The sequence below is a fragment of the Neisseria sp. P0024.S006 genome, assembly GCF_051956595.1.
Taxonomy (GTDB): domain Bacteria; phylum Pseudomonadota; class Gammaproteobacteria; order Burkholderiales; family Neisseriaceae; genus Neisseria.
The window spans coordinates 55,074-112,744 of record NZ_JBQCXH010000006.1 but is presented as its reverse complement, the minus strand read 5'-3'; the positions used below and the strand labels follow the sequence as shown (position 1 = coordinate 112,744).

Here is a 57,671-nt window from a genome sequence, read left to right as displayed (position 1 = left end):
CAGGGGTTGAATATACGGTACGGATGAATAAGGATTTTCAGACGACCTTTAACCTTGAATATCCAAATACAAACTACGACACCTTTAAGCGTGCAGTTTGGCAGACGATTTCGGCGTATTACTGCGTTTGTAATGATGGAGATGGACTCGAAATTTTCAGCAATCGCCCTGACGGCCACTCCGTCCGTATCGTATTCGGCGATGTGCCGGTTTAAGGGGTTTTAAATGGACTTTGAATTTGGTTTTAAAACCTTGTGGCCGATTGCGACGGCGGCGTTTTGGTTTTGGGTCAACGGCATTTCAGGCCGTCTGAAAGAGGCGGACAAGCGTATCGACGACCTTAAAGAGGAGCTGCACGCGGTCAAGCTCTCTTATCACACCAAGGCGGACGCCAAGGCAGACAGCACTAATATTGCAGCAGCGTTGGAACGAATTGAAAACAAGTTAGAAAAAGTAAACGAAAAACTGGACAGGAAAGCGGACAAATCATGAGCGACCCGATTTTGGAAGCCTTGGCGCGTATTGAAAACAAGACTGATCAAACTCTGAAAAATCAGAAGGAAATGCAGGCGGAAATTGCACAAATCCGCCAAGACACGAAACGCACGGCCATTACATTCGGCGCGATCGGCGGCGGCGTGATTACGGTCGGCTGGGAATTGCTTAAAGCGAAAATGGGACTGTAATTATGGCTCACCCGCAAGAAATCCGTGAAAAGTTACGCCGGCTCTATGTGAGCGGCGAGCAAACTTTGGAAACGGCAGCCTTGATGTGCGAAATCCCGCAGGCCACTGCGCGTGCGTGGAAACGTGCGGATAAGGAAAAAGGCGACGACTGGGATAAGATGCGCGCCGCCTACACTTTGGCCGGCGGCGGTATTGAGGACTTGAGCCGTGCGATGTTGGCCGGTTTTATGGTGCAGTACAACAGCACGATGACGATGCTGCAGGATTCGAGTACCGAAGATTTGCCGCCATCCGACCGTGCGAAGCTGTTGGCCAGCCTGGCCGATGCGTTTACCAAAACCGTATCAGCCAATGCCCGCGTGATGCCGGAAACGTCAAAACTGGCGACGGCTTTGGAATTGATTGAGTTCTTGATGGCGTTTGTGCAAGAAAAACACCCCAAACATTTGCCTGCCTTTGTGGAGGTATTGGAGCCGTTTGGGGCGGAAGTGGAGAAGAAGTTTGGATAAGCAAAAACCTACCGTCGGAAGCCTTTTTGCAGGTATTGGCGGGTTTGATTTGGGATTTGAACAGGCTGGTTTTGACACTGCTTGGCAAGTAGAGATTAATCCTGTACCCCGTGCAGTTTTGACCGACCGCTTCCCACACGCAAAACAGTTTGAGGATGTCAGAACGGTATTGTCAGAATTATGGCCGGTAGATGTGATTATTGGCGGATTCCCATGTCAGGATGTATCAATAGCCGGTAAGCGTAAAGGTCTTGCCGGGGAAAGAACAGGTTTATTTTATGACGCAATGCGTATTGTCGACCAGCTTAAACCCCGCTGGATTGTCCTTGAAAACGTTACGGGTTTGCTCAATAGCAACAATGGCGAAGACTTTCAAACAGTCATCAAGTCCCTTGCCGAATGCGGGTATGTGGGATACTGGCGCGTGCTTAATGCAGCATATTTCGGAGTCCCCACGGCACGCCGTCGGGTTTTCTTGGTCGCTGGCTTGGGAGAGTACCCCCCCTATGAGTTTATGGCTGACGCCGGCTCAATTGGAGTCTTACCTCGCGCGGTTGAGACGTATGGGCTACAAAAGCCACATGGTACTTTGCTTAGAGGGATTTCCAAGGGAGCCATTGACCGCTCAGGCACAAATATTCTCGTTACGCCCAACGGACGGGGTGCGATGGTTGAGCGGCAAAGAGCGTCTAACGATGATGGGCTTTGCCTCGGAATGGATGAGGCCAACATTGCGGAGGCTCAAGCTGCGGGAAACGCCGTCTGTCCGCCGGTCTCACGCTGGATTGCCGAAAAATTGATTAAGACTTTTTAAATGCATGAAAACAAAAGAATTCCTCAAATCCCTTGCCGAACTGGCTGCCAGCCTGCGCCAAGTCATCGAAGCGGAAGTGGACGGCTTTGATGCGTCGCCCAAGGCTATTGCTGCACGCCGTACCAAGGTATTTGACCCGGTAGGCGGTTACGAATATTTCGTAAATACCTACTTCCCCCATTATATCCGCTCGCCTGAGAAATCCGAACTGCATGCGTTTTTATTCAGCCGTCTGCCGGATATTATCCGCTCCCTCAAAGGGGAAAATGAGGCAGTGGGTGCGCCGCGTGGCGAGGGTAAGTCGACGCAGGTTACTCAGTTGTTTACGCTGTGGTGTATTGTGACAGGCCAAAAACATTATGCGGTCATCGTAATGGACAGTATCGACCAAGCGTATCCGATGCTGGAGGCCATTAAGGCAGAACTTGAGTTTAATCCACGCTTGAAAACCGACTTTCCGGAAGTATGCGGGCAAGGCCGTGTATGGCAGGCCGGTACGATTGTGACGGCCAATGACGTTAAAGTCCAAGTGGCCGGTAGCGGTAAAAAGCTGCGCGGTTTGCGTCACGGCCCTTACCGTCCTGACTTAACTGTTTTGGACGATATCGAGAATGACGAACAAGTCCGCAACCCCGAACAGCGCGACAAGCTCAATGCGTGGCTGACTAAGACTGTATTGCCTTTGGGCGGGGTTGGTCAGAAATACGATGTGATATATATCGGCACAATTTTGCATTACGACAGCGTACTTAACCGCACTTTGAATAACCCGTTTTGGCACGGTATTAAGTTTAAGGCGATGAAACGCTGGCCTGACCGCATGGATTTGTGGGACCGCTGGGAGGAACTTTTCCGAAACGACGGCGAGACGGTGGCCGAGGCGTTTTACCTCGCCAATAAAGACGAGATGGAGCGTGGCGCGCAAACAAGCTGGGCGGCTCGCGGCGTGTTGGCGCTGATGAAAATCCGCGCCCGCGACGGTCATGCGACATTTGACAGCGAGTATCAAAACGACCCGGTCAGTGGCGAAGATGCGCCGTTTGCCGAAAACATCAAATACTGGTCGGAGTTGCCGGACGATTTGGTGTACTACGGCGCACTCGACCCGTCATTGGGTAAAGCGGGCGCGGGGCGCGACCCGTCGGCGATTTTGGTCGGCGGTTATCAGAAATCAACAGGCCGTCTGTTCGTAACCGTTGCCCAAGTAAAAAAACGCCTGCCCGATTTGATTATTGAGGACGTGATCCGCATCCAAAAAGAGGCGCGGGTCAAGCCTGTTTTGTGGGTGGTGGAGACGGTGCAATTCCAAGAGTTTCTCAAGGATGAGCTGATTAAGCGCGGGGCGCGGTCGGGTGTGCATATCCCCGTGCGCGGTATCAAGCCGTCATCGGACAAGATGTTGCGGATTGAGACTTTGCAGCCACACATGGCAAACGGGTTGATTTTGCTCAAACCCGACCAAAAGACCTTAATCAGCCAGTTGCGCCACTTCCCAAAAGCCGACCACGACGATGGACCCGATGCGCTTCATATGCTGTGGATGGCGGCAACAACGGGCAATGTGTCAAACAGAGCACGTGCGATTGATTTACCTGCGCCGATGTTGGAAATGTGATTTTAAGGTCGTCTGAAACCGTTTTCAGACGGCCTTTCGGAGTAAGAAATATGTTCGGATTGATTAAAAGCGCAACGCGGAAAACCGCCATCAAGACATTGACGAGCGCGACCGAAGATGCGCTGGAAAGCCTGTTTTCCAATATGGAGGGCACGGACGCGCTGCTTTCGCGTCTCGGCGTGGACAGACAGCAGGCGTTGGATGCGGTGTCGGGCGACGATGAGGTGGCTGCCTGTTTGGAGGATTTGCATTCCGCCATGCAGAACAAGGCGTGGCGCATTTATGGCGAGGACTTGAGCGACGAAGACAAAGACCGTCTATGGAAAACGCTTAAACGCCACCTGCCCGCGCTTGCCGAAATCGTCCTGACGGCGCGTCTGGGCGGCTATGGTGTCGGTCGGTACGTTTATCAGCCCGAACCCGACGGCTTTTTGACGATTAAGCATATCAGCAACAAAAGCGGCGAATTGGCGAAATACGTTCCCTACCGCGACGGTTCGCTGGTGTATCGCGGCAGCGGCGGTGAGGAAGCCTGCAATACGGACGTGCTGTATCTCTTTATTACCCACCGCGCCACTTCAACCAATCCTGCGGGCGAAATGGCGGCGGCGCGGCTGTATGCGCCGGTTGCGTTGCGTAAAAAAGGCTTTATTTATGCGGCACAATTCATCACGCGCTACGCCCAGCCGTATTTGATTGCCAAAATCCAAGCCAACAGCAACGACGACCACGACAGTTTCATGAGCCGTTTTTACCGTTTTGTGAGCGGCGGCGCATTGAGCATCGAACGCGAAGACGATGTGATGATGCTGCAAAACAGCGCGGACGGTCAGGCATTCCGCCGATTGGAAAACCTCGCCAATGTGCGCATCCAAAAAACGCTGTTGGGCAAGGTCAAAACCAGCGACCTTGAGACCGCCAGCCGCGCCAGTCAGGAAACCGAAGAAAACAACCGCGACGAGCGTATCGGCGCGTATCTCGCTCTGCTCTCCCGCGCTGCACAGCACTTTATCGACGCGCTTGTGATGGTCAACAACGCCTACGGCAAGCCGATTAATGCGCCCAAAGGCGTATGGTTTGAGTTTGAAGACGAAATCAAGGTTGATAAAACCCGAGCCGAACGCGACAAGATGTATATGGATACGGGGCAGCTCGTGTTGACCGAAACCTACTATCGCGACATCTTGGGCTTTGAGCCGGAACATTTCGAGCTGCGCGACCCGAAAGCGTCGTCTGAAAACCCTGCGCCCGCCAAATTCAGCCTGCGCCTGTCTGACGGCCTTGCCCATAATGCGCCCGATACGGCGGAGCAGGCAATCGCCCGACCGAAAATGGAGGCGGTGTTGGGTTTACTGGAAAGCTGCAAAGACTACGCCGAATTTGAGGCGAAGCTGTCCGAACTTGATTTGAGCAAGGGCGACAATCTCTTGATCCAGCGTTTGGTTTCAGACGGCCTTTCGGCTTGGGTTGACGGAGCAGGCGATGGACGGGATTGAATACAACTTCGCGGGGCTGGTCGATAAATCCGCTTTCGAGCATTTCAAGGCTAAGAAAATCCTGCCCGGGTTTTCGCATTACGACGTATGGCTGTATCAGCACAGCCTCGCGTTTACCGTCGCCAAGATGATGGACGCGGATATGCTCGCCGAAGTCAAAGATGCCATCGAATCCGCGCAGCAAAACGGCACGGCATTCGCCGATTTTAAAAAGCGTTTAAAACCGTATTTGATGGCGAAAGGCTGGTGGGGCGAGCAAGTAATGACCGACCCGCTGGACGGCGAACCGAAATTGGTACAGCTTGGCAGTACACGTCGTCTGAAAACCATCTTTAATACCAATATGCAAACCGCCTTTGCGGCGGGGCAGTGGCAACGGATACAGGCAAACAAAAAAGCCCTGCCGTATTTGCGCTACAACCATTCCGCCGCCGGGCATCCGCGCGACAGCCATAAACGCTACTACGGGCTGATTTTGCCCGTCGAACACGACATCTGGAAAGTCATCTTCCCGCCCAACGGCTATGGCTGCAAATGCTCGGTTTCCGCGCTGACCCGTCGGCAGGCGGAACGCGAGGGCATCAGCGGCGAGCCTGATGTGGATATGGTCGAGTTTACCAATCCGCGCACAGGTCAAACGGTATTGATTCCCGACGACATCACGCCGAGCTTTGCACACAATCACGGCGACCGATTGGGCGCAATGGACGCGCTGTTTGGCGAGCGAAACGGCGAAGAGGCACTGGCCGCCATGATTGCCGAGCGCGAAGCGTGGCTGGACAAGCGGTACAGCGTGCCGTCTGATAAAGTAGCGGTGTTGGCTTTGTCGGATAAGGTGTCGGAGAAGGAAGTAAAACGGTTGGCGGCAAAAGCATCAGGCGGCAACAATATTTCTGTTTATGAAGCCGAAGCCGCGGCAGCTTGGCAGCAGGCAACCGGAGACAGGCTGGAGGTGTTTGATTTGGGTGAAACGGATGGCAGGAAACCTGCAGATTATTTGATTTCCGATCCGAATCTGCCGAAAGAAAAGTGGCTGCGTTTGGATTTCATGTATGTTACAGAGCCGTTTAAGCTTGAAAAGATGAATCATTATTTTCAGAAAACGGACGAAATCTGGAGCGGACAGATGAAAACCATCCAAGAGCATTTGCAGAAAGCTGATATTGTACCGCTTGATTTTTCGGCGTTAAATCTGACGAATCGACATCGGGTGCTTCAGTATGTGCTATCATTACCCGAAGTACAAAGGAATAAAATCAGAATTTTAGTGAAGGAATCAAAATGAGTACGCCTAGCGGAATGACAATCCGTGCAATCAAACAGGATGATGATGTATACCATTGGGCCGAAGTGGAGATGAACAAAGGAGCGTGTGCGGATTTGTTCGCTTATATGACCCCTGCCATGTATGAAATTGCGCCGGAATATGCGGAAGAATTTGAATACAGTAATTGGGAAGTTTTTTCTATCCATGCCGCGCCGGAAAAATATTATCGTGCTATTTATAATCTCATTATGCAGGGTGCCGACCGGCTGGAATCCGTGAAGCCGTTTAAAGCGGCTTTAAAAACCGCCCTGGAAGCCGATCCGAGATTTAAACCTGTATAACCCGAAGGCCGTCTGAAACCGATTCAGACGGCCTTTTTCATAAACGCTCAAATTCCACGTTTAAGCGCGTTTTATCGGTCAGGATAGGCAAAGATATGTCCGAGAGTTTAAATGCAATCTGACGCAGCCCTAAAAGCCCCCTGAAAACGTTTTTTTAAACCGCTGCCGTCTGCGTTTTTGGATATGCCCCAAATTTGCGATTTTAGGCGGGTCGGATGCCGAAGATAGACAAACCCCCGTCAGAATCTCGAAAATCAATCTAACGCGATTCTAAAGCGGTTTTAAAGTGGGTATTTTCATATTTTACGCATGAGGATTTTCAAAGGTCGTCTGAAACCTGATATTCGGGTTTTGGGCGGCTTTTGCATTTGGATTGGGAAGTGAAATCCTGCCGTCCGTCTTTTTGAACTTGGCAAGGCAAAATGGAGCAATGGATACGAACAACACCCCCCTCAAAATCAAATTGTCCGCCGCGCTGCCGGTTGCCCTGGCGACCGGTGCCGACAAGGTGCGTACTTTTAAAGGCGTTGCCAATTCGGGCAAGCCGTTCGGCTACGGCGGTTATCAGACAGTCGTCGATTTGGCCCAGCTGTCGCACAAAGCGTCCGTCCCCGTCTTGTTGGAACATTCCCCCGTCAAGATGGCGGGCGTGTGCAGCCTGTCTGTAACGGCGGATGGCCTGATTGCGGAAGGCAGTCTGTTGTCCAACGAGTTTGGCACGCAGATTGCCGAAGCCGCCGACCAAGGTTTTCCGTGGGAAATGTCGGTTTACGCGCAGGCGGAATCCTACGAGGAGCTGGCGGCGGGCGCAGTATTGTCCGTCAACGGCAACGAGGTAACCGGGCCGGCCGTCATCCTGCGTCGTTGTGCGATACGCGAAGTATCGTTTACCGCCGTCGGCGTAGATGGCGAGACGGAAGCGGTGGTGTTGTCGGACGGCAGCCCCTTGCCGGATATTTTTAAACAACCTTTGGAGTTATCTATGACACCCGAAGAAAAGCAAGCGTTTGACAACCTGAAAGCGGAAGTCGATACGCTCAAGGCTGAAAAAGCCGAAGCCGAGAAAAAGCTGAAAGAAGCCGAAGCGGCTGCCAAGAAAAACCAAGTCAAGGCGAAATTGTCCGCCGCCGGCTTCAAGGAAGGCGAAGACGGCAAGTTTGAAGGCTTGTCCGACGCAACCATGACCGTACTTTTGTCTGCCGATATCGAAGCGGCGGAAGCCATGATTGCCGATTTGACGCCGAAAGCCGCCCCGTCTGCCGTACCGGCCGCGCTGTTGAGCGAAGGCGCAGGCAAAGGCGAATCCGAACACACCGGCGAGGCGGAGGGCAAGTTTTCCGTAGCCAGCCACAAAGGCTTATTGGGAGGCGCTTATGTCTAAAGCCAAAACCGAAATCCTCGGCCCTGTTGTCTCCGATTTTTTGAAATACGAAGCAACGCCGTTGACGCGTGTGGCTGTTGCTGCGGATGCCGGTACTAAAGCGGGTAGTTTTGTGACGTATCCGCTACGCAAGAAAAAACTTGTTGCTTTAACAGATGAGGCTGATGGGAAAGTTATTGTTCAACCTTTCAATTGCATCATCGAGTGTAAGGATATTCTTATCCAAGCTAAGGCAGCATTCGGGTCCGACGCGGATATGAAAAAAGAAGGCGACGCGTATGGGATTGTTTACGTCAACCTACCGAAATTCGGTGCATCTGACGTTTAATTATTTGAAATAAGGAAAAAATATGCCTTTATCCGATAACAGCAAGTTTGGCGTGCAGGCTTTGACCACTGCCGTCAACAAAATCGACCCGGGCGCAAGCCAAATCCGCGAGCTGGGTATTTTCGAACCCGAATACCTGACCACCACTTATGCCGACATTGAGTTCCAAGACGGCAAAGTCAGCTTGGTTGCCAGCAAAGAGCGCGGCACGGCCGGTCAGGCAGTGGATAGCCCGAAACGCAAAATTCACACCGTCAAAATCCCACACCTGCCGGTTAACGACGTTATCCGCGCGGACGATGTACAAAACCTGCGTGCTTTCGGCACGACCCAAGCCGCAACCGTCATGGACAAGGTCAACGAAAAGCTGGCCGGTGGCAAATCCGACCTCGAATACACACGCGAGCATCTGATGCTCGGCGCGTTGCAAGGCAAGATTTTGGATGCGGACGGCAGCGTGATTTTGGACATTAACACCGATTTCGGCGTTACACGCAAAACGCAAAACATCGAATTGTCGAAAGACACGACCAAAGTCGGCGCGGTATTGGACAAACTCTTGTCCGAACAACGCCAAAAATTCAACGGTGCGCAAGTGCGCGGCTGGGTTGTCTATTGCGGCATGGAGTTTTTAAGTGCGCTCAAAGAGCATAAGTCCATCTTCGAAGTGTACAAACGCTACGATGAGGCACGCGCCTACCGCGAGGGCGATACGCTCAATCCGACCGAATTTATCCACAAAGGCATCCGCTTTATCGAATACGCCAACCACTTCGGCAGCGACGCCGACATCGGTGCGGACAAAGCCATTCTGCTGCCGGTCGGCCGTAATCTCTACAAAGAGTATTTCGCGCCCGCCGATATGTCCGCGACCGTCAACACTCGCGCCCTGCCGTATTACGCCAGCCGCGAGAAATTGCAGCATGACAAAGGCTGGAGCCTGCATATGCAGTCCAATCCATTGCCGATTGCACTGCGCCCCGAGTTGTTGGCAACGCTGACCATGTCTTAAACGGATTTCAGACGGCCTTTAAGGCAACAAAAAGGCCGTCTGAAAACGGAGGACGGCATGATTACCATCCAAGACATGATTACCCGCTTCGGCGAGCAGGAAATGGCGGAACGGTCGAATCATGAGAACTACGAGACAATAGACGAAGCGGTGATGGCGGCGGCAATTGCCGATGCGGAAGAAGAAGCGGCAAGCTACCTTCGGGCGGCGAAACTGTTTTTTACCAACGACACCGCGCCGCAGGTTTTGAAAATCAAAGTCTGCGACATTGCCCGCTACTACCTCTACGACGATGCGGTAACAGGCATTGTGGAGGAGCGTTATCAGTCGGCAATCGCCTGGCTGAAGATGGTCGTCAAAAATCCGAATATGCTGGACGATAGCCGCGTATCGGATGACCGCAGACCGTCAACGTGTGCCGTTTATGTCAATGCCGAACCCGATTTGCGGGAATGGCTGAAGGAGTAAGCGATGCGGATTACGGTATCACACGACTTATCGCGTATCGCCCAAAGCCTGAACCGCCTGTCGGGCAGGTTGAACGGCAGCCTTGAAGAGCCTTTGCGCGCTATCGGCGGCATCCTCGAATTTTCGACCCGCCGCCGTATCGCCGAAACCAAAACCGCGCCCGACGGCAAACGCTGGGCGGACGTATCCCCCGCTACGGCACAAGCCAAAAACGGACGCGGCGGGATTTTGGTGGACCACGGCAACCTCTTGGCAAGCATTACGCACGAGGCATCGGCAAAAAGCGTGATTACCGGCTCGGTAATGGGCTACTCGGTTTATGTGCAGGAAGGCACGAAAACCATGCCGGCGCGTCCGTTTTTGGGCTTGTCTTCGCAAGATTATCAGGACATCGACGAATTGATGTCCGATTGGCTGGAAGGATTGATTGTCTGATATGGCTTTAAAACAGCATGAAAACTTATTGGCGGTCTATCCCGAAATCCTAGGCCGTCTGAAAACCGTCAAAGGCATTAAGGCGGTCAAGGAGATCGGCGAACTTGCCGAGCTGCTCGCCCAAGGCACGGCGAAACGCAAAGCCGCCCCGCTGGACGGCGCGGTCTATGTCGTTTACGGCGGCTCAACCTTTGCCGACGAAGCGAAAAACGGCAAATTCCTCAAATCGACGCTGCACTTTACCTTCGCCCTCGCGCGAAGCTACACCGCCAACGGCAAATCCACGCTGTACGAGGTCGGCGAGACCCTGACGGCAATCCAACAGGCGTTTTCAGGCTGGGATGCGGGCGACGAATATGCCGTTACCCCCTTCCGCCGCATCGCCTCGCCATCCATCGAATACAACGACGGCTTTGCCTTTTACCCTATTTCATTCGCCTGCGACACCGTGCAGGCGGCAAACTAAAGGAGCTGCCACATGGCAAAACAAAACGACCACGGCTTAATCTTTGAGGGCGACGTTAAGGTGCGCAACCTCAATCAAAAAGGCTCTGGCTTTATCGAAATCGGCAATACCACTGCCCTGACCACGCAAACCAGCGTGGAAACCAAAGAGCGCGTATCCAAGCAAAAAGGCACTTACGGCAGCGCACTTGACAGCCTGAAAACCGTCAAGCCCACCGAAATCGGCCTGAAACTCGACACCTTCGACAAAGACAACCTCGCGCTTGCCCTGATGGGCGAAGCCGCCGTCATCGCGGCTACGGCGCAGACCGTTACCGGCGAGACCGTGACCATCGGCAAAAAAGGCATGGCGTACAAGCTGGCAAACGGCAATATCGATCCGGCTACCGTCAAAGTCAAAAACAAGTCAAACGCCAATGTCGATGCCAAGCATTTGGACATCAATGCCACCTTGGGCATGATTACCATCCTGCCGGTCGCAGATACTGTCAACGACGGCGAAAACATCACCGTCGACTACAAAACCCGCGATTCCGGCGGCTATAAAGTCTCTGCCGCGACCTTGTCTAAATTGGACTTGGAAATCTACGTCGACGGCCGCAACCGCGTTACCGGCGAGACCGGCATCCTGCATATCCCCCATGCCGTACTGGCGGCGGACGGCAGTATCGACTGGTTCGGCGACGACTTCAACGAAGCCGAATTTAAAGGCACGGCGGTATTGGCTTCGGGCGAGACCTCGACCTATTCCTTCACGTCGTACAACAACTAAAGATTCGGTAATAAACAAAGGCCGTCTGAAACTGGCTTCTGCGTGTAGGCGCAGCGGCGGCAGGTTTCAGACGGCCTTTTTTAAACGGGTTTTAAAACAGGATTAAATCATGGCGAATATTCAGGCAGGTTTAGAGATTAAGGCAGGCGTGTCCGGCGTTGAAAATATCGACGCGCTGGCGCAGTCCATCGAGGCGGCGGGCATAGATACGGGCAAGCTGACCACCGAAGCGAAAGAGCTGGGCGCAACGCTGGCTAAAGCACAAGCGCAACAGGCGGCAATTGCAGAATATAAGGCGTTGTCGGCGGAATTGGACAATACCGCTAAAGAAATGCGTGCACTGGACGAGCTGACCGCGACGTTGGAGAAATCCATGCGCGGCGGCGGTACGCAGCAACAGCAGGCCGATTTGGCAAAACTGCGTGCCGAATCCGAACGCCTGGCAAAAAGCGAAACCGAGCTAACGGGCAAGCTGTATGCCGCCCGCGATGCGATGTCGGTGTCGGGCGTGTCCGTCAAAAATCTTGCCGCCGAAGAGGCGCGCCTGTCGTCCGAATCTGCCGCCGCAACAGCGCAGCTAGACCGCCTGACCGCCGAAGCGCAAACCCTAAAAGCCATTGCTGATGCAAAAATCCAGCTTGGCATCGATACCGACGACAAAGCACGGCAGGAAATCCAAAAGACCAAAGACGCCTACGAATTGCTTAAAAACAGCGGCACACTCTCGCATGAAGAATTAGCCCGGGCGGCGCAGTTGCAGGAAGGCAAGGTGCGCGAACTTGAAGCCAGCCTGAAAGGTGTGAAGCCGTCTATTGCCGAGGTTGCTTCGGAGATTCAGGGCTTGGTCGGCGGTGCGGGCGGCTTGGCGTTTGCCACCCGCGAGGCAATGAAGTTCGAAACCGCTATGGCGGGCGTGAAAAAAGTCGCCGAAGGCACGGACGAGCAGTACGCCCAACTTTCAGACGAGCTGAAGAAAATGGGCGCGGAATTGGGCATTTCCGCCGCCGAAATGGCGGATCTTGCCGCAGCGGGCGGACAGCTCGGCATCCCGATTGAGAAGTTGTCGGAATTTACCGCCATCGCGTCCAAGATGTCGGTTGCCTTCGGCATGACCGCTGAAGAGGCAGGCAATGCCGCCGCGACGATTGCCAACGTGTTCCAACTCCCAATCGGCGAAGTGGAAAAGCTCGGCGATGCCATCAACGTTTTGGGCAACAATACCGCCGCACGAGAAAAAGACATTGTCGCCGCAATGGCGCGTATCGGCGGTACGGCCAAGCAGTTCGGACTGGCCGCCGACGAAGCTGCCGCGCTTGCCGACGCATTTATCGCCTTGGGCAAACCGCCCGAAGTGGCGGCGACCGCCATCAATGCTATGCTGCAAAAATTGCAAACCGCGCAAAGCCAGGGCAAAGGATTTCAGGCGGCCTTGGAAGGCATCGGTACGTCTGCCGACGAGATGGCAGCCAATATCGCCGCCAATCCGCAGCAGGCTTTAACGGAATTCTTGCACAAACTCGAAGGCTTGGACAAACAAAGCCGCGCCCTAATGCTCTCGCAACTCTTCGGCACGGAATACAGCGACGACATTGCCCTCTTGGTCGGCTCGCTGGGCGAATACGAAAAGGCTTTAGGTTTGGTCGCTGACAAGGGGCAAGTCGTTGGCGCGATGCAAAAAGAGGTGGCAAACGCCATGTCCACCAGCGAGGCGCAAATCAACAAAGCCAAGCAGGAAATCATCAACGTTGCCATCGAGGTCGGCGAAAAGCTGCTGCCTTTGGTGTCTCTATTGGCGAGTACGGCCGGCAGTGTGGCAAGCGCAATCGGAGCGATTACCGAAGAGTTTCCAGGTTTGACGCAACTTGCCACGCTGTTTGCAGCAGGCGCAGTTGCAGTCAAGGCTTATGAGGCGGCTGTCCGCCTGACTGGTGGTGCGGTATCAGCATCATTTGCGACCCAGCGTGTCGGAATTGAAGCAACCAAAGCATCCATCCTGTCGACCACTGTCGCTGCACGAGAGCTGGGCATCGCACTCAAATCCGCTGCTGCCGGTAACGGTTTCGGCAATGGTGCGGCGGCTGCAGGAGCGTTGGCTCAAAATCTCAAGACGGCGGCATCCAATGCCGGATTACTGTTTGCGGCTTTTGAGGTCGGCCGTGGTGTGGGCGGCTGGCTGCGCGAAAACACGGATTTAGCAAAAATTTTCGGCGATAACCTCGCCCGTATTCCTGCTATTTTGGATAGCCTGTTTACCACCGGCGGTCTCGACAAGTATCACGAGTTTTTTAAAACCGAAGCCCAAATTAAGCGTGAGTTGGAGATAGCGGATAAAAAAGCCCAGGAAGCTGCCGAAAAAGCCGCCGCCGCCAAGAAAAAAGCTGCCGAAGAAGAGGCAGCCGCCGTCAAAGCCCTGCAAGCCGAATATCGTGCGTCTGCAACAGAGTTGTCAGCGTTGGAACACAGTATGGCCGCCTTGCGTGCCGACGGTCGTGAAACCAGCGACTTTTACAGCGAATTGGCAATCAAGCTGGAAAACGTGCGTACCAAAACCGCCGAACTGAAAGCCGAACTTGACAAAAAAAACGTCAAAATCAGCGCAGATACAGGCGAGCTTGCCGCAGCACAAAAAGCCCTTGAGGCTTTGGGTTTGACGGCGGAAGAAGTAACCACCGGCATGAGCAAAAAGGCGGCGGAAGGTATTGCCAATTTTTCGCGTGTTGCCTCTCAGTTTGGTAATGATGCCGAGCAGATGGGCCGAGTGTTTCAAGCCGCGCTCAAGCAGATGGACAGCAAAGAATCAACCGATGCTCTTTTGGCCGAATTGGAAAAGGTAGGCAAGCAATCCGGGCTGACGGCCGAAGAAATTAAGAAAATCGGAGATACGGCAAGGGAGTCGACTGACAAGGTTGCCGACACCTTCGCCAAACTCGGCGTGGACAGCAAGGCCGTGATGACGGGAATCAGCAGTGATGCGCGGCAGGCATTTGCTGATTTTCAGACGGCCTCGACAGAAGCGGCGGCGGCCGGCCAAAAAGATGCCAAGCTGATACAGGCAGCCTTTGAGGCTATGATGGGCAAACTTAAAAGCAAAGAGGAATTTGCCGAGTTTCAACACCAGCTCAAAGCCAGCGGCGACGCGGCACTGTTGACGCAGGAGCAGCTTGCCCGGTTGGGCGACGCGGCGTCGGGCGGTGCGGAAAAAGCCAAAGCCGCTTATCAAGGGCTGAACGATACTGCCGCTAAAACAGGCGAAGCCGCGAAAGCCGCGCATGACAAAGGCTCGCAAGCGGCGGAAAACCATGCCCAATCGGTCAGAAAAGTGGCGACAGCCAACAAAGAAGCGGCAGCGGAGGCAGACAATGCAGCCAAAGCGGCGGCAAATGCATCTAAATCGTTTAGCGACTACGGCTACCGCCTGACGCAAACGGCAGGATTTTACAAGCTAAATAATGAGCAGCTGGATTTGATGAATCGGAAGTTCTCCGGCATTAAGCTGGGCATGGAGGCCACATTCCGAGCCGCACAAATGAAGGACTATACGCAGCAGCTGTATGGCGCAAACGCCGCCATGCAACGGCTGAACGAAGCGGCGGCCAAGGGTGCACTTACTCAAGATGTCCTGAATGATGCGGCCAGTGCAGCTTCTCGCGCTGCCGACAAGTTGGGTAACACTGAGCTGACCAAATTTCGCAATGCGATATCCGATGCCCAACGCCGGCTGAATGCCCTGCGCCAAGAAGCGCATGATGCAACCCGCGCGCTTGAGGCCGAGCTTGCCGAGCTTAATGGCAATACGGAGGCGGTTTATTCTTTACAGCAAGAAAGAAAAATCCGCGAGCTGAAGCAAAAACTCGATAACGCCAACCGCCTCAAACAAACCGACGTTGCACGCGAATATCAGCGTCAAATTGAGTTGACGCAGCAAATCTACGACCGCCAACGCAACAAACGCGCCGAATCTGCCGCGCAAGAGCGAGTCCGCAACCAAGGTTCGCAGGGCAGCAGCAATGCCGCCCAACGGTTGCAACAAATCGGCAATACGCAGGTTAATATCGACCCGGAAAAGCTTAACCAAATTTTGGCGCAACGCGACCAGGCGGTTGCCGAAAAAGCTGTTAACGGTTTTATGGACAGTTTGCACGCATCCCTGAAACGCGCAACATAGTTTCAGAGGGGTTGTACCCATCTGAATGCAACCATGCCAAGCCCCGATATTCGGGGCTTTTGTTTTAATAGGGTTTTGAGAAAAATACGCAAAGGCCGTCTGAAATGGCAAATCAAGAATGGACACTGAAGCGAAAAGACAACGGCGTGGCTGTACATCTGCCGCAGGATATGCGCTGGGACGATGAATTTGAATGGAGCAAGGTAGCTCAGGCCGCTCCGCAGCGCACCTTGTCGGGCGGATTGGTCATCCAACAAGGCATTAAGGCTAACGGTCGTCCGATTACGCTGTCGGGCGATTGGGTGTGGCTTGATTTGAGTATCTTGCGTACGTTGCGCGATTGGACGGACGTCCCCGAGTTGGAAATGACGCTGACTCATTACGACGGCCGCGAATTTAATGTCATTTGGCGTACCCACAACGCGGCTTTGAACAATGTCGAGCCGGTGCATTACTCAACGCCGGAAACGGATAGCGAGCGATACACCGCCCAGCTCTGCCTGATGACGTTTTAATTTCGTCTGAAAGTAGGTTTAAACAGGATTTAAAAAGGTTTCAAAATGGAAAAAACAACGCGCCTGACGCAGCAGGATTTGCAGATTTACCCCAGCCAGCGCATGACCGATACGCCTGACGGCGGCGGTTTGATGGTCGGCCAGCCGCTGACGGGCGAGGATAACGAGATTTTTCCGCCTGTCTCGGACGTTGACCGCACGATGGGCAGCCTGGACGCGCGTCTGCTGTACCCTGCTGTTTTGCGTAACGACTCCGAGCCGCTTTACGGCGGTCATTTCGTCATTACCGAGCCACCGACCTCTGAAAACGTGTCTTTCTTGGCATTTAAGGCGCGCAACTACGGCGAGAGCCGCGCGGATATTATGCCGCGCATTGAGGCGTATTCTGTGCCGACGGTGGAGAGCCGCATGACGTTATTGGGTCGCCATTTGGCAGGTGTACGTCTCGTGCAGGCGTATCAGCGCGTAGAGGCTCCTTTGCCGAAGGTCGGCGAGCGTTATTGTCTGCAATATGAGGATAAAACTGAAAATATGACGCGCCGTATCACAGAGTATTTCCGCATTATCAACATCGAAGACGAGGTGCGCATTTTCGAGATTCCAAAATCAAACGGCGAGGTCGAAGAAGTGCCGCGCCGTGTAGTCAAAATGGAAATCAGCAATCCGTTGACCCGAGATTTTGATGGTGTCGATTATCCGGTTAAGGGGTATGCCGCGCCTAAAGTTAAAATTTTGGAAACTCAAGTGGCAGATTCCGCGGCTTATTATGGCGTAAAACCTGTATCAGACGGCCTTTCGGCAGGAGATGCCGCGCTGATGGTGTCAAGCATTTATGAAAAGCTTGTACCGACTTCGACAGTCGAGACACCTTATGCGGATGAATACCCGGTTCCCGGGGAAGCATGGGTCGCTGCTGCGCCGGAAAAACAGCTTTTTGCGGGGCATGTCGATAGTGGAACCTTAACTTTGCCTTCGGCTGTTTTACCCGGCAGTATCAAGATTGGGAACTACACAGACAATGGCTTCGGTCAACTTAAAAGCGGGGACAATATCGTCAATGCCGATTACGCTCATGGGCGTCTGAGTGGTTTGCCGACAGGTTATTACACGGTAACTGCGGTTCCGGGTGCTAAATCGTCATCAGCGCGATATGCTTTTGCGGTAGAAATTAAAGAAACCAATCACGGTACATCATTTGCCCCTCTGCTTAGACCTAATCCTGCTTTGGGTAGTTTAAAAGTGTCTTTTATGGCTTTGGGAGTTTGGTATGTTTTGACAGATACAGGCGACGGCGTATTACGGGATGAGGCCGGTAAAAGTGTAGGTACGGTGTCGTCTGCAACAGGCAGTGTATTGCTTAATCTACCGTCTCTTCCGGATGTTGGCAGCCGCTTGGTGTTCCAATGGGGAGACTCCTCTGGTTTTACGTCTTTTGATGGCGGAAAGACGGGCGGAAATAATCTGCCCAAAGCGGCAAACGGGGAGTGCACTTATTCCCTGGGACATTCAATTAAACCGGGAACGCTGGTGCTTACTTGGCAAAATAACGGTAAGAAAAGAGCGCAAGACGATGGCGCAGGAAAATTAACAGGTGATGCAACTGGCAACGTGGATTATTTGAACGGCACGATTAAATTGCCGGCTTATATTGACTCTACTTCAGTTGATTATGTTTGTGATGAGCCTGATCGTATTCAAGTTGGCCTTGCTGATGGTCTTGGCTTGACCGCAGAGGAAAAAGGAGAGGTGTGGAATATCACACTAGGTACGGCAGTACCGGATTGGCGCACTGTTTCTTTAACGGCTTTGGGAAGCTTTGAAGAATATACAAGTACAACTGTTTCAAACAGTTATTCTGGTTATGCGGCAGCATTGGGATAGGATAAGTAATGGGAATCAAAACTGGTTCAGGCGGCTTTAAAATTGTATTGTCCGCCAACCCTGCGAAAAATGGCGAGTTCACAATCGGCGGTCGAAAAGTCGAGGGTGTGAGTGGTGTAGGTTCGACAATGATCGTACCTAAAACGGTGTTACAGGTTGCCGGTCAAGAAAGACGGATAGTCGAAGGAAATATTTTGGGTACAAAATATAAGTACCTAGAATTGCTTGAGGCCAAAACAATAAACCGTTATGGAAAAATAGTCAGTTGGTATGCAGATTACCTGACTAGTGATCCAGCTTCAGTAAAAAAACGTCGTGGCAGCTTGAACGGCGGCTTGTTATTTAATGTTTTGAGCGACTTTGATCAGGGAAGCATCTGTGTTTTTGATACCTGGTCATTTCATGACGGCGAGACAGAGATTGTCGAGCGAGGCGGTACGCTTTATAAGAATTGGAATGCAGTAGGAGGTTCGGGCGATGCAGTCGGTACGTTGACTGCTGACGGTAAAGTCATTATCAATGACCGTAGTATTGCCTTCCTGAATCTTAAAATCACAGGCGGTATCGTACGTCAGCCACAGATCAAGGGTTATGGCTATGCAGGCCGCACACCTGCCGCACCGGTCAAGCCTGAAAGCTTTACCGTTTACGCGGGGAATGGCGAAATTGTCGGCAGAAGCAACGCCGCCGGGGAAATTACCGGCGGTATTACGGGAAAAATCGACTACGAGACAGGTTTCTACGAAATTAAGCGCGATGAGGGTTTCTACCCCGAAGATTTACGCTACAACGCCGTGACACAAGACAACCTGCCTTTGGATTCGTCGATTATCGGCATTGATGCCGTGCGCCTGCCTGCCGACGGACGTGTCCCCGTGTTTAGGAAAGGCGATATGATCGTGATTTCAAACCGGCTCAAGCAGGATTTGGGCAGCGCGTTTACCGCCGCTCAAAAAATAACGCTCAACCGTCAAAATATCGACCGCCTCTGCTTGGTCGACAGTAAGGGCAAACACGTCCTCGCCGAGAAATACACGGCAGACCTCAAGGCGGGCAGCATTACCTTTGCCGAGCCGTTGGACTTGTCGCAATATACCCTGCCGCTGACTGCCGTTTGTGCATGGGAAGAGGAAAACCGTGTGACCGGCGTCGATATTTCAGGCCGTCTGAAACTCCAGTTTGCGATTGGGCGCAATTATCCGAAGGAGCATACATTTGTGTCTTCCGCCCTGATCGGCGGCGATTTGCTGGTGCGCGCTACCGAGCCGTTTTCGCAACAGGCATGGGACAATGTGTGGAGTGACGCGCAACGCGGGGAACCTATTTTGGCGCGTACCAATGTCAAAGACTACCCGATTAAGTTGGCCAGCAACGGCGCGATTACCGAGCGCTGGCTGATTAAATTCATTACTGCAACCCAATTTGAGCTTTACGGCGAGCGGCTGGGCTTGGTCGCTCAAAGCGATACCTTGACCGATCTTGCGCCGACCAATCCGGCAACCGGCAAGCCTTATTTCACGCTAAAGGCGGCCGCATTCGGCGGCGGCTGGTCGGTACAGAACTGTATCCGCTTCAATACTTACGGCACGCCGTTGCCCGTTTGGATTTTGCGCAGTGTCCAGCCTTCGCCGGACAAGCAAAACGGCCGCGATGGTTTTACCGCGTGTTTGCGCGGCAATACGGTGGCCGAATAAAAGATAAGGCCGTCTGAATAGCACTTTCAGAGGGCCTTTAAGTAAAATGGTTAATTAATTTGCATTTATACCTTTTATCTGTAAAACTAACCTTTTAATCTTTATTCAAATAGTGAAAGGAAGCGAGAAAATGGGGAAAGGCATGAAAATCCTGATGGTGGTTGTGGCAATATTAATGGCAGCCGCTGTTAGTCGGGCTTATATGAATAATCAGAAAAAAGAGATGATTAAGAAAGAGTATGAAGCAAAGATTGCAGCAGAAAATGAAGCGAAGCGGCAAGAGGAGGTGAAAAAAGAGATGCTGCGATTGAAATCAGAAAAGGAAGAGGCCGAATTATTGGAGCGTGCAAAAGAGGCTGTTAGAAATATGATGAAAGACCCTGATTCTGTGAAATTTAAAGATTTGATTGCAGGTCAAGTCAGCAAGGATAAGAAAAAGCATGTGTGCGGCATGGTCAATAGCAAAAATTCAATGGGCGGTTATGTCGGTTACAAAGGATTTGTTTATATTGATGGCGAGAAATATGCGGTTCTTCAGGAGGACAGTATTGGCAATGAGGTTTTTGAGATGGCCTGTAATAAAAAATAAGCGAATCATCGCTCTGAGTGCAACTATGCCAAGCCCCGATTTTCGGGGCTTTTGTTTTAATGGGGTTTTAAATTATTGAAGTAAAAAGAAAGGCCGTCTGAAATGTTTGATACGCAACGTGTGCCGGTAAAGGTTTACCGCTGGGATGACGAGGGTGCGCCGCAGGTTGAATCGGTGGCAGGCAGCATTAAAACGATTTTAAAAGCCTGCCTGGTTACCGGTTATGGCGAGGGCAATAAGCGCAAGGACGGGCTGGGCTGGGAAATGGCGTTTGAAAAGACGCAAGAAGCCTGTTTCCGCAGTATGCACCCGAAGGCGACAAAGTGGTGGCTGGGGGTGGATGACTCAAAATATGGAAACCGTGCAAGATACGTTGATTTATGCGGTCTTTTGGAGCCGAAATCGGCAAAGGCGGGGAAAGTCAAACAAAAGGTTAACAACAGCAGTGGATTTCACAATTTCATCTACAAAAAAGACGACAGTAACCGGGATAAGATCCAATGGGTTGTGGTCGGAAATGAGCGCGCATTTACTTTAATTATTTTATGGCAGGATTATTGCTCGTTTTTTATTTTTGGCAATTTCTCCAGTCTCGCCGTGGCTGACGCCGCGAATACCCTGCTTGGATATGCGTCAGATGTAGATGAAAATTTTGTTTTTGGCAGTGGCAATGAAGTTGTTATTTTTGTGGTGCCGATGCGTGATTATAAGGGAGATGCTCCTTATCCTATGAGTCTTATAAGTAAAGTAGATGGTAATTATGGTAGCTATCCTAATCCTATTACAGGTGGTTTCATAGCAGATGATATTTATCTAAAAGAATTAATTGGTAGTGATGAATATGCCATTCGCGGATTACTACCTGGCTTTATGAAAATTGGCGAAACGATGCCCGCAGGAGACGTTATTTCGATGGGAACGGTTTACGACAATTTAGACGATAGCGAAGACAGATTTATGTATATCAATACAATTGGCGGGGGCTCTTTTTTGGTAAACCTCACGGCCTGGGAGCTGTAAGTCATGCCGAATTATGTTTTCCGCAGCCGTCTTGCCGTTAAACGTGGCAAGCTGCGCGGCAAAAACGTCAATCGCATTGGGCGAAGCCGTGCTGTCAAATCGCTGCACTGGAAATACGGCGGCCACGGCTATATCGCCGGCGAAGGTACGGGCATTGTTACGGTGGGCGGTCAGCCGGCTTCGCGCCGTATTTATCTGTTTGTCCGGCCTAATATGTACTGCATCGCCGATACTTGGAGCGCGGAAGACGGCAGCTACCGCTTTGACCGGCTCAAGGAAGACGAGGAGTATTTGATGGTGGCGACGGATTATAAAAAGCAATACGAGCCTGTTTCTTATGATTTTATTAAGCCTTATGTCGAGCGTGACGGCGGCGGTTGAGGCCGTCTGAAATGTCCGAAGACAAAATTTATGCTGATTCGTCGCGTATCCCTTTGCCTTTCGGTTTGGCGATTGGCTCCCGTCCGTCGTCCAGGCTCTTGCCGTTGGCGTTCAGACGGCCTTTACGCCATATTGAGGATGGCGGCGAGATTATTCCCGATACGCCGCCCAAGCCTAATCCGTACCGCCCTCCAGATGGTTATGCGACTGTTTCAGGGGCGTGGGGCTTTGTGCAGCAGGCGGTGTCAACGCAGGCAGTGTGCGCGGCCGGTCGTTATGATTTGGGTGACATGGCTGTCCAAGTGTCGGGGATAACGGCGGAGGCTATCGGGGAGGCGGTTTGTTTTCAGACGGCCTTTTCGGATATGCCTGAATTGGAGAGCTGCCTGCATGAAACGGTCGGCTTGTCTGACTGGGTTGCCGGGTGTATGCAGGCGGTACAGGCCGGAATGGATGGTCTGGATGGCTGTTTGCATGATGCTTTCCCCGATGATTTGTTCTTAAGTGGCTGTAATGCGGATCAATCGTCGGCGGGTCTTGGCGAGGCTTTGGCAGCATGTTCGGAGAGTGTGTTTTCCGATGACGCGCCGGTTGGTGATTGTTTGGTGTCGGATGTGCGCGAGGCGGCGGTATTGGCACGATGTGCGCATCCGCAAAGCCTTCCTGCTTTGGCTGTGCCTTGCGAGTATTATGAGATTCCGGTTGAGCCGGAGCCTGTGCCTGAAACTTATGTTTGCGGTATCCGCCCGCCTTCAAACCGACTGAACCTGCGGTTTTACCGCAAAAAGATTGCACACGATGCGCGCCATATTCCGCTGCCGTTTGCTTGTTTTGATACGGTAAGCACTCCTGTTTTAGACGGATATATCATGCAAAATATTATTAAGGCTACGGTTGACGGCCAGCCGATTGGGCTGTTTTCTGCGTCCTTTACGACGGACACTGCCGGTTATTGTTGGCAAGGCAGTTTGACGGTTTCGCCCGATGATTTCGCCAAGATTAATCCTGATGCCCGACCGAAAGGCCGGGAAGCCGAAATCGAGGTGCAAATCAATGCGGATACTTTTGTCATCATCGCGGAAGATTACAGCGACAACCGCCGCTTCGGGCAAAAGAGCTATACGGTAACCGGCCGCAGTGTTACCGCCCGTTTGGGCGCGGACTATGCGCCTAAAGGCCGTGGTACATACCGCAATCCGATTTATGCGCAACAAATCGCAACGGAGGTTTTACGCCCGACAGGCGTGGATTTGGACGGCTGGACGATGGTTGATTGGTTGATTCCGGGAGATGTGTATTCGTTGACCGATAAAACGCCGATTGCTGTTTTGCAAGAGCTGGCTCAAGCCGCAGGGGGATTTGTGGAGAGCGACCGCGCCCGACCTGTTGTCCGCTTTAAGCCTAAATGGAAAAAGGCTTCTTGGGAGGTTTCCGATGCGCCTGCCGATGTCAGTGTCCCTGTCAGCGTGATTTTCAGCATCAGCGGCCAGCGCAATGTATCGGAGCGTGCCAATGGGGTTTATGTTTGGCCGAGCCATAACAAGGGCAAAGGCGCGGATGTGTACCGCAACGGCAGCAACCGCGAGCCGCGTGCCTCCGCGCTGACCAATACGCTTTATACCGACCAGCCGGTCTTGCTTGCCGCCGGTATCGCCGCTTTAAGCGAGACTGGCGTTCATAAACGCGAAACGGTGTCTTTGCCGGTATCGGATAAATACGCCGTTCCTATGGCGAATTTAGGCGAGATTTGGCAAATCAATGAGCCTACGGGGAGCTGGCAAGGCGTGGTGGTTGGTGTGTCGGTCGAAGTCAAAATCGAAAACGACGCCCCTGTCGTTACTCAAAATGTAACGATAGACCGCTATTTTGACGAATGATTAAAGCTGGTTTAAAGATGCTTTAAAGGCCGTCTGAAAGCCATGTTCAGACGGCCTTTTATATTTTTGTTGAGGATAACAAAATGACTAATCTGTATCAAAACCTGACGGCACTGCTCAAGCGCGAACAGCGCGGCATTGCCAAAATAACGGGCGATTTGGGCGGCGGCTCATGGGCGGCGCAAACGCAAAGCGGCGGCAATCTTGTTTTAAGCGGGCAAGCCGCTTTAAATCAGCGCGTGTTTTATGATGTCTTGAGCAACCGTATCCTTGGTCAGGCTCCCAATACGACTGTTTTAGAGCTGGGCGTATAAGGATAAGTGCAGTACAGCCAGGCGTTGCTTTCGTATAACGTCATAAAATAATTATGCGCCGAACGTATCATCGCAAAAGCGAAAGAGTTACGCTATTTGTAGGCAAATATAAATAAAAGGCCGTCTGAATAAGGCGGCCTTGGGGAGGATTTTAAATATAAGTGGGACGGCGACGTAACAGTGCGGCAACACTGTTACGCCAGCCAAGCAGAGTATGCCTGCATTGACTTCTAAGGCCGCCTTAGTCTCTAGAGACCGAGGCATTCTATCTGATACAGGAGTGGATGCAAATGCAAATCTATCGTGAATTACGCTGTAAGTTTTGTGGGAAATTGCTGGCAAAAGGCAGCGGTTGTGTACAAATAAAGTGCGCTCGTTGTAAAAACATCAATTCTTTCAGCTAATTAATAAATCAAAAGAATGCCTTTGAGCATCATATTAAATCTGATTTAGAGCATCTGCCATAATTTAGGAGTATATATGATGCAAAAAATGCAACAGACATTACCTATTATCCCCTGGATGGGTGGCAAACGTCGTTTGGCAAAACATCTTTTGCCCATGTTCCCCGAGCATTCTTGTTATGTTGAATTGTTTTCCGGTGGTGCAGCATTATTCTTTATGCGCCCGATTCCTGCAAAAGTTGAGGTGCTCAACGATATCAACGGACAGCTTATCAATCTCTATCGTGTGGTACAACACCATTTCGACGAGTTCGTCCGTCAGTTCGAGTGGACGCTGACCAGCCGCGAGACATTCTCCTGCCTGCAAAACACGCCGCCTGAATGCATGACAGATATTCAACGTGCCGCTCGTTTCTTCTACCTTCAACACAACGCCTTCGGCGGCAAAACCGTCCATCAGCATTTTGGTACAGCTACCACGTCAAAAGCATGGGATGCATCTCAGATTGAGGTTAAATTAAAGGCTGCTAAAGACCGTTTAAAAGGTGTTTATATAGAGAATGAATCATGGGATCGTTGCTTCAAACGATATGACCGTGAGCACACCTTCTTCTATGCAGCCCCACCATATTGGCAGACCGCAGGCTATGACCAATCATTTGGCTGGGAGCAGTATGAATTACTGGCCAAGGTAATGGCAGAGAGTAAGGGTAAGGTCATGCTATCCATTAATGACCACCCTGATATCAGGGAATTGTTTAAAGATTTCCGTATCACTCAACTTGAATTGGCTTATACGGTCGGAAGAAATAAAACTGGTAAAGCCAGTGGAGAGTTGGTCGTATGTAATTGGTAAAATAAAAAGCGACGGTATCGTCGCTTTTGTTTTCATTTCTGAATTGCAATTTATTTGGCACAGTCGATATTTTTAAAAGTGTCAAAATTTCCGCGAAACTATGACAAATCCGCCGCGACCTTACAGTTTTCCAGGACTTTTCACGATAATTCTATTATTAAATATCTGTATTTGAATATCATCTGCTATTGAATAATCTCTATGAATTACAGCATTTACCAATATTTCCCAAATCGTTTCAGGTGGATAATTTATCTTCTCAAGTCCAGAAGATCCCATAATTTGGATACCATCCATCACTTTTTTAATAGTTGCAGCAGCAGCTTGGATCTGTTCATGTAAACTACCTTCAATAGTGAACTGTTCCTTCAAGTGAATTCTCTCTGGAATTATTTCTGATGTATCATATCTTGCAATTTTTATTGCACATCTCGTAGGAAAAATAGGAGTAGGTTCATCACAAAATAATAATATCCCAGCAGCTCTTGGTTTTTCTGTGCTTCTATCTAGTAAATTTTGTTTTTTTAAAAAATTTTTTGAATCTATATGTGGTGAAACGTCTTGCAAAAATAATTTAATTTCTTCCGAATTTTCAACATCTTCAATAGTTGAATCTTCAATAACTTTATCTTCAAAAGAAGCTGCTCCTTTTGAAAAGGCTAATTCTTGTATTTTTGGCTGATCCTTAAGCAATAAGGATTGAGCAGATTTACGAACATACACTTCTTTAGATGCTGTCTGATGAACACTAACTCCTTTTTCTACCTGAATAGATAATACCATTGTTTTATCAGGTGATCTTAGGAATTCGGCTTCATAAGTTATTGAAGGAGAGATTTCAGAAAGATTCTGAAATACTGCATTAAAAGCTTCAATATTAAGTAATCCTTGCCATCTATTTTGTGGATATATATTTTCTTTTTTATCAGCAATACCAATAATAAACTCACCACCATCAGCATTTGCAAATGCTACTGCAATTTTCTGTATTTTCTTGCCATCTATGTCAGATGATTTATAATCAAAAAAATGTGATTCATCACGACTACATAATTGAACTACTTCATCAATATTTAAATCTTTTATTTGATAATTACTCATCACTAAACTCCATATAGACAATAACAAATTATAAAACCACCTTCAAATACTTCCCAGTATAACTCCCCTTCACCTTCGCCACCTGCTCGGGGCTACCTTTCGCAATAATCCTGCCCCCACCATCACCGCCTTCCGGCCCTAAGTCGACAATCCAATCCGCAGTTTTAATCACATCCAGATTATGCTCGATAATCACTATTGAGTTGCCTTTGCCTTTCAGACGACCTATGACTTCCAGCAGTAGGGCGATGTCGGCGAAGTGTAGGCCGGTGGTGGGTTCGTCGAGGATATAGAGCGTTCTGCCGGTGTCGCGTTTGGAGAGTTCCAAGGCGAGTTTGACGCGCTGGGCTTCGCCGCCGGAGAGGGTGGTGGCGGACTGGCCGAGGCGGATGTAGCCGAGGCCTACGTCCATCAGGGTTTGCAGTTTGCGCGATACGGTGGGGACGGCGTCGAAAAATTCGCGGGCTTCTTCGACGGTCATGTCGAGGACTTGACTGATGTTTTTGCCTTTGTATTGGATTTCGAGGGTTTCGCGGTTGTAGCGTTTGCCGTGGCAGACTTCGCAGGGGACGTACACGTCGGGCAGGAAGTGCATTTCGACTTTAATCACGCCGTCGCCTTGGCAGGCTTCGCAGCGGCCGCCTTTGACGTTGAAGGAGAATCTGCCGACGTTGTAGCCGCGTTCGCGCGAGAGGGGGACACCGGCGAAGAGTTCGCGGATGGGGGTGAACAGGCCGGTGTAGGTGGCGGGGTTGGAGCGCGGGGTGCGGCCGATGGGGGATTGGTCGACGTTGATGACTTTGTCGAGGTGTTCGAGGCCGTGGATGTCGTCGTATGGGGCGGGTTCTTCTTGGGCACGGTTGAGTTCGCGGGCGGTGATTTTGGCGAGGGTGTCGTTAATCAGGGTGGATTTGCCGCTGCCGGATACGCCTGTGATGCAGGTAATCAAACCGAGCGGCAGCTCGAGAGTAACGTTTTTGAGGTTGTTGCCGCGCGCGCCTTTGAGGACGAGCATTCTGTCGGGATTGACGGGCGTGCGTTCAGACGGCACGGCAATGGATTTCTTGCCGCTGAGGTATTGTCCGGTAACGGATTTTTCGCATTTGGCGACGTTTTCGGGCGTGTCGGCAATCAGTACGTTGCCGCCGTGTTCGCCCGCGCCGGGGCCCATATCGACCACGAAATCGGCTTCGCGGATGGCGTCTTCGTCGTGTTCGACCACAATCACGCTGTTGCCCAAATCGCGCAGGCGTTTGAGGGTGGCGAGCAGGCGGTCGTTGTCGCGTTGGTGCAGGCCGATGGAGGGTTCGTCCAAAACGTACATCACGCCGGTCAGGCCGCTGCCGATTTGGCTGGCGAGGCGGATGCGCTGGGCTTCGCCGCCGGAAAGGGTTTCGGCGGAGCGGCTTAAATTCAGGTAATCCAGCCCGACGTTAATCAGGAAGCCGAGCCGCTCGGTGATTTCTTTGAGGATTTTCTCGGCGATTTGTTTTTTGTTGCCGTCCAAATCCAGCGTTTCGAAGAATTGGTGGGTTTTGGTCAGCGGCCAGGCGGAGACTTCATGCAGCGGTTCGCCGCTGACGTAAACGTAGCGCGCTTCTTTGCGCAAACGTGCGCCGCCGCAGCTCGGGCAGGCGCGGTGGTTTTGGTATTCGCGCAGTTTTTCGCGCACGGTTTCGCTGTCGGTTTCGCGGTAGCGGCGTTCGAGATTGGGGATGATGCCTTCGAAGGCGTGGCTGCGGTTGAAGGTGGTGCCGCGTTCGGACAGGTAGGTGAAGTCGATGACTTCTTTGCCCGAACCGTGTAACACGACTTTTTTCACTTTTTCCGGTAGGCTTTCCCAAGCGGCGTTGACATCAAATTTATAATGATGCGCCAACGATTGAATCATTTGGAAATAGAATTGGTTGCGTTTGTCCCAGCCGTCAATCGCGCCTGCTGCTAAGGATAATTCGGGATGTGCGACCACTTTTTCGGGATCGAAGAAGTTAGTATTGCCCAAGCCGTCGCAAGTCGGGCAGGAGCCCATCGGGTTGTTGAACGAAAACAGGCGCGGCTCTAATTCAGGCAGGCTGTACGAACACACGGGGCAGGCGAAACGCGCGGAAAACCAATGCTCTTCGCCGCTGTCCATTTCCATTGCCAGCGCGCGCTCGTTGCCGTGACGCAGCGCGGTTTCAAAACTTTCCGCCAGACGTTGTTTGATGTCGGCTTTTACTTTCACGCGGTCGATGACGACATCGATATTGTGCTTAATGTTTTTTTCCAGCTTCGGCACTTCGTCCAACTGATAGACCTCGCCGTCCACACGTACACGCGCAAAGCCCTGAGCCTGCAAGTCGGCAAAGAAATCGACAAACTCACCCTTACGTTCGCGCACAGCCGGCGCAAGAATCATCACGCGTGTGTCTTCCGGCAGCTTCAAGACGGCATCGACCATCTGCGATACGGTCTGGCTCGACAGCGGCAAATTGTGTTCGGGACAATACGGCGTACCGACGCGTGCGTATAAAAGGCGTAGGTAATCGTGGATTTCTGTAACCGTGCCGACGGTGGAACGCGGATTGTGGCTGGTGGATTTTTGCTCGATGGAAATTGCAGGCGACAGGCCTTCAATCAAATCGACATCGGGTTTGTCCATCATCTGCAAAAACTGACGGGCATAGGCGGAAAGGCTTTCAACATAACGGCGTTGGCCTTCGGCATATAAAGTATCAAACGCCAGCGACGATTTGCCGCTGCCTGACAATCCTGTTACCACCACGAGCTTGTGGCGCGGAATATCCAAATCGACGTTTTTTAAATTATGCGTGCGCGCGCCGCGGATGCGGATGGTGTCATTATCGTGTGAATGTTTGGGATGATGGTTGCACATAGTGTCAGGCCGTCTGAAAAATAAAATAAATGGCTATTGTAGCACTTTTCAAATGTCAGACTGGATAGATAAAGCTTTTGATATATATAAAAGAAACAAAAAGGCCGTCTGAAAATGTGTTTTCAGACGGCCTTGATATAGATGAATCAGCTTATCAGTCGATTTTGCGGAGAATTTCGCGCAGGGCTTTTTGCCAGTCGGACGGTTTGATACCAAACTCAGTCTCCAGGCGTGAGCAATCCATGATGCTGTATGCCGGACGTGGGGCAGGCAGGGGATATTGATCGGTGGTAATCGCGTTCAGTTCCGGAATGCGGAAGCTGTCGTCTAATTGTTGGGCCGTCTGAAAGATGGCTTTGGTAAATTCGTACCATGTTGCCGATTTATTGCCACAGTAATGGAATATGCCGCGTGGGGAGGTGGGTTGTTGTAATAATTCAATAATGGCGTGTGCCAAATCGCCTGCATAAGTCGGACAGCCGGTTTGGTCGTGAACGACGGAGAGGGAATCGCGTTCTTTGGCAAGGCGCAACATGGTTTTGACGAAATTGTTGCCGTATTCGCTAAACAGCCATGAGGTGCGAATAATAATGCTTTCAGGATGCGCAGCTAAAGCCAAAAGCTCGCCCGCTACTTTGGATTGACCGTAAGTGCTGCGCGGATTGGTGTAGTCGGTTTCGCGGTAAGGGCGTTTGCCTTCGCCGTCGAATACATAGTCGGTGGAAATATGGATAAAGCGGGCATGCGCGGCGCGGGCGGCTGCGGCTAAGTTGTGAACAGCACTTGCGTTGACGGCAAAAGCAGCTTCAGCGTTTTCTTCTGCTTTATCAACGGCAGTGTAAGCTGCGGCATTAACGATGGCATCGGGTTGGAAATTTTTGATCATATGATGCACAGCTTCAGTATCGGTAATGTCCAGTGAAGTCGAATCGGTAGCAATCAGTTCCCAATCTTCGGGCAGGCGGTCGCGCAGACAACGGGCAAGCTGGCCTTTGGCTCCGGTCAATAAAGTACGCATGGTTGAGTATCTCCTCTGATGGCTGTTAAATAGGTGTCTGCGTCATTATAGTGTAAGTACGGCAAATTCACATTATTAGCATCGAACAAAATACCAACAGGGCTGTATTTGAGTAAGTAGTCAATATTATCTACCCATAATGTAACTATTTATCAATATTTTAATAATATACTATAACTATAGTTAAAATATAGATTTTAACTATATGAATTAAGCAGTTATATTGGTTAAGAGATTGTGAATCAACGTTAATGTTTTATGATTATTAGGATAATGGTATTTAAAAATGGGGGAGCTTCTGTCCTTTTGTCGGTAAATTCTACCGTTTGATATTTTTGAGTAAATTTTTTGCAAAATATTACTAAAATAATAATTGGGCAAGGGCGGATTTGCTCGTTCCGTCAACCCAATATTTTATTAACTTTTGGGAGTAATTATTATGGCATACTGTTACGGGGGGTATTATACTAGACCCCTGGTTAGTTCTTACTGCGCTCCTGCGCCTAAGGCTTCCTACTCTTCTTACTACTGCGCTCCTGCAGCAAAATCTTCTGTTTCTATCGGCAGCATTGCTAGCATTGCCAGCGTCGGCGTGTCAGTAGTTAACGCGGTAACCGGTCTGGTTTCTGCTATTGCGGCTTTCTGCCCACCGGCAAAAACGCCTAACTACAAATGTGTTCCGGTTTGCCCACCTTACAACTGCGATCCAATCAAACCGATCCCATGTCCAAAACCACAACCTAAACCTCAGCCTAAGCCTCAACCAAAACCTGAGCCTAAACCTGAGCCACAACCAGAACCGCAACCAGAACCAAAACCACAACCAAAACCTGAGCCTAAGCCAGAACCAAAACCTGAGCCGAAACCAGAACCTAAGCCAGAGCCAAAACCTGAGCCTAAACCAGAACCCAAACCGGATTGCAAAGATTGTAAAGACGATCACAATCAAGACAATTCATACGGTCACGAAGATAAAAACCCTGGTAATGTCATCCGAGCTGAAGACTGCAAAGACGGCAACGTTATCCGCGGTACTGATGCTAAAGATACCATTTACGGTACTGCTTGCGAAGACATCATCTACGGTGGCAACGGTACAGACGTAATCTACGCCGGTGCCGGTAACGACACCATTTACGGCGATGCCGACGGCGACTCTCTGTACGGTGAAGACGGTAAAGACTACCTGCAAGGCGGTGCCGGTAACGACTACCTGAACGGTGGTTCCGGTGCAGACATCATGCGCGGTGGCGATGGTAACGACGTTTACTTCGTTGACAACGTTAACGACCAAGTTATCGAGTACGGCAATGCACACGCCGGTATCGATACTGTCCGTACCGTTATTGACTACACCTTGACCGATCACGTTGAAAACCTGATTTTGCAAGGTATGCAAAACCTGAACGGTACCGGTAACTCTTTGAACAACAACATCGAAGGCAACGGCGGCGACAACCATCTGTACGGTTTGGCCGGTGACGACTGCCTGGTGGGTAAAGACGGTAACGACTACCTCGACGGCGGCGTCGGCAACGACATCCTGATCGGCGGTACCGGTAATGATACTTACTTCTTCGACAAAGGTTACGGTCACGACACTATCCGTGAAGAAAGCGGTAATGACACCTTGTTGTTCGGTAAAGGCGTTGCAGCTTCTGACGTATTGCTGAGCAAATCAGGTGCTAACTTGACTGTTTCTGTTGGTACTAACGACAGCATCACCATCGATGACTGGTTTACCGGTAACGATCACAAAGTTGAAAACTTCAAGTTTGCTGACGGTAGCACTTACCAAGTAACCGGCCACGGCGACTACTACTCTCTGTCTGCTGTGAACCAAATCCAAGATCAGACTCAGGCTCCTGCCATCTGATAGGATGATGGTTTTTAGGGTTTGTCCCTAAAATCAAAGGCTAAGGCCGTCTGAAACCGAGCTATAAGGTTTCAGACGGCCTTTATTTTGTAAACAATCTGACGAAAGATGCTAAATTGGGCTAAAATACCAAATTCTTCTGTTTACCAAAGAGATACCCGAAATGTCTGAAATCAGCTTGAAAAAAATCTACTCCGGCAAAGTCCGCGATTTGTACGAAATTGACGATAAACGTATGTTGATGGTTGCTTCCGACCGTCTGTCTGCATTCGATGTGATTTTGGATGATCCGATTCCGGGTAAAGGGGAGATTCTGACGCAGATTTCCAATTTTTGGTTTAAAAAACTGGCTCATATCATGCCTAACCATTTTACCGGCCAAACGGTTTACGATGTTTTGCCTGAAAACGAAGCTAAAGCTTTGGAGAAACGCGCCGTCGTGGCTAAAAAACTCACTCCGGTGAAAGTGGAGGCCATTGTGCGCGGTTATCTGGCAGGCAGCGGTTGGAAAGATTATCAAAAAACCGGTTCTGTCTGTGGTATTCAACTGCCTGAAGGTATGCAGGAAGCGCAGCAGTTGCCCGAAGTGATTTTTACGCCATCGACCAAAGCTGCAGTCGGCGATCATGATGAAAACATCAGCTTTGAAGAATGCGAACGCATCATCGGCAAAGAGCTGGCGGCGGAAGTACGCGCCAAGGCGATTCAGCTTTATAAGGAAGCGGCCGAATATGCCAAATCCCGCGGTATCATTATTTGCGACACCAAGTTTGAGTTTGGTTTGGACGAAGAGGGTACGCTGACTTTGATGGACGAAGTGTTGACGCCTGACTCCAGCCGTTTTTGGCCTGCCGATCAATACAAAGTCGGCACCAATCCGCCGTCTTTTGACAAACAGTTTGTCCGCGACTGGCTGGAGCAAAGCGGTTGGAACAAAAAAGCGCCTGCGCCTAAAGTGCCTGCCGATGTGATTCAGAAAACGGTCGAGAAATATCAGGAAGCATTGACTTTACTGACACAAGATTGATTTTGAAGACTGAAGGCCGTCTGAAAAGGATATGTTTCAGACGGCCTTTTTATTGTATCAATACTGGATTTTAAGGATGGTTGCCTTTATAATCCGCAATTGTTTTCAGCGTCCGAAAAGGCCGTCTGAAAGCTTGTTTATAACCTGCCGCACGGTCTGAAACCCTAACTATGCACATTCGGATTTTAGTGTGCATTATTAGTGTTTTAGCAGTGCGGTATTTTGAAAGGAACGATGATGTTCAATAAACACGTTAAGACCTTCCAATACGGTAATCAAACCGTTACTTTGGAAACCGGCGAAATTGCCCGCCAAGCCGCTGCTGCCGTTAAAGTATCCATGGGCGATACCGTTGTTTTGGTTGCCGTTACCACCAACAAAGAAGTGAAAGAAGGCCAAGACTTCTTCCCTCTGACTGTCGATTACCTCGAGCGTACTTACGCAGCAGGTAAAATCCCCGGCGGTTTCTTCAAACGCGAAGGCAAACAAAGCGAAAAAGAAATCCTGACCAGCCGTCTGATTGACCGTCCGATTCGTCCTCTGTTCCCAGAAGGTTTCTACCATGACATCCAAATCGTAGCGATGGTGGTGTCTGTTGACCCTGAAATCGATTCTGACATTCCTGCCATGCTGGGCGCTTCTGCTGCGCTGGTGTTGAGCGGCGTACCGTTTGCCGGTCCGATTGGTGCAGCACGCGTGGGTTATGTAAACGGCGTGTACGTTTTGAACCCGACTAAAGCTGAATTGGCGAAATCACAATTGGACTTGGTGGTTGCCGGTACTTCCAAAGCTGTGTTGATGGTGGAATCCGAAGCTGACATCTTGTCTGAAGAAGTGATGCTGGGCGCGGTTGTTTACGGTCACGATCAAATGCAAGCGGCCATTAATGCCATCAATGAGTTTGCCGACGAAGTCAATCCGGAAGTTTGGGATTGGAAAGCACCTGAAACCAATGAAGAATTGGTGGCCAAAGTACGCGAAATTGCCGGCGAAACCATTAAAGAAGCATTCAAAATCCGTCAAAAACAAGCGCGTTCTGCCAAATTGGACGAAGCTTGGAATGCGGTAAAAGAAGCGTTGATTACCGAAGAAACCGACACTTTGGCAGCCAACGAAATCAAAGGCATTTTCAAACACTTGGAAGCCGATGTTGTCCGCAGCCAAATTTTGGACGGCCAACCGCGCATCGACGGTCGCGACACCCGCACCGTCCGTCCGTTGAACATTCAAACCGGCGTATTGCCGCGCACTCACGGTTCTGCACTGTTTACCCGTGGCGAAACCCAAGCTTTGGCGGTTGCAACTTTGGGTACTTCACGTGATGAACAAATCATTGATGCGCTGTCCGGCGAATACACCGACCGCTTCATGCTGCACTACAACTTCCCGCCATACTCTACCGGTGAAGTGGGTCGCGTAGGCGCGCCAAAACGTCGTGAAATCGGTCACGGCCGTTTGGCTAAACGTGCGTTGTTGGCCGTATTGCCAGAACCTGAAGATTTCAGCTACACCATGCGCGTGGTTTCTGAAATTACCGAATCCAACGGCTCTTCCTCTATGGCTTCCGTCTGCGGCGGCTGCTTGAGCCTGCTGTCTGCCGGCGTGCCTTTGAAAGCACACGTTGCCGGTATCGCCATGGGTCTGATTTTGGACAATAACAAATTTGCTGTCCTGACCGACATCTTGGGCGACGAAGACCATTTGGGCGATATGGACTTTAAAGTAGCCGGTACAACCGAAGGTGTGACCGCGCTGCAAATGGACATCAAAATCCAAGGTATTACCAAAGAAATCATGCAAATCGCTTTGGCTCAGGCCAAAGAAGCACGTTTGCACATCTTGGATCAGATGAAAGCCGCCGTTGCAGGCCCGCAAGAGCTGTCTGCACACGCGCCACGCTTGTTCACCATGAAAATCAACCAAGATAAAATCCGTGATGTGATTGGTAAAGGCGGCGAAACCATTCGTTCGATTACTGCTGAAACCGGTACTGAAATCAATATCGCTGAAGACGGTACCATCACAATCGCTGCGACTACTCAAGAAGCAGGCGATGCGGCGAAAAAACGCATCGAAGAAATCACTGCCGAAGTGGAAGTGGGCAAAGTGTACGAAGGTACTGTGGTTAAAATCCTCGACAACAACGTTGGCGCGATTGTCAGCGTGATGCCGGGCAAAGACGGTTTGGTACACATCAGCCAAATCGCCCACGAGCGCGTACGCAATGTCAGCGACTACCTGCAAGTAGGTCAGGTTGTGAACGTGAAAGCATTGGAAGTAGACGACCGCGGCCGCGTACGTCTGTCTATCAAAGCTTTGCTGGAAGCGCCTGCTCGCGAAGAGAAAGCAGCTGAATAATTTGATTGTTCAAGCTTGAAACAAAAGGCCGTCTGAAAATTTCAGACGGCCTTTTGTTTATTTGAATGGTGAATTTAAAAATGGGTTTTGCCTTTACTTTGATAAAAGGGATTACTACAATGTTTGCAATCTAATAAATATATTAATCTCTCAAGGAGTATGCAATGAATGCTACGCAATTAATCAGCCGTCTGACGCAAACCGTCGGCGAAAAATACATCATCACAGACCCGGCAAAAACTGAACAATACCGTCAAGGCTACCGTTTTGGCGAAGGCAAGGCATTGGCGGTTGTCCGTCCGGGTACGGTTTTGGAAATGTGGCAAATTTTGCAGGCGTGTGTTGAGGCTGATGTCATTGTGATTACGCAGGCTGCCAATACTGGTTTGACTGGCGGCTCGACTCCTGACGGCAATGATTACGACCGCGATATCGTGATTGTAAATACCATGCGTCTGAACATCATTCAGCCGATTAATAATAACGAACAAGTTGTCTGCCTGCCTGGTTCTACCCTGAATCAATTGGAGCTGTTGCTGAAACCTTTAGGCCGTGAGCCGCACTCCGTGATAGGCTCGTCCTGTATCGGCGCATCCGTATTGGGCGGCGTATGTAATAACTCCGGTGGCGCTTTGGTACAGCGTGGCCCGGCTTATACGGAAATGGCCCTGTTTGCGCAAATCAACGATGAGGGCAAACTAGAGCTGGTCAACCATCTGGGCATTGATTTGGGTGAAACCCCTGAAGAAATTCTGACCAACCTGCAAGGTTTCCATTATCAGAAAAAAGACATTGTTCAAAATGCAGGCAAAGGGCATGACCATGCGTACTGCGATCATGTCCGCCAAGTGAATGAACCGACTGCCGCCCGTTTTAATGCCGACCCTGCGCGTCACTATGAAGCATCAGGTTGCGCGGGCAAGCTGATGGTGTTTGCCGTACGCTTAGATACTTTTCCGCAAGAAAAACAGACTGCCGTCTTCTATATCGGCACCAATGATATTAATGAGCTGACCGATATTCGCCGCGCCGCTTTGAGCGAGTTTAAAAACCTGCCTATTTCCGGTGAGTATATCCATCGTCATGCTTTTGATATTGCTGCCGTTTATGGCAAAGATACGTTTTATATCATCAAGACGTTCGGTACCCACCAACTTCCGAAACTGTTTGATCTGAAAGCCCGTGTGGATAGATTCAGCAAAAAGATAAGTTTCTTGCCGAAACACTTCTCTGATAAATTCATGCAACTGATCAGTAAGATTTTGCCTGATCACTTGCCGAAGTCTATGCGCAACTATCGCGACAAATACGAACACCATTTGATCTTGAAAATGGGTGGCGAGGGCGTAGAAGAAGCGCGTGCTTTCTTGAAAGAATATTTTGCAACCCATGGCGGTGCATTCTTCGAATGTAATGCCGAAGAAACGCAGGCGGCCATGCTGCATCGCTTTGCTGTGGCTTCTGCCGCGATCCGTTACCGTTCTGTACATGATGATGAAGTAGAGGATTTGGTTGCACTCGATATCGCCTTGCGCCGTGATGATCGTGATTGGTTTGAAACCCTGCCGCCCGAAATCGACAATAAAATTATCCATAAATTGTATTACGGACATTTTATGTGTCATGTGTTCCATCAGGACTACATCATTAAAAAAGGCAACGACTGCATGGCTTTGGAACATGAAATGCTCCATCTGCTTGACCAACGCGGTGCGCAATATCCTGCCGAGCATAATGTCGGTCATCTGTATGAAGCGAAGCCAGAGTTGAAACAGTTCTATAAAAAACTCGACCCGACCAACAGCTTCAACCCCGGTATCGGTAAAACCAGTAAGAAGAAAAACTGGGCAGAATAAAGCATAGTTAAAATAAAGGCCGTCTGAATATTTCAGACGGCCTTTTTATATGTTTGCTTGTCAGAACAGGTTACTGATGAAAATCAGCAGAATCACCAACGGCACGAGGTATTTCACATAGGTAAACCAGATATTGACGGTGGTATGGTTGCCTTTGTAGAGCAATTCGTCCTTCGCTTCATCTTTCATCACGAAGCCGACAAACAAGGCAGAGCCAAGCGCGGTCAGCATAAACAGGATGTTGCCGCTGATATAGTCAAAGGCATCAAAAATGTTTTTACCAAACACGGAAATATCTTTCCATGGGCCGTAGCTCAAGATGGAAGGAATATTGCCGAAGATGAAGATGGCGGCCAAGACAATCGTAATCGCGGCGGTACGGCGGATTTTGGTTTTCTCCTGAATCGTCGTAATCAACACTTCATAAATCGTCAGCGAAGTCGTCAGCGCGGCAATCAGGAGCAGCGAGAAGAAAATCACGGCGAACACAGGTCCTGCCCACATATTCGAGAACACGATCGGCAGGCTTTGGAATACCAAAGTCGGGCCGGAATTAGGGGCAACGCCGAAGCTGAAGAGCGACGGGAAAATCATAAAGCCCGCCAACACGGCGATGATGGTATTGGTAATGGCGGTAATGACTGCCGTCTGAACCAGATTTTCGTTTTTATCCAGATAGCTGGACAAGGTAATCATCACGCCGAAACCCAAGCTCAAGGCGAAGAATACTTGACCTAAAACGAAGACGAAAAGTTCGGCAGTAATCTTGCTGAAATCAGGCTTCAGATAGAAAGTAATTCCTTCCATTGCGCCCGGCAGGGTAACGTTGCGCACGACCATGGCAATCAGGAACAAAAACAGTAGCGGCATCAGGTATTTTGCCGCTTTTTCAATACCGCCGATGACGCCTTTGACCAAAATCCATTGGTTTACGACCACAAACAAGAAAGTGTAAAAGGCAATTTCCCAAGGGCTGTTTTCGATGTGTTCGGTAAAGAAGCTTTTGGTAACTTCGCCGGAAACCGGACTGGAAATGTCCAAATTGCCGCCGATGATATTGACGATGTAACTGATGACCCAGCCGCCGAGCACCATGTAATAGGCCATGATGCCGAATGCGCCGAGCAGGCCCATCCAACCGACCGCTTTCCAAACTTTGGCAACAGGTTTGCCGTTCATCGAACCGCCGAACGCATCCAGCGCGTTCACGCCTTTACGGCGGCCGATGACGTTTTCCACCAAAATCATCGGAATACCGATGACCAGCATGGCGATACAGAATAAAAACACATACGCGCCGCCGCCGTTTTCACCGACCAAATACGGGAAACGCCACGTTGCACCAAAGCCGACAGTCGCGCCGGCAACGGTAAGGATGTAAGTCAAACGGTTGGACCAAGTTTGACGGGGTTGATTGGAAGACATAAAAACTCAGATACATGAAAATAAAGACAACATTTTACCGCAAAGATTTAACGAATCTTGACTAAAGTCTGAAAAGAATGTTAGGTAAAAAAACTATTTAATGAAGAATTTTTAGTGAGTCTTTCTAGTCTGCTTGATATGGAAACGTGTAAACAGAGAATTCGGCTAAGGTAATATTGAATAAACGGTATCAGCAGAGGCCGTCTGAATGGCATACGTTTATATCTGTTTGGATAGCCGACAGCGCTCTTTTTATGAAACGATTTATTTGAAATTGAACGGGTTTGGATGGGTGCAGTAGAAATCGGAAACTAAGTGGGAATAATGGCAAGCAATGAATAGGGTTGCACGGTTTGGAAATGATGGGCTTTGATAAGGAGAGGCCGTCTGAAAGTACATTTGCAGACCTGCCGAATTTTAGATAAAAAAAACCATCTATACTAAGGGGAAAGTATAGATGGCCAAACACATTACGGGGAAAACGTCTTACTCACTTACTCACTTCTCTCGAAGCAAGTGTTACTCAGACAGGCGAATTATACAATAGTTCAGTCCTTCTAGTGTTAAATTCTGTTAAATAAAAATAATAAGGTTTAGATGGTTGATTTTAAATAAATTAAAAATCCATTTTGTTTAAAAAAATATCTCAAAATTTTGGAATTTTTTTAGATTTGGATGAATTTCCATTCTCCGGCGGCCAAATCGTCGATATTCCAGTCGCCGAATTGTTCACGGTGGAGCTGCTCGACACGGTTGCCTGCGGCTGCGACCATGCGCTTGACCTGATGGTATTTGCCCTCGGTAATGGTCATCATCAATGTGTTTGGGTCGGCCAACACTGCTTCGGCGGCAGCGACGGTTTCATTATCGTCATGCAGGAGGACGCCGTTTTTCAACGTAGCGCAAAGGGTATCGTCGGCAGGATGCTTCAAGGTAACGCGGTAGAGCTTCGGAACTTTGTGTTTGGGCGAAGTAACGCGGTGGTTAAATTGCCCGTCGTTGGTAATCAGAATAATGCCGGTTGTGTCTGCATCCAAGCGGCCGACTGCCTGCATATCGATATTGCGCATATGGTCGGGAAAAAGGCTGAAGATGCTCGGATATTGCTGGGGTTTGTGCGAAGTTTCGTAATCCGCAGGCTTATGGAGCAAAATGTAGAAATAGGGCATGGGTACGGCGGCAATCTCTTCGCCGTCAACAGACAGGGTATGCACTTGAGACGGGTCGATATCGTCTTTGGCACGATTATGAATTTCGCCGTTGATGGCGATACAGTCATTGTCTATCAGCCACTGGCATTGCTTGCGGCTGCCGAGACCCTGCGATTGGATGTATTTGAGCAGTTGCATGGTTGAAAAGTAGGAAATGTTCAGACGGCCTTTATTGTACTGGAAAACCGGTTTTGAGGCCGTCTGAAAAGCAGAGGCAAAAAAATCGCCCCTTTAAAATGTTAAGGGGCGCAAAAGGAACACAAACCACTACCAAAAACTGTTACAGGGCAAATTCTCCTATTTGATGTGTTGCCGGATAAAGTGCTTTCATCAAGTCATGTGGTGAAAGCGAGAAATCTTCGCTGTTTGTCGTCAGACGGCCTTGCTGAGGCGTAAGCTCGAGCAATCGGGCGTTTGCCGACTGGATGAACTTGTTTTTCGTGCGCTGCATTTTTCTTTGCAGGGCGGAAACAACGCGGTTGTACAGACTGTCTTTTTGTTTGACTTCGCGTGTATCGGCCACCCAGCTTAAGCGCGTATTGCCGTCTTCATCTTCAATCAGCAGGATGCCGGTTTCTGATTGGGGCGATTTGCCCATGCAAGGAAGCCAAACATAATAGCGGCCATCTAAAGTAATGAATACTGCGTCGTGTACTTCGCACTCATCGCAACATTTGGTGGCGATTAAAGAGCGGATGGCTTGTTGGTGCAGTCTCAGAATGTCAAGGGAGACTTGCTTAAAAATACTTTCGGGCATTTTCTTCTCCTTTCATTCTGTGGTGCGGTTGTTTCGTTTCGATGGGTTGTATTATACGGAGATTTTTTAAATTTGCAAATGATAATTGTTCCTATTATTTAAATAATAAGTAAGGTATTCATTATTAAAGAAATTAAATTTAAAAAATTTTGTAGAAATTGGGTTTTCTACTCAAAATTGGAGTAATAGCTGGCCAATAGATGAAAAAATAATAAAGGCCGTCTGAACAAATCCAGCGTTAAAAGGGTATTTGAAAAGCAGCTAAAGTTTTGCTGACTATACATTTCAGACGGCCTTCAGTATGATTCAGGACGTTTTGATAATTGTAGAAACCACCAACCATGAGCCAACGTCAGATTATCCTCGATACGGAGACCACGGGTCTTTATCCTGAAAACGGCGACCGTCTGGTCGAATTTGCCGGCTTGGAAATGATCAACCGCCAAATGACCGACTCCAACCTTCATTTATATGTCCACCCGGAACGCGATATGCCGGAGGAAGCGGCGAAGGTGCATGGTTTGACGATTGAAGTATTGGAAGCGAAGAATGCGCCGCCGTTTGCCCAAGTGGGTAAACAGATTGCCGACTTTATTCGTGGCGCAGAGCTGATTATCCATAACGCTAAGTTTGACGTCGGCTTCCTGAATATGGAATTCCGCCGCATGGGTTTGCCTTCTATTGAGGAACTGGGTTGTAAAGTTACCGACACGCTGGCCATGGCGCGTGAAATGTTTCCGGGGCAAAAGGCAAGCTTGGATGCCTTGTGTAACCGCTTTTCCGTTGACCGCAGCAAACGTATCTTGCACGGCGCGTTAATCGACTGCGAGCTTTTGGGTGAAGTCTATCTTGCCATGACGCGTCAGCAGTTCGACCTGATGGGCGGCGAGGCGGAAGAAGAGGGCGAAGTCAAACCCACCATTATTGCCGAAACCAAACGTACGTCGCAGTTGAAAGTCATCAAAGCCGATGCGGAAGAGCTGGCCGCGCATGAAAAATATTTGGACGATTTGGGCGAAGCGTGCGTATGGCGCAAGGCCGAAACGCCGGATGGGGCCGATGCCGGAGCGTCAGCATGATGCGCCGCAATATTGCTTTGATTCCTGCTGCCGGTGTCGGGGCGCGATTTGGCGCGGGAAAACCCAAACAATATGTTGAAATCAATGGTAAAACCGTATTGCAACACACCATAGAAATCTTTGAGCAACACTCACGCATAGATTTAATTGCCGTTATTCTTTCGCCGGAAGATTCGGTTTTTCAGACGGCCCTGTCTGAGAAAGTGCGTGTCTTTCGAGTAGGCGGCGCAAGTCGTGCCGAAACGGTACGCAATGGCGTATCTACTTTATTAGAACAAGGTTTGGCCGAGGCGCAAGACAATATTTTGGTTCATGATGCCGCGCGCTGTTGCCTGCCTGCCGAAGCGTTAACGCGTTTGCTTGATGAGGCAGGCGAGAATGATGAAGGTGGCATTCTGGCCATACCGGTGGCCGATACGCTCAAGCGGGCAGACGGCAGTCATCATATTGATGAAACCGTTGCACGCGCAGGATTATGGCAGGCGCAAACGCCGCAGCTTTTTCAGACGGCCTTATTAAATCGCGCCTTATCGGTTGATGATTTGAGTGAAATTACGGATGAAGCGTCAGCGGTTGAAAAACTGGGTATCCGGCCGCGCTTGGTGCAGGGCGATACACGCAATTTAAAATTGACGCTACCGCAAGACGAATACATTGTCAGATTGTTGCTCAAGGCCGTCTGAACAATCAAAACCCATTATTTAAGGAAACAAACATGAATATTCGTGTCGGACAGGGCTACGATGTCCATCAGTTGGTTGAAGGGCGAGATTTGATACTCGGTGGCGTAAACATTCCGTTTGAAAAGGGCTTACTGGGTCATTCCGATGCCGATGCGCTTTTGCATGCGATTACAGATGCCCTGTTGGGCGCGGCCGGTTTGGGCGATATCGGTAGCCATTTTCCTGATACTACCGCCGAGTTCAAAGATGCAGACAGCCGTGTGCTGTTGCGTGAGGCTTATCAAAGCGTGCAGGCATTGGGTTGGAAGGTGGTTAATGTCGATACGACCGTGATTGCGCAAAAACCCAAACTCGCGCCACATATTCCGGCCATACGCGCCAACATTGCCGCCGATTTGGGGATTCAGACGACCTGTGTCAATATCAAAGGCAAAACTAACGAAAAACTCGGCTATCTGGGGCGTATGGAAGCCATCGAGGCGCAGGCGGCAGTATTGCTGATTAAAGCCTAAGGGCTTAAAATCGTTTCATCATTCAAACCGAAAGACTGACAACATGGCAACTCAAGACGAACTCAAACGCATTGCCGCCGCAAAAGCGGTGGAATTTGTTCCTGAAAACGAATACATCGGTATCGGCACTGGCTCTACCATTAACTTTTTTATCGAAGCTTTGGGTAAAAGCGGTAAGAAAATCAAGGGCGCCGTATCTACTTCCAAAAAATCCAGCGAGCTTTTGGCAAAATACGAAATTCCAGAAGTTTCACTGAATGATGTGATGGGTTTGGCGGTTTATGTTGACGGCGCAGACGAAGTCAACCACGCGCTGCAAATGATTAAAGGCGGCGGCGGTGCGCATTTGAATGAAAAAATCGTGGCCAGCGCATCGGATAAATTTGTCTGTATCGCCGATGAAAGCAAATATGTTTCCCGTTTGGGCAAATTCCCATTGCCGGTAGAAGTGGTTGAAAATGCCCGTTCGCTGGTATCGCGCAAACTGCTTGCCATGGGTGGACAGCCTGAGTTGCGTGTCGGCTATACTACTTTCTATGGCAACCAAATCGTTGATGTTCACGGCCTCAATATCGACCAAGCCCTGAAAATGGAAGACGAAATCAACAAAATCACCGGCGTAGTCGAAAACGGTATTTTTGCCCGCGATGCCGCCGATGTGTTGGTTTTGGGTACGGCAGAAGGTGCAAAAGTCATCCTGCCTTGTCAGGATTAATGAAGATTAATCAATCTTAAAAGGCCGTCTGAAAGTACATCAGGTCTTTCAGACGGCCTTCAATTTGGCAAAATATGCAAATCAGTAAAATTATAAAATGGTTGCCCGTTGTTTTATCCGTTTTGGGCGCGCTTGGTTACAGCTCACGCGATACCGAGTTGATTCGTACCGGGGTAAGCGTTGCCGCAACATTGGCACAAAACGACAATATCGGTTTGGAAAAGGTCAATGAATGGCTGGGTGAAAATGTCATCAAAGCCACATCTGACACCAAAACTGAAGTTGAACCCAAGCAAGAACAGAAACAAAAACAAAAGGCATCGCGACAAACTTACACATACAATGGAAAAATCATCAAAATCCATGATGGCGATACCATGCACATTATCGATAGCGACGGCCGAAAACACAAAATCCGTATGGCCTATATCGATGCGCCGGAAATCAATCAGGCCTATGGTACGCAATCACGAGACAATCTGATTGATGCCGCACTAAATAAAAAAGCCAAAGTGCGCGTGTTTGAAAGCGACCGCTATCAGCGCGAAGTTGCACAAGTATCAGTCGGCACGATTGACTTGAATTTAATGCAGATACGGGATGGCGCCGCATGGCATTACGAAAGCTATGCCAAAAAACAACAAAGTAAAACCGCCTACACCGACTATTCAGCCGCGCAAAAACAAGCCAAGGAAAAGCGTAAAGGCTTATGGAAAAAAGACAATCCGCAAGCGCCTTGGCAATTTCGCCGTCAAAACCACGAGCAGCAGAACAGCAATAAAAAGCAGTCTGATAAACAATGGTTTGGGATTTGGTAGGTTTTAAGAAAGAGGCCGTCTGAACAGTTTCAGACGGCCTTTAATCATTGAGGTTTAGTAATAAGATAAGAATGAGTGGCAGGTTTCTGATTAGAAGGTAAGAGAAATAAAAGTGTGATGTAATATTTTTAAGAAGGGCAGATATGAAAAAAGACACCGTTAGCTGGTGTCTTTAGTATCTATGGCAGAGAGGAAGGGATTCGAACCCTCGATACGCTATTCACGTATACACGCTTTCCAGGCGTGCGACTTAAACCACTCATCCACCTCTCTGTGGATTATTATCCTGAATTGTTATTTCAGAATAATGTGAAAACTTGACTGATTGATTTATCAGTGGTGCCCAGGAGAAGACTCGAACTTCCACACCCGTGAGGATACTAGCACCTGAAGCTAGCGCGTCTACCAATTCCGCCACCTGGGCAATTTAAATTTTCTTAAGCAAAGAAGCACCAAATTATTTGGTGCCCAGGAGAAGACTCGAACTTCCACGCCCGTGAGGACACTAGCACCTGAAGCTAGCGCGTCTACCAATTCCGCCACCTGGGCTTTGCTTTATTCTTCAATTTCAGGTAGAGTTGACTACCTGTACTGCGAAGAAGCAGCTATTATATATTTTAAAAAAAGAATGTCAACCATCAAAATGAACAAAAATACTAAATCTTTAAATTTACGAGAAAAAGACCCGTATTTAGAGCGGGAGAAACAACGTTACGCTCATCCGTTGCCCAGCCGTGAATGGGTCATTGAATTATTGGAACAAAAGGGTGTGCCGACAAAAATCGAAGCTTTGGCGCATGAATTGTCGATTGCAGAAGATGAATATGAATTCTTCGAACGCCGTCTGAAAGCGATGGCGCGCGATGGCCAGGTATTGATCAACCGACGGGGTGCGGTATGTGCGGCAGAAAAATTGGCATTGGTTAAATGCCGTGTCGAAGCGCATAAAGACGGTTTTGGTTTTGCCGTGCCGCTTACGCCGACGGGTGAGGGCGATTTCGTTTTGTATGAGCGTCAGATGCGCGGTGTGATGCACGGGGATATTGTTACCGTGCGCCCTGCCGGTATCGACCGCAGAGGCCGTCGCGAAGGTACGGTTTTAGATGTGGTGGAGCGTGCGCAGTCTAAAGTGGTCGGCCGTTTTTATATGGATCGCGGCGTGGCGATTTTGGAGGCGGAAGACAAACGCTTGAATCAAAGCATTGTTTTGGAACCTGAAAGCGTAGCGTACTTTAAACCGCAATCCGGTCAAGTCATTGTCGGTGAAATTGAGACTTACCCCGAGCAAAACCGTCCTGCCGTAGCGAAAATCATTGAAGTGTTGGGCGATTATGCCGACAGCGGTATGGAAATCGAAATCGCCGTGCGCAAGCACCATTTGCCTCATCAATTCAGCGAAGCGTGTGCCAAAGCAGCAAAGAAAATTCCCGATCATGTGCGTAAAACCGACTTGAAAGGGCGCGTGGACCTACGAGATTTGCCTCTGGTAACCATTGACGGCGAAACTGCGCGGGACTTTGACGATGCGGTTTTTGCCGAAAAAATCGGCCGCAATTACCGTTTGGTGGTGGCGATAGCCGATGTCAGTCATTATGTCCGCCCTGATGACGCTATCGACACGGACGCGCAGGAACGCAGTACCAGCGTGTATTTCCCGCGCCGTGTGATTCCAATGCTGCCGGAGAATTTGTCCAACGGCATCTGCTCGCTCAATCCTGATGTCGAACGCCTGTGTATGGTGTGCGATATGGTGATTACTTATGCCGGCAATATCAAGGAATACCGTTTCTATCCGGCAGTAATGCGTTCGCATGCACGACTGACTTATAATCAAGTTTGGGATTGGATTTCAGACGACCTCGACCATCCATACAAAGCCCAAATCGACACCCTCTACAAACTCTTCAAAATCCTTCAGAAAAAACGCTTCGAACGCGGCGCGGTGGAGTTTGAAAGCGTCGAAACCCAAATGCTTTTCGACGACAACGGTAAAATCGACAAGATTGTTCCCGTTGTCCGCAACGATGCGCACAAGCTGATTGAAGAATGTATGTTGGCGGCGAATGTTTGCGCGGCAGAGTTTTTGCTGAAAAACAAACATACGGCTTTATTCCGCAATCACTTGGGCCCGACTCCCGAAAAACTGGCTACTTTACGCGAGCAGCTTGGTTTGCTGGGGCTGAGTTTGGGCGGCGGCGATAATCCGACGCCGAAAGACTATGCTGCGCTTGCCGAGCAATTTAAAAACCGTCCGGACGCGGAGCTGTTGCAAGTGATGATGTTGCGTTCTATGCAGCAGGCGGTTTATGAGCCGCATTGCGACGGTCACTTTGGTTTGGCTTATAGCGCATATGCACACTTTACTTCGCCTATCCGCCGTTATCCGGATTTGACGGTGCATCGTGCCATCAAAGCTGTATTGAACGGACAAACTTATCAACCCAATAAAACCTGGCAGGCTTTGGGCGTGCATACCTCTTTCTGCGAGCGCCGAGCCGACGATGCCAGCCGCGATGTGGAAAACTGGCTGAAAACTTATTATATGCGCGACAAAGTCGGCGAAGTCTTCAGCGGCAAGATTTCGGGCATGACCAGCTTCGGTATTTTTGTAACCTTGGACGATATTCATATCGACGGCTTGGTTCACATCAGCGATTTGGGAGAGGATTATTTCAACTTCCGTCCTGAAATTATGGCGATTGAGGGCGAACGCAGCGGTGTCCGTTTCAACATGGGCGATACGGTTACTGTAAAAGTCGCGCGTGCCGATTTGGATACCAGCAAGATTGATTTGACCTTAATCAGCGGCGGCTCAGTCGGTAAGAAACGCGGCGGTAGAAAAGCAAAACCTGTGAGCAAGCCGACAGCTGCTGACAAACCTGTCGAAAAGCGTAAGCGTAAACTTTCGGCTAAAGAAATTGATGAAGCGTTGGCTGTTCCCGCGAAGGCAAAGAAGAGCAAGCTGAAAAGTAAACCTGCTTCCAAGCCTACTAAACCAAGCAAACCTAAAGCCGCAAGCAAGAAAAAGGCGCAGGCGAAAACAGCTTCTGTCAAAGCCGGGCGTAAAAATAATGCCCAAGGCAAAAGCGTAAAAATTAAAGTGAAGAAAGCTACTAAGAAATAAGCGGCATTCAACTCAGGCCGTCTGAAAGGTTTCAGACGGCCTGAATTTGTGATTTCATGAATGAAAACAAGGATAAATAAGATGATAAAACTATACGGTATTCCTAATTGCGATACGGTTAAAAAAGCGCGCAGTTGGTTGGCGGAAAACGGCATCGAGTTTGAGTTTGTAGATTTTAAGAAAAACGCCCCGACTGCCGATTTGATTGATGGCTGGCTGGAGCAGGCGGATTTGGAGATTTTGCTCAATAAAAGAGGCACGACTTGGCGCAAGCTGGATAAAAATACACAAGAATCAGCTGCCACAAAAGAAGGTGCAATTGCTTTAATGGTGAAGAATCCCAGTATCATCAAGCGGCCTGTATTGGTCAAAAAAGGGCAGGTTTATGTCGGTTTTTCAGTAGAAGCGTATCAGGAAATTTTCGGATAAGGCATTTTTAGGTTTTTAGGCCGTCTGAAAAAGCAAGCCTCGAAAAAATACGTTACAATACGCGCTTTGAGCCTGTTTTCAGGATTTTAAGATTTTTGCGGCAGCATTTTCCGGCTGCCGCGCCAAACTTTTCTTTCGGATAAATATGTTCCATATTGTTGAAAAATATAAAACACCCGCCCAGATTGTTTTAGGTATCATCGGTCTGACCTTTATCGGATTCGGTGCCAATAATTTGTCTTCGCCGGGTTCTGATTACATTGTCAAAGTCGGGGATGAGAAAGTCAGCGAACACGCTTTACAGATTGCGATACAAAACGAGCAGGCTGCCGGCAATAATGCGCCTTCGCGTGATGCGGTATTCCAATCGTTATTGCAACGTGCTTATCTGAAGCAAGGTGCCAAGCTGATGGGCATCGCTGTGTCTCAGGAACAAATCAAGCAAGTTATTGTGGATGATCCAAATTTCCATGATGCTTCCGGTAAATTCAGCCAAGATTTGCTCAAGAAATATTTGGATCAACGCAGGATGACCGAGGATCAGTTCGTTGAAGATATCCGTGAACAGTTCCAATTGCAAAATCTGTTGAATTTGGTGCAAAACGGCGCTTTGGTCAGCGATGCGCAAGCGCGTCAGTTGATTAACCTGACTCAAGCTACGCGTACCATCCGTTCATTTACGTTCAGCCCTGAAGCATTTACGGCACAAGTCAAAGTAGATGATGCGGCTTTGCAAAAATATTATGAAGCGCATAAGAAAGATTACTTGATTCCTCAAGCCGTTAAGCTGGAATATGTGGCTTTGAGTATCAAAGATTTGGCTGACAAGCAAACCGTCAGTGCGGAAGAAGTACAAAAAGCTTACGACAGTAAAAGCGTAGATTTGTCGCCAAGAGCCGAAATTGCGCATATTTTCATTCCGGTCATGCCTAATGGAGATGAAGCAAGCAATGCGGAAATTAAAGCCGAAGTGGACAAAATGGCTGCGGAGCTTAAAGCACATCCAGATGCTTTTGCCGAGCTGGCGGCCAAGTATTCCAAAGACTTGTCTAGCAGCAACAAAGGCGGCAACTTGGGTTATCTGAGCAAAAGCGGCGGCAGTGGCTTCGGGCCGGAATTTGATAAAGCGGCATTTGCATTGGGCAAAGGCGAAGTCAGCGATACCGTTAAATCGTCTTTGGGTTATCACGTCATTAAAGTTTTGAATGTCGAAGCTGAGCCGACTTTGGAACAAGCCAAAGCGCGTATCGAAGCAGCCTTGAAACTGAAAAAAGCAGCTTCCGCCTTTAATGCCGCTAAAGAAAAACTGGGTGAAGATACCTTCAATGATCCGTCTTCTCTGGCAAAAGCAGCCGCCAATTCAGGTTTGAAAGTGGAAAGCCTGGATGAATGGGTGACCAAAGCGGGCGCGAAGGAAGCCGGCTTGCCTGAAGCGTTGATTAATGCCGCGTTTAGTGATGATGTACTGAAGAAAAAACACAATTCTGAAGTGATTGCCATCAACAACGATACCGTTTGGGTCATTCGTGCGAAAGAAGTGCGCGAAGAGAAAATTGCACCATTTGCGGAAGTCAAAGACACTGTCCGTGCAGCATATCTGCGCTCTGAAGCCGCTAAACTGGCAGAGAAAAAAGCCCAGGAAACTTTGGCCGCATTGAAAGCCGGTAAAGCTGCCGATGTTCAATGGTCGCCTGTTTCTCAATTGAGCGCGCAAGATGCACGTAAAACCATGTCTCCGGAGGCTTATGCGGCTTTGCTGAAAGCACGTCCTGTCGGCGGCAAACCTGCGTATACATTGTTGGAAGGTATGCCTGCGCCGGTGATTATGGAAGTTCAGAGCGTTTCTGCTCCTGAAAATGCCGATTCACAGATTCCGGCTGCCAAACAGGCTTTGGTTCAGCAGCTTTCTGCCAATGTTTTCGATGCCTTGCTCCAGTATTTGGATAAGAAAATCGATCGTACGCAAGGTGCACAACAAGTTAATAATGCTGCCGAATAAGCAGAATATTAGAGTAGGGCAGCCGGATGAATTCCGGCTGTTTTCTTATTTTTAGCTATCTTTTTAAAGGCCGTCTGAAATTATGAGTAAAAATCCTGATGCCTTTGTCCGCTTGATTAATGCATTAAAAATCCTGCCCAATGTCGGCCCGAAATCCGCACAACGTATGGCCTACCAGCTTTTGCAGTACAAACGCGAAGAAGCGCAGGAATTGGTGGATGCTTTGCAGTTTGCTTTGAGGCAGGTGCAGCATTGTCGGATGTGCAACACATTTTGCGAAGGCGATTTGTGTGAAATTTGCGCAGACGAAAAACGTGATAAAAGCCGTTTGATGATTGTGCATATGCCGGCGGATGTCTCCAGCATGGAGGCGGCCAATTGCCATGATGGCCTGTATTTTGTTTTGATGGGGCAAGTCAGCCCGGCGCAGGGCATGGATATTTCGGCAGTCGCATTAGATAAGCTGGTGGCCCGTCTGCAGGCGAGTGATATTGAGGAAATTATCATTGCAACCAACTTCACAGCAGAAGGTGATGCGACAGCGTATGTATTGGCGGAATTGTTTAAAAATCTTCCTTATAAAGTCAGCCGCTTGGCAAGGGGAATTCCTCTGGGCGGCGAGATGGAATATGTGGATGCCGGTACTTTGGCTCAGGCAGTTTACGATAGAAGAAACATCCAATCTTAAATACCAATATAAAAAGGCCGTCTGAAAGTCTTTCAGACGGCCTTTTCATTGATGAAATCAGATTATTTGCAGCTCACGCCTTGAATTTGAGGAGTATCGCCGTTGCCGACTTTGAATGCGCATTTGGTTGCGCTGCTGCCGGATACGGTAACAACACCGTTTCCGCTGTTGAGGCTGACAGGTTCTTTTACGCCCATGCCGACAGCAGTGGCTGCCAGTTTTTGAACATCGGCGTCGGAGTAAGCGGTATTGTTTGAACTGATTTTGATTTCTTTGGCGGCATATGCATTGAAGCTGAATGACAAACCTACAGCTACGGATACGAGGGCCAAGAGTTTTTTGGTGTTCATTAGTGTATTTCCTTTTTGATGGTGACAAAGTGTGTCACAGCTTCAGAATAAGGGCGATTGGCCGATTGTGCAAGTTTTTCGGCGGAATTTACGGGAAGAAACATGGTTTTACATACACTTTATCCCTGAATGCTACATCAGTCGGGCAATCGGACGACCTGTCGGTTTTACGGTACAATAAGCCTTTTTTGACAAACGAATGAGGCATTTTTGAATGGCTTCTTTAGAAACTTGGATAGGCCTGCGCTATCTGCGTGCGAAAAAACGCAATGGCTTTATGTCATTTATTACCATGATTTCAATCGCCGGTATCGCCTTGGGCGTAACGGCGCTGATTGTGGTTTTATCCGTGATGAACGGATTTCAGAAAGAGATACGCGGTCAATTGTTGAACGTCGCACCTCATGCGGAAATTGGCTATTACGATGTCGGCAGTGCGCCGGGTTGGCAGAATTTGCGCGAATTTGTAAAAGGCAAAAAGGAAGTATTGGCCAGCGCGCCTTATGTTTCCGATCAGGCGTTGCTTGCCAATGCCGGTGAAGTGCGCGGTGTGCAGATACGCGGTATTTTGCCGTCTGAAGAAAAAAATGTCGTCGATTACGGTAAGGATATGCCGGCCGGCAGTTTTGACGATTTGAAACCGGGCGAATTTGATATTATTTTGGGCCAAGGGCTTGCTGAAGCATTGGGCACGGAGATTGGCGGCAAGGTTACAGTGATTACGCCAGAGGGTAATGTCACTCCTGCCGGCGTAGTGCCGCGCTTGAAGCAGTTTAATGTGGTCGGTGTGGTAAAGACTGGTGTTTATGAAGTCGATAATACCTTGGCCATGACGCATATCAAGGATGCGCAAGTCTTGTATCGACTGGGAGAAAATGTCGGTGGGCTGCGTTTGCGACTGGCTGATCCTCAGAATGCACCATCTTTCATTGCCAAGTTGATTCCTGATGCTAAAAAAGATGAAGTATGGGTGCGTGACTGGACGTTTAACAACCGCAGCTATTTTGAAGCCGTTGAGTTGGAAAAACGTATGATGTTCATCATTTTGACACTGATTATCGCAGTTGCTGCGTTTAACCTCGTCTCTTCCTTGGTAATGGCGGTAACGGAAAAACAAGCCGATATTGCGATTTTGCGCACGTTGGGTTTGTCTCCGGGTGGCGTCATGAAGATTTTCTTGGTGCAGGGCGCATTTGCGGGGTTCTTCGGTACGCTTGTGGGTGTGGTATGCGGTGTATTGCTGGGTTGGAATGTCGGCAAGATTGTCGCGTTTTTTGAAGACCTGTTTGGCGTGCATTTGATTAACTCACAGGTTTATTTCATCGATTACCTGCCTAGTGATGTGAATTTGAAGGATGTCGCCGTTATTGCCTGCATTTCGCTTGGCTTGGCATTTATTGCCACACTGTATCCGAGCTGGCGTGCAGCAAAAACCCAACCTGCGGAGGCTTTGCGTTATGAGTAAGACAATTTTGAAATGTACCGGCGTTGGCAAAAGCTATAATGACGGCGCATTGAATGTACAAGTGTTGAATCATTTAGATTTTGAAGTTGCCGAAGCGGAAAGCGTGAGTATCATCGGTTCGTCAGGCAGCGGTAAATCCACATTGCTGCACCTTCTTGGTGGTTTGGATATGCCGTCTGAAGGCAAGGTAATACTGATGGATCAGGATTTGGGCGGTTTGAGCCAAAAACAGTTGGGTGAATTGCGCAACCGTTATTTGGGCTTTGTGTATCAGTTCCACCATCTATTGCCTGAGTTTTCTGCTTTGGAAAATGTCATGATGCCGCTTTTAATCGGCAAAATGCCCAAGGCGATGGCTGAGGAGAAGGCTGTCAAGATGCTGAAAAAGGTTGGCTTGGATAAGCGTATGCTGCACCGTCCGAGCGAACTTTCCGGCGGCGAGCGTCAGCGTGCGGCGATTGCCCGTGCTTTGGTTAATGAGCCGAAATGCTTACTGGCAGATGAGCCGACGGGGAACCTTGACCGTAAAAATGCGCAAAATGTGCTGGACATGATGCTGGATTTGAAACGCGAATTAAACACCAGCCTGATTGTAGTGACCCATGATGACGAGCTGGCTGAGCGTTTTGACCGGGTAATGACCATGAAAGACGGCAGCCTGCAAGTGCTGCAATAAGGTTATTATTTCAGGCAAATATTTTATGCTTTGAACGGTATAATAGAGGCCGTCTGAAAAATAGGTTTTCATTTATGGAAACGCTGTTTTTCAGACGGCCTTTCTTTTTTCCGTATCAATCAAGCCTGAGCCATGAACCCAACCGACTCTATCCTTTCCTCTGCCGCAGATGCGGCCATAGCGTTTTTCCGCCGTCACGAAGTACAGGGTGCATCCGTTATTGAGCCTTATGTAATTCGACTGTTTGCAGCCTTGCAAAACGGGCATTCGTTTATTTACTTGGATAAAGCGGATGTTGATGTCTTAAGCAACTTGCCGAACTTGGTCGGTAATGCGGATAAACCGCTTATCCTGCAAGGCCGGAAATTGTTTTTGGGGCGGTTGTGGCAGTTGGAGCATGATTTGGCTGTTGAAATCAAACGGCTGGCCAGTGCCGAGGCGGAAGAAGTGAATTTCATGGCAGCTTCAAAAAGCCTGAGCGATTGGTTTGACCCTAAAGACAGTAAAGAGCAGAGGGATGCTGCGGCTTTGGCCTTGCTGCAAAACTTTATGCTGATTACCGGCGGGCCGGGTACGGGTAAGACGACGACCGTCGCAAAGCTTTTGGGCCTGATTTGCAATAACAGTACGAAGCTGCCCCGTATTGCGTTGGCCGCGCCGACGGGCAAGGCGGCTGCGCATATGGCACGGGCTTTGCAGCGTGCTTTGGATGGCTTTGATTTGTCTCCGAGCATTAAAGCGCATTTGGAAAACTTGGAAGGACAGACTGTCCATCGATTGTTGAAATTGCGGCCACCGCAAATGCGTCCTGCGTTCAATCATGAATATCCGCTTGCTTTGGATGTTTTGGTGGTGGATGAGGCTTCGATGTTGGATTTGCCGCTGGTGTTGGATTTATTGCGCGCCGTGCCGACCGGTTGTCGTCTGGTGTTGCTTGGCGATGAAAACCAGTTGCCGTCGGTTGGCTTGGGTGCCGTATTGGCGGCATTGTCGCGTCCGACGGCTTTGGATAAAGAAACTGCTGAAAAGCTGGAAGTTTATCTGCCCAATCATGGCTTTGAAATTAAAGAGCGGCCTCAGGCTTTATCGCAAAACAATGCCAAATTGACGTTCAGCCACCGTTTTGGCGCAGACAGCGGTATTGGTTGTTTGGCAAGGGCGGTGGTGTCCGGGGAAAAGCAAACTGCGGTCGAACAGTTTGACAAGTTCCCCAAAGAATTGGAAATGAAATCAGGCCGTCTGAAAGAGCAGGTTGCTTTGCTGTATCAAAAGCAACAGGATTATTGGCAGGCTGTGGCAGAGAATAATGTCGCACTCGCCTACGGTCATGCGGCCGATGTGGTGGTATTGGCGGCTTGGCGGCAGGATGCGGATGATTTGAATCAGGCTTATCAAGAATATCTGCAACGGCAAGGTAAGGTTTCGGGCGAAACGCCTTGGTTTGCCGGACAAATCATCATGATTACCCACAATGATTACATGCTGGAAGTGTTTAACGGCGACATCGGGCTGATTATGAAAGATGAAGAATCATTGAATGGTTTGTCTGCCTATTTTCCTGAGAAAGATGGATTCAAAAAAATTGCCATCAGCCGTTTGCCTGATTTTGAATCGGCTTTTGCCATGACGGTGCATAAGAGCCAAGGTTCGGAATATCGGGAAGTATGGCTGTTGCCCCCGTCAGTGCCCGCAACAACGGAAAGCGAAGAGGAAGCCCGAGGTTTGGATAAGGCTTTGCTTTACACGGCCATTACCCGTGCACGTGAACGTTTCGTGTTCTGGGGAAATGCAGAGGAATTGTGTCAGGCTGTGGGATGCCACCAAAAACGCAGGACGGCATTAGCCGACGCCTTGGAACGGCAGTTTGAACAGCCTGATATGCAGGCTTCTGTTTGACCTGAATCAAGAGGCTGTCTGAAAGCGGATAAAGCGTTTAAATCTGCTTGACTGATTACACTAATTTACATACGATAAAAATAATTAGTAAACAAAATGAATAATTTTTACAAAATCCACGATTTTGTACGCTTTATCGAATACTTCACTTTCAATACCTTCTTTTGGAGAGTCGGCATGAAATTTCAAACCAAACTGATTGCAACCTGTATTTTATTGGCTTCATCATCTTATTCATTGGCAGAGAATGCTGATGGCGGGCGTGATGCGGCGGCTTTGGCCACCACCAATGATTATGTCAATTCCGGCAGCATCATTCGCAAAGATGACGATAAAATCAGCATTTTCAATGATTTGTTGACTGTGAACGGCGGTTTGCGCGTACGTGCGGATACCAAAGACATCAATGCCAACAACAGTAGCGTTAATCCGACGCCTGAAGACACCAATGCCAACTTCAACGCGGAGTTTTGGTTACGCGCAAAACTGTACAAAGATTGGAAATTGGTAGCGCAAATCGAGCCGAATATCGATTTGGAAACCGGTAAATTCAACGGCGATCATGATGTGCCGGTCAATAAACTGTATGCCGAAGGGACTGTGTACAACAACATCAAAGCGCGTGTCGGTAAATTTGGCGCGTTCTCTTCATATGGCCGCGTGTGGGATACCGAAGTCACCGGCGGCGAAATCTTCTTTGACAATAAAACCCTGCCGACCAAAATCTATGCGGGCCGACGTACAGGCAATCTGAACGACAACGCATGGGGCATCGGCGGCCGCCGCAGACATTTTGCCGCGGTTCAAAGCGTGTTGCCTGTGAATGAGAATATCAACGTCGGCGCAACCGTCAGCTACATGAAAGACATTGATGTACGCGGTGCGAAGAAAAATGCGGTCTTCGGGGAAATCGGTACGGACATTAAATTTAATGACGATTGGCGTTGGATGGCCGCGGTCAGCAAGTCCAATATCAAAGCTTATAATGATGCCGGACAAAAAATCAAAAATGACGGCGTGTTCACTGAAGTACGCTATAAATCGGCCGACTGGAACGTCCGTAATTCTTACGACGTATTCTTGAACTACCGCCGTGTCGGCTCGTTGTCCGGTGTCTCTTCTGTTGAGGATTACAGCAAAAACGTTCAAGGCGTGCAAATCGGTGCAACTTATATTCCTTGGAAAAACTGGAAACTCAAAGGCTTCTATTTGGCCGGCAAACAGGTTACGCCTACCGTCGGCACGGATAAACAGGACGTAAACGTTATTCGTGGTCAGTTAGAATATAAATTTTAATCATCACAAATAAAAAACAGGCAGGATGTCCTGCCTGTTTTTGGTTTTCAGACGGCATGGATATAGGGCCGTCTGAAACAATGGATGAAACGCTTTACCAGCTATCGCGTTTCATGCGGTCGAGCTGGCGGCGATCACGTTTGGTCGGGCGTCCGTCCGGATAAGCGGCGCTGATGCGGCTGGCTTGGTCAAGCTGTTTTTGAGCTTCGCGTTCGGCAGCCGTTTTCATGTCTTCTTCGTACAGTAAACGCGCTTCCGGTGCCGGGCGGCGTTGATGATTGAGCGCGGCGACTTTGAATTTGTAGGGTAGGGAGTTCAAAGTCATGTCGATGGTGTCGCCGGCAGAAATATTTTTGCTGTTTTTCACCTTCGAGCCGTTGACCAAAACCCTGCCCAGCTCAATGTGTTTTTGTGCCAGCGCGCGGGTCTTGAAAAAGCGTGCGGCCCACAGCCATTTGTCCAAGCGCATGGACGAATTGTCATGATCGTTTTTCATAGCCTGTTTGAAATGATTGAACTGAATTGAAGTTTATCATAAGATACGGCACTCCATTTGTTTAGTGCAGATATACTATTTCTTTGTTAAAGGCCGTCTGAAAGTTTTTTATTGCAAAAGATGGCAGTTTCCCTTTGAGAAATGCTGTCAAATACGTCTGATTAGCGTATCATGTCAGCAACCATTACCGAGAGCTTCGTTTTATGAAATCCGTTTTTTTGGACTTTGAACAACCCATCGCCGAATTAACCAATAAAATCGACGAGTTGCGATTCGTACAAGATGAATCTGCCGTCGATATTTCCGACGAGATTGCCAGACTGCAAAAGAAAAGCAACGAGTTGACCAAGTCAATTTTCAGCAAGCTGACTCCGGCTCAAATTTCACAAGTGTCCCGCCATCCGCAGCGTCCTTATACTTTGGACTACATCAACGGTATTTTTACCGATTTTGAAGAGTTGCACGGCGACCGTCATTATTCTGACGATCATGCCATTATCGGCGGTCTGGCACGTTTCAACGGTCAAAGCGTGATGGTCATCGGCCATCAAAAAGGCCGCGATACCAAAGAAAAAATCCGCCGCAATTTCGGTATGCCGCGTCCTGAGGGTTACCGTAAAGCGCTGCGCTTGATGCAGACTGCCGAGAAATTCAAT

The 57,671-nt window shown here is 49.4% G+C and carries 53 protein-coding genes and 3 tRNA genes (2 of these 56 cut by a window edge); 45 read left to right on the top strand and 11 right to left on the bottom strand.

Translation table 11 applies throughout. The features are described 5' to 3' along the window. The 27 genes from ACTHUF_RS10800 to ACTHUF_RS10670 form a co-directional block, all read left to right on the top strand. On the top strand, positions 1 to 215 hold the 3' portion of the coding sequence (locus ACTHUF_RS10800; protein WP_049336674.1) for a hypothetical protein. It extends 124 nt beyond the left edge of the window; 215 of the gene's 339 nt are visible here — the last part of the coding sequence; its start codon lies off the left edge, out of view; its stop codon occupies positions 213 to 215. Between the two features lie 10 nt (positions 216 to 225). Continuing rightward, positions 226 to 492 carry a hypothetical protein gene (locus tag ACTHUF_RS10795; protein WP_004520458.1) on the top strand — a complete coding sequence of 89 codons (267 nt, stop codon included), beginning with the start codon at positions 226 to 228 and terminating at the stop codon, positions 490 to 492. Then, the gene (locus tag ACTHUF_RS10790) at positions 489 to 686 is read left to right on the top strand and encodes a hypothetical protein (protein WP_049343850.1); all 198 of its coding nucleotides are present in this window, start codon (positions 489 to 491) and stop codon (positions 684 to 686) included. The genes ACTHUF_RS10795 and ACTHUF_RS10790 overlap by 4 nt, the downstream gene beginning before the upstream one ends. Before the next feature lie 2 nt (positions 687 to 688). Next, positions 689 to 1,195 carry a DUF1804 family protein gene (locus ACTHUF_RS10785; protein ID WP_004520456.1) on the top strand — a complete coding sequence of 169 codons (507 nt, stop codon included), beginning with the start codon at positions 689 to 691 and terminating at the stop codon, positions 1,193 to 1,195. Next, positions 1,188 to 2,009 (top strand): DNA cytosine methyltransferase, encoded by an 822-nt coding sequence (locus ACTHUF_RS10780; protein ID WP_049344461.1) that lies wholly within the window; start codon positions 1,188 to 1,190, stop codon positions 2,007 to 2,009. The genes ACTHUF_RS10785 and ACTHUF_RS10780 overlap by 8 nt, the downstream gene beginning before the upstream one ends. 4 nt (positions 2,010 to 2,013) lie before the next feature. Further along, complete coding sequence (terL, locus tag ACTHUF_RS10775) at positions 2,014 to 3,624, top strand: phage terminase large subunit (RefSeq protein WP_371489933.1); 1,611 nt, start codon at positions 2,014 to 2,016, stop codon at positions 3,622 to 3,624. Positions 3,625 to 3,674: 50 nt separating this feature from the next. Next, a complete protein-coding gene (locus ACTHUF_RS10770) occupies positions 3,675 to 5,120 on the top strand; it encodes a phage portal protein family protein (protein WP_049344573.1) in 1,446 nt (481 codons plus the stop codon). After that, positions 5,107 to 6,405: a phage minor head protein gene (locus ACTHUF_RS10765; protein ID WP_049344575.1), complete on the top strand. Its 1,299-nt coding sequence runs from the start codon at positions 5,107 to 5,109 to the stop codon at positions 6,403 to 6,405. Before ACTHUF_RS10770 ends, ACTHUF_RS10765 begins: the two co-directional genes overlap by 14 nt. Next, positions 6,402 to 6,728 carry a hypothetical protein gene (locus tag ACTHUF_RS10760; protein ID WP_049344576.1) on the top strand — a complete coding sequence of 109 codons (327 nt, stop codon included), beginning with the start codon at positions 6,402 to 6,404 and terminating at the stop codon, positions 6,726 to 6,728. Before ACTHUF_RS10765 ends, ACTHUF_RS10760 begins: the two co-directional genes overlap by 4 nt. A gap of 430 nt (positions 6,729 to 7,158) precedes the next feature. Next, entirely contained in the window at positions 7,159 to 8,109 is a 951-nt protein-coding gene (locus tag ACTHUF_RS10755; RefSeq protein WP_049344579.1) for a hypothetical protein, read from the top strand. Further along, positions 8,102 to 8,437 carry a hypothetical protein gene (locus ACTHUF_RS10750; protein WP_049344580.1) on the top strand — a complete coding sequence of 112 codons (336 nt, stop codon included), beginning with the start codon at positions 8,102 to 8,104 and terminating at the stop codon, positions 8,435 to 8,437. Before ACTHUF_RS10755 ends, ACTHUF_RS10750 begins: the two co-directional genes overlap by 8 nt. A 22-nt stretch (positions 8,438 to 8,459) precedes the next feature. Next, on the top strand, positions 8,460 to 9,449 hold the full coding sequence (locus tag ACTHUF_RS10745; RefSeq protein WP_049344582.1) for a major capsid protein: 990 nt from the start codon (positions 8,460 to 8,462) through the stop codon (positions 9,447 to 9,449). Positions 9,450 to 9,506: 57 nt separating this feature from the next. Continuing rightward, positions 9,507 to 9,917, top strand: a complete 411-nt coding sequence (locus ACTHUF_RS10740; protein WP_049344583.1) for a phage protein Gp36 family protein — start codon at positions 9,507 to 9,509, stop codon at positions 9,915 to 9,917. Positions 9,918 to 9,920: 3 nt separating this feature from the next. Further along, entirely contained in the window at positions 9,921 to 10,352 is a 432-nt protein-coding gene (locus tag ACTHUF_RS10735; RefSeq protein ID WP_049344585.1) for a phage virion morphogenesis protein, read from the top strand. A gap of 1 nt (position 10,353) precedes the next feature. After that, a complete protein-coding gene (locus ACTHUF_RS10730) occupies positions 10,354 to 10,818 on the top strand; it encodes a phage tail terminator protein (protein ID WP_049344587.1) in 465 nt (154 codons plus the stop codon). Between the two features lie 12 nt (positions 10,819 to 10,830). Beyond that, entirely contained in the window at positions 10,831 to 11,589 is a 759-nt protein-coding gene (locus ACTHUF_RS10725) for a hypothetical protein (RefSeq protein ID WP_049344588.1), read from the top strand. Between the two features lie 109 nt (positions 11,590 to 11,698). Then, positions 11,699 to 15,754 (top strand): phage tail tape measure protein, encoded by a 4,056-nt coding sequence (locus ACTHUF_RS10720; RefSeq protein ID WP_440407665.1) that lies wholly within the window; start codon positions 11,699 to 11,701, stop codon positions 15,752 to 15,754. Between the two features lie 104 nt (positions 15,755 to 15,858). Beyond that, complete coding sequence (locus ACTHUF_RS10715; protein ID WP_049344592.1) at positions 15,859 to 16,269, top strand: hypothetical protein; 411 nt, start codon at positions 15,859 to 15,861, stop codon at positions 16,267 to 16,269. A gap of 45 nt (positions 16,270 to 16,314) precedes the next feature. Next, entirely contained in the window at positions 16,315 to 18,150 is a 1,836-nt protein-coding gene (locus ACTHUF_RS10710; RefSeq protein WP_239665353.1) for a hypothetical protein, read from the top strand. A gap of 8 nt (positions 18,151 to 18,158) precedes the next feature. After that, positions 18,159 to 19,844 (top strand): hypothetical protein, encoded by a 1,686-nt coding sequence (locus ACTHUF_RS10705; RefSeq protein ID WP_049344594.1) that lies wholly within the window; start codon positions 18,159 to 18,161, stop codon positions 19,842 to 19,844. 130 nt (positions 19,845 to 19,974) lie between these two features. Continuing rightward, the gene (locus ACTHUF_RS10700; RefSeq protein ID WP_049344596.1) at positions 19,975 to 20,433 is read left to right on the top strand and encodes a hypothetical protein; all 459 of its coding nucleotides are present in this window, start codon (positions 19,975 to 19,977) and stop codon (positions 20,431 to 20,433) included. A 102-nt stretch (positions 20,434 to 20,535) separates the two neighbouring features. After that, entirely contained in the window at positions 20,536 to 21,453 is a 918-nt protein-coding gene (locus tag ACTHUF_RS10695) for a hypothetical protein (RefSeq protein ID WP_049344597.1), read from the top strand. 3 nt (positions 21,454 to 21,456) lie between these two features. Then, entirely contained in the window at positions 21,457 to 21,834 is a 378-nt protein-coding gene (locus ACTHUF_RS10690) for a hypothetical protein (RefSeq protein WP_049344599.1), read from the top strand. 11 nt (positions 21,835 to 21,845) lie between these two features. Beyond that, positions 21,846 to 23,711: a hypothetical protein gene (locus ACTHUF_RS10685; RefSeq protein ID WP_049344601.1), complete on the top strand. Its 1,866-nt coding sequence runs from the start codon at positions 21,846 to 21,848 to the stop codon at positions 23,709 to 23,711. Between the two features lie 83 nt (positions 23,712 to 23,794). Beyond that, the gene (locus tag ACTHUF_RS10680; RefSeq protein ID WP_049344603.1) at positions 23,795 to 24,025 is read left to right on the top strand and encodes a hypothetical protein; all 231 of its coding nucleotides are present in this window, start codon (positions 23,795 to 23,797) and stop codon (positions 24,023 to 24,025) included. Positions 24,026 to 24,309: 284 nt separating this feature from the next. Further along, the gene (locus tag ACTHUF_RS10675) at positions 24,310 to 24,429 is read left to right on the top strand and encodes a zinc finger domain-containing protein (protein ID WP_311457636.1); all 120 of its coding nucleotides are present in this window, start codon (positions 24,310 to 24,312) and stop codon (positions 24,427 to 24,429) included. Positions 24,430 to 24,505: 76 nt separating this feature from the next. After that, complete coding sequence (locus tag ACTHUF_RS10670) at positions 24,506 to 25,285, top strand: DNA adenine methylase (RefSeq protein WP_371489934.1); 780 nt, start codon at positions 24,506 to 24,508, stop codon at positions 25,283 to 25,285. Between the two features lie 120 nt (positions 25,286 to 25,405). On the opposite strand, the gene ACTHUF_RS10665 is transcribed toward ACTHUF_RS10670, so the two are convergent. From ACTHUF_RS10665 to rfbD, 3 genes are all read right to left on the bottom strand, one after another. Then, positions 25,406 to 26,386, bottom strand: coding sequence for an AlbA family DNA-binding domain-containing protein (locus ACTHUF_RS10665; RefSeq protein WP_440407661.1), 981 nt, complete (start codon positions 26,384 to 26,386; stop codon positions 25,406 to 25,408). A gap of 28 nt (positions 26,387 to 26,414) precedes the next feature. Beyond that, positions 26,415 to 29,261, bottom strand: a complete 2,847-nt coding sequence (gene uvrA / locus ACTHUF_RS10660) for an excinuclease ABC subunit UvrA (RefSeq protein ID WP_440407659.1) — start codon at positions 29,259 to 29,261, stop codon at positions 26,415 to 26,417. Between the two features lie 154 nt (positions 29,262 to 29,415). Continuing rightward, the gene (gene rfbD, locus ACTHUF_RS10655) at positions 29,416 to 30,279 is read right to left on the bottom strand and encodes a dTDP-4-dehydrorhamnose reductase (protein WP_107810488.1); all 864 of its coding nucleotides are present in this window, start codon (positions 30,277 to 30,279) and stop codon (positions 29,416 to 29,418) included. Between the two features lie 439 nt (positions 30,280 to 30,718). Between rfbD and ACTHUF_RS10650 the strand changes: the two genes are divergently transcribed. The 4 genes from ACTHUF_RS10650 (at position 30,719) to dld (ending at position 37,396) form a co-directional block, all read left to right on the top strand. Then, on the top strand, positions 30,719 to 32,155 hold the full coding sequence (locus ACTHUF_RS10650) for a calcium-binding protein (RefSeq protein ID WP_440407658.1): 1,437 nt from the start codon (positions 30,719 to 30,721) through the stop codon (positions 32,153 to 32,155). 163 nt (positions 32,156 to 32,318) lie between these two features. After that, on the top strand, positions 32,319 to 33,182 hold the full coding sequence (locus ACTHUF_RS10645; RefSeq protein WP_107810487.1) for a phosphoribosylaminoimidazolesuccinocarboxamide synthase: 864 nt from the start codon (positions 32,319 to 32,321) through the stop codon (positions 33,180 to 33,182). Positions 33,183 to 33,416: 234 nt separating this feature from the next. Continuing rightward, positions 33,417 to 35,540: a polyribonucleotide nucleotidyltransferase gene (gene pnp / locus ACTHUF_RS10640; RefSeq protein ID WP_315093629.1), complete on the top strand. Its 2,124-nt coding sequence runs from the start codon at positions 33,417 to 33,419 to the stop codon at positions 35,538 to 35,540. Positions 35,541 to 35,704: 164 nt separating this feature from the next. Then, positions 35,705 to 37,396, top strand: coding sequence for a D-lactate dehydrogenase (dld, locus tag ACTHUF_RS10635; protein ID WP_107811007.1), 1,692 nt, complete (start codon positions 35,705 to 35,707; stop codon positions 37,394 to 37,396). Between the two features lie 60 nt (positions 37,397 to 37,456). Here dld and ACTHUF_RS10630 read toward each other — a convergent pair whose 3' ends face one another. The 3 genes from ACTHUF_RS10630 to ACTHUF_RS10620 all read right to left on the bottom strand — a co-directional run bounded on the left by ACTHUF_RS10630 (position 37,457) and on the right by ACTHUF_RS10620 (position 40,789). Beyond that, positions 37,457 to 38,821 carry a sodium-dependent transporter gene (locus ACTHUF_RS10630; RefSeq protein ID WP_440407655.1) on the bottom strand — a complete coding sequence of 455 codons (1,365 nt, stop codon included), beginning with the start codon at positions 38,819 to 38,821 and terminating at the stop codon, positions 37,457 to 37,459. A gap of 665 nt (positions 38,822 to 39,486) precedes the next feature. Beyond that, positions 39,487 to 40,170 carry a 16S rRNA pseudouridine(516) synthase gene (locus ACTHUF_RS10625; protein WP_315093624.1) on the bottom strand — a complete coding sequence of 228 codons (684 nt, stop codon included), beginning with the start codon at positions 40,168 to 40,170 and terminating at the stop codon, positions 39,487 to 39,489. Positions 40,171 to 40,312: 142 nt separating this feature from the next. Then, positions 40,313 to 40,789 carry a hypothetical protein gene (locus ACTHUF_RS10620; protein ID WP_003746951.1) on the bottom strand — a complete coding sequence of 159 codons (477 nt, stop codon included), beginning with the start codon at positions 40,787 to 40,789 and terminating at the stop codon, positions 40,313 to 40,315. 341 nt (positions 40,790 to 41,130) lie between these two features. Between ACTHUF_RS10620 and dnaQ the strand changes: the two genes are divergently transcribed. The 5 genes from dnaQ to ACTHUF_RS10595 all read left to right on the top strand — a co-directional run bounded on the left by dnaQ (position 41,131) and on the right by ACTHUF_RS10595 (position 44,596). Continuing rightward, complete coding sequence (dnaQ, locus tag ACTHUF_RS10615; protein WP_440407653.1) at positions 41,131 to 41,868, top strand: DNA polymerase III subunit epsilon; 738 nt, start codon at positions 41,131 to 41,133, stop codon at positions 41,866 to 41,868. Further along, the gene (ispD, locus tag ACTHUF_RS10610; RefSeq protein WP_315093620.1) at positions 41,865 to 42,551 is read left to right on the top strand and encodes a 2-C-methyl-D-erythritol 4-phosphate cytidylyltransferase; all 687 of its coding nucleotides are present in this window, start codon (positions 41,865 to 41,867) and stop codon (positions 42,549 to 42,551) included. Before dnaQ ends, ispD begins: the two co-directional genes overlap by 4 nt. 32 nt (positions 42,552 to 42,583) lie before the next feature. After that, positions 42,584 to 43,063, top strand: coding sequence for a 2-C-methyl-D-erythritol 2,4-cyclodiphosphate synthase (gene ispF / locus ACTHUF_RS10605; RefSeq protein WP_315093618.1), 480 nt, complete (start codon positions 42,584 to 42,586; stop codon positions 43,061 to 43,063). A 43-nt stretch (positions 43,064 to 43,106) separates the two neighbouring features. Continuing rightward, entirely contained in the window at positions 43,107 to 43,778 is a 672-nt protein-coding gene (gene rpiA, locus ACTHUF_RS10600) for a ribose-5-phosphate isomerase RpiA (protein WP_315093616.1), read from the top strand. 74 nt (positions 43,779 to 43,852) lie between these two features. Further along, positions 43,853 to 44,596: a thermonuclease family protein gene (locus ACTHUF_RS10595; protein WP_315093614.1), complete on the top strand. Its 744-nt coding sequence runs from the start codon at positions 43,853 to 43,855 to the stop codon at positions 44,594 to 44,596. A 182-nt stretch (positions 44,597 to 44,778) separates the two neighbouring features. On the opposite strand, the gene ACTHUF_RS10590 is transcribed toward ACTHUF_RS10595, so the two are convergent. The 3 genes from ACTHUF_RS10590 to ACTHUF_RS10580 all read right to left on the bottom strand — a co-directional run bounded on the left by ACTHUF_RS10590 (position 44,779) and on the right by ACTHUF_RS10580 (position 45,145). Next, a tRNA-Ser gene (locus ACTHUF_RS10590) sits at positions 44,779 to 44,869 on the bottom strand. A gap of 64 nt (positions 44,870 to 44,933) precedes the next feature. Next, positions 44,934 to 45,020, bottom strand: a tRNA-Leu gene (locus ACTHUF_RS10585). Positions 45,021 to 45,058: 38 nt separating this feature from the next. Next, positions 45,059 to 45,145: transfer RNA gene (locus ACTHUF_RS10580), tRNA-Leu, on the bottom strand. Between the two features lie 94 nt (positions 45,146 to 45,239). Here ACTHUF_RS10580 and rnr point away from each other — a divergent pair. The 4 genes from rnr (at position 45,240) to recR (ending at position 50,836) form a co-directional block, all read left to right on the top strand. Next, entirely contained in the window at positions 45,240 to 47,720 is a 2,481-nt protein-coding gene (rnr, locus tag ACTHUF_RS10575; RefSeq protein WP_315093808.1) for a ribonuclease R, read from the top strand. Positions 47,721 to 47,801: 81 nt separating this feature from the next. After that, on the top strand, positions 47,802 to 48,149 hold the full coding sequence (locus ACTHUF_RS10570; RefSeq protein WP_440407650.1) for an ArsC family reductase: 348 nt from the start codon (positions 47,802 to 47,804) through the stop codon (positions 48,147 to 48,149). Positions 48,150 to 48,294: 145 nt separating this feature from the next. Then, on the top strand, positions 48,295 to 50,148 hold the full coding sequence (locus tag ACTHUF_RS10565; protein WP_315093610.1) for a SurA N-terminal domain-containing protein: 1,854 nt from the start codon (positions 48,295 to 48,297) through the stop codon (positions 50,146 to 50,148). Positions 50,149 to 50,230: 82 nt separating this feature from the next. Beyond that, the gene (recR, locus tag ACTHUF_RS10560) at positions 50,231 to 50,836 is read left to right on the top strand and encodes a recombination mediator RecR (protein ID WP_070814021.1); all 606 of its coding nucleotides are present in this window, start codon (positions 50,231 to 50,233) and stop codon (positions 50,834 to 50,836) included. Positions 50,837 to 50,898: 62 nt separating this feature from the next. Here recR and ACTHUF_RS10555 read toward each other — a convergent pair whose 3' ends face one another. Further along, positions 50,899 to 51,186: a hypothetical protein gene (locus ACTHUF_RS10555; protein WP_315093608.1), complete on the bottom strand. Its 288-nt coding sequence runs from the start codon at positions 51,184 to 51,186 to the stop codon at positions 50,899 to 50,901. 214 nt (positions 51,187 to 51,400) lie between these two features. Between ACTHUF_RS10555 and ACTHUF_RS10550 the strand changes: the two genes are divergently transcribed. From ACTHUF_RS10550 to ACTHUF_RS10535, 4 genes are all read left to right on the top strand, one after another. Beyond that, the gene (locus ACTHUF_RS10550; protein WP_254323693.1) at positions 51,401 to 52,651 is read left to right on the top strand and encodes a lipoprotein-releasing ABC transporter permease subunit; all 1,251 of its coding nucleotides are present in this window, start codon (positions 51,401 to 51,403) and stop codon (positions 52,649 to 52,651) included. After that, complete coding sequence (gene lolD / locus ACTHUF_RS10545) at positions 52,644 to 53,327, top strand: lipoprotein-releasing ABC transporter ATP-binding protein LolD (protein WP_003683651.1); 684 nt, start codon at positions 52,644 to 52,646, stop codon at positions 53,325 to 53,327. The genes ACTHUF_RS10550 and lolD overlap by 8 nt, the downstream gene beginning before the upstream one ends. Before the next feature lie 132 nt (positions 53,328 to 53,459). Next, complete coding sequence (recD, locus tag ACTHUF_RS10540; RefSeq protein ID WP_440407647.1) at positions 53,460 to 55,223, top strand: exodeoxyribonuclease V subunit alpha; 1,764 nt, start codon at positions 53,460 to 53,462, stop codon at positions 55,221 to 55,223. A gap of 96 nt (positions 55,224 to 55,319) precedes the next feature. Further along, on the top strand, positions 55,320 to 56,519 hold the full coding sequence (locus ACTHUF_RS10535; RefSeq protein ID WP_049322759.1) for a hypothetical protein: 1,200 nt from the start codon (positions 55,320 to 55,322) through the stop codon (positions 56,517 to 56,519). A gap of 94 nt (positions 56,520 to 56,613) precedes the next feature. Here ACTHUF_RS10535 and ACTHUF_RS10530 read toward each other — a convergent pair whose 3' ends face one another. After that, entirely contained in the window at positions 56,614 to 57,015 is a 402-nt protein-coding gene (locus tag ACTHUF_RS10530) for an RNA-binding S4 domain-containing protein (RefSeq protein ID WP_003679090.1), read from the bottom strand. 203 nt (positions 57,016 to 57,218) lie between these two features. Between ACTHUF_RS10530 and ACTHUF_RS10525 the strand changes: the two genes are divergently transcribed. Beyond that, positions 57,219 to 57,671, top strand: the start of a protein-coding gene (locus ACTHUF_RS10525) for an acetyl-CoA carboxylase carboxyltransferase subunit alpha (RefSeq protein ID WP_440407645.1). It continues 507 nt past the right edge of the window; the window shows 453 of its 960 coding nt (coding positions 1-453); its start codon is at positions 57,219 to 57,221; the stop codon falls past the right edge of the window.

Coding starts and splice junctions, on each gene's coding strand:
- ACTHUF_RS10770 (WP_049344573.1), top strand. CDS start 3,675: ATGTTCGGATTGATTAAAAGCGCAACGCGGAAAACCGCCATCAAGACA.
- ACTHUF_RS10670 (WP_371489934.1), top strand. CDS start 24,506: ATGATGCAAAAAATGCAACAGACATTACCTATTATCCCCTGGATGGGT.
- ACTHUF_RS10750 (WP_049344580.1), top strand. CDS start 8,102: ATGTCTAAAGCCAAAACCGAAATCCTCGGCCCTGTTGTCTCCGATTTT.
- ispD (WP_315093620.1), top strand. CDS start 41,865: ATGATGCGCCGCAATATTGCTTTGATTCCTGCTGCCGGTGTCGGGGCG.
- ACTHUF_RS10665 (WP_440407661.1), bottom strand. CDS start 26,386: ATGAGTAATTATCAAATAAAAGATTTAAATATTGATGAAGTAGTTCAA.
- lolD (WP_003683651.1), top strand. CDS start 52,644: ATGAGTAAGACAATTTTGAAATGTACCGGCGTTGGCAAAAGCTATAAT.
- ACTHUF_RS10530 (WP_003679090.1), bottom strand. CDS start 57,015: ATGAAAAACGATCATGACAATTCGTCCATGCGCTTGGACAAATGGCTG.
- ACTHUF_RS10755 (WP_049344579.1), top strand. CDS start 7,159: ATGGATACGAACAACACCCCCCTCAAAATCAAATTGTCCGCCGCGCTG.
- ACTHUF_RS10745 (WP_049344582.1), top strand. CDS start 8,460: ATGCCTTTATCCGATAACAGCAAGTTTGGCGTGCAGGCTTTGACCACT.
- ACTHUF_RS10710 (WP_239665353.1), top strand. CDS start 16,315: ATGGAAAAAACAACGCGCCTGACGCAGCAGGATTTGCAGATTTACCCC.
- ACTHUF_RS10680 (WP_049344603.1), top strand. CDS start 23,795: ATGACTAATCTGTATCAAAACCTGACGGCACTGCTCAAGCGCGAACAG.
- ACTHUF_RS10565 (WP_315093610.1), top strand. CDS start 48,295: ATGTTCCATATTGTTGAAAAATATAAAACACCCGCCCAGATTGTTTTA.
- ACTHUF_RS10690 (WP_049344599.1), top strand. CDS start 21,457: ATGCCGAATTATGTTTTCCGCAGCCGTCTTGCCGTTAAACGTGGCAAG.
- ACTHUF_RS10705 (WP_049344594.1), top strand. CDS start 18,159: ATGGGAATCAAAACTGGTTCAGGCGGCTTTAAAATTGTATTGTCCGCC.
- ACTHUF_RS10645 (WP_107810487.1), top strand. CDS start 32,319: ATGTCTGAAATCAGCTTGAAAAAAATCTACTCCGGCAAAGTCCGCGAT.
- ACTHUF_RS10550 (WP_254323693.1), top strand. CDS start 51,401: ATGGCTTCTTTAGAAACTTGGATAGGCCTGCGCTATCTGCGTGCGAAA.
- recR (WP_070814021.1), top strand. CDS start 50,231: ATGAGTAAAAATCCTGATGCCTTTGTCCGCTTGATTAATGCATTAAAA.
- recD (WP_440407647.1), top strand. CDS start 53,460: ATGAACCCAACCGACTCTATCCTTTCCTCTGCCGCAGATGCGGCCATA.
- ACTHUF_RS10735 (WP_049344585.1), top strand. CDS start 9,921: ATGCGGATTACGGTATCACACGACTTATCGCGTATCGCCCAAAGCCTG.
- ACTHUF_RS10720 (WP_440407665.1), top strand. CDS start 11,699: ATGGCGAATATTCAGGCAGGTTTAGAGATTAAGGCAGGCGTGTCCGGC.
- ispF (WP_315093618.1), top strand. CDS start 42,584: ATGAATATTCGTGTCGGACAGGGCTACGATGTCCATCAGTTGGTTGAA.
- ACTHUF_RS10725 (WP_049344588.1), top strand. CDS start 10,831: ATGGCAAAACAAAACGACCACGGCTTAATCTTTGAGGGCGACGTTAAG.
- ACTHUF_RS10730 (WP_049344587.1), top strand. CDS start 10,354: ATGGCTTTAAAACAGCATGAAAACTTATTGGCGGTCTATCCCGAAATC.
- rpiA (WP_315093616.1), top strand. CDS start 43,107: ATGGCAACTCAAGACGAACTCAAACGCATTGCCGCCGCAAAAGCGGTG.
- pnp (WP_315093629.1), top strand. CDS start 33,417: ATGATGTTCAATAAACACGTTAAGACCTTCCAATACGGTAATCAAACC.
- ACTHUF_RS10630 (WP_440407655.1), bottom strand. CDS start 38,821: ATGTCTTCCAATCAACCCCGTCAAACTTGGTCCAACCGTTTGACTTAC.
- ACTHUF_RS10695 (WP_049344597.1), top strand. CDS start 20,536: ATGTTTGATACGCAACGTGTGCCGGTAAAGGTTTACCGCTGGGATGAC.
- ACTHUF_RS10795 (WP_004520458.1), top strand. CDS start 226: ATGGACTTTGAATTTGGTTTTAAAACCTTGTGGCCGATTGCGACGGCG.
- ACTHUF_RS10625 (WP_315093624.1), bottom strand. CDS start 40,170: ATGCAACTGCTCAAATACATCCAATCGCAGGGTCTCGGCAGCCGCAAG.
- ACTHUF_RS10685 (WP_049344601.1), top strand. CDS start 21,846: ATGTCCGAAGACAAAATTTATGCTGATTCGTCGCGTATCCCTTTGCCT.
- ACTHUF_RS10765 (WP_049344575.1), top strand. CDS start 5,107: ATGGACGGGATTGAATACAACTTCGCGGGGCTGGTCGATAAATCCGCT.
- rnr (WP_315093808.1), top strand. CDS start 45,240: ATGAACAAAAATACTAAATCTTTAAATTTACGAGAAAAAGACCCGTAT.
- terL (WP_371489933.1), top strand. CDS start 2,014: ATGAAAACAAAAGAATTCCTCAAATCCCTTGCCGAACTGGCTGCCAGC.
- uvrA (WP_440407659.1), bottom strand. CDS start 29,261: ATGTGCAACCATCATCCCAAACATTCACACGATAATGACACCATCCGC.
- ACTHUF_RS10555 (WP_315093608.1), bottom strand. CDS start 51,186: ATGAACACCAAAAAACTCTTGGCCCTCGTATCCGTAGCTGTAGGTTTG.
- ACTHUF_RS10700 (WP_049344596.1), top strand. CDS start 19,975: ATGGGGAAAGGCATGAAAATCCTGATGGTGGTTGTGGCAATATTAATG.
- ACTHUF_RS10620 (WP_003746951.1), bottom strand. CDS start 40,789: ATGCCCGAAAGTATTTTTAAGCAAGTCTCCCTTGACATTCTGAGACTG.
- ACTHUF_RS10570 (WP_440407650.1), top strand. CDS start 47,802: ATGATAAAACTATACGGTATTCCTAATTGCGATACGGTTAAAAAAGCG.
- ACTHUF_RS10650 (WP_440407658.1), top strand. CDS start 30,719: ATGGCATACTGTTACGGGGGGTATTATACTAGACCCCTGGTTAGTTCT.
- dnaQ (WP_440407653.1), top strand. CDS start 41,131: ATGAGCCAACGTCAGATTATCCTCGATACGGAGACCACGGGTCTTTAT.
- dld (WP_107811007.1), top strand. CDS start 35,705: ATGAATGCTACGCAATTAATCAGCCGTCTGACGCAAACCGTCGGCGAA.
- ACTHUF_RS10790 (WP_049343850.1), top strand. CDS start 489: ATGAGCGACCCGATTTTGGAAGCCTTGGCGCGTATTGAAAACAAGACT.
- ACTHUF_RS10535 (WP_049322759.1), top strand. CDS start 55,320: ATGAATAATTTTTACAAAATCCACGATTTTGTACGCTTTATCGAATAC.
- ACTHUF_RS10675 (WP_311457636.1), top strand. CDS start 24,310: ATGCAAATGCAAATCTATCGTGAATTACGCTGTAAGTTTTGTGGGAAA.
- ACTHUF_RS10785 (WP_004520456.1), top strand. CDS start 689: ATGGCTCACCCGCAAGAAATCCGTGAAAAGTTACGCCGGCTCTATGTG.
- ACTHUF_RS10715 (WP_049344592.1), top strand. CDS start 15,859: ATGGCAAATCAAGAATGGACACTGAAGCGAAAAGACAACGGCGTGGCT.
- rfbD (WP_107810488.1), bottom strand. CDS start 30,279: ATGCGTACTTTATTGACCGGAGCCAAAGGCCAGCTTGCCCGTTGTCTG.
- ACTHUF_RS10760 (WP_049344576.1), top strand. CDS start 6,402: ATGAGTACGCCTAGCGGAATGACAATCCGTGCAATCAAACAGGATGAT.
- ACTHUF_RS10595 (WP_315093614.1), top strand. CDS start 43,853: ATGCAAATCAGTAAAATTATAAAATGGTTGCCCGTTGTTTTATCCGTT.
- ACTHUF_RS10740 (WP_049344583.1), top strand. CDS start 9,507: ATGATTACCATCCAAGACATGATTACCCGCTTCGGCGAGCAGGAAATG.